Below are 55,977 nucleotides of genomic sequence, written 5' to 3' on the forward strand. Positions count from 1 at the left end.
GACGAGGGCGTCTTCGTGCCCGACCGGCCCATGGAACTCTCCATGCTCGCCGAGGAGTACGTCGAAGGGCCGGAGTTCAGCGTCGAGATGCTCGTACGCGACGGACACCCGCTGTTCGTCAACGTCACCGGCAAACAGCTCTTCCCCGGTCCCCACCCGGTGGAGATGGCGCACATCGTGCCGGCCGACATACCGCAGGAGCTCACCCGGACGCTCGGCGCGCAGACCGCGCGCGTGGTCGCGGCCGTCGGCTTCCGCGACGGGATCGTGCACTGCGAGTGGATCGTCTCCGGCGGCGTCCCGTACCTCGTGGAATGCGCGGGCCGGCTCGCCGGCGGGGGCATCGTCGACACCATCCAACTGGCCTACCCCGTAGAGCTCATGCGCAGCTACTACGCGGTGCTGAAGGGCGAGGAACCGCCGGCCGGACTGCCCCGGCGGGCCAAGGGCGGAGCCGCCGTACGCTTCCTGGCCACCGGTCCGGGCCGGGTCGCGGCCGTGCACGGCGTCGAGGACGCCCGGCGCGTCGACGGCGTGTTCCTGGTCGCGGTCACCGCCGAGCCGGGGGACCGGTTCACGGGGCTGCGCCACTCCTGGGACCGGGCGGGGATCGTCATGGCCACCGCCGACAGCTCTGCCGAGGCACTGCGGCGGGCCGAGGCCGCCGCGGCCGCGGTCCGGATCGACATCGAGGAGGAAGCGTGACGGTGCGGGAGGCCGGGGTACTGGCGATCGGCGCGGGCCCGGCGAATCTGGCGCTCGCGGTGGCCATCGAGGAGTCGGGCTCGCCCGAACTGGCCGACGGAACACTGCTGTTGGAGCAGAGTCCGGACATCAAATGGCAGCGCGACCTGCTGATGCCCTGGGCACGCAGCCAGGTGTCCTTCCTGAAGGACCTGGTGACGCTGCGCAATCCGTCGAGCAGGTTCACCTTTCTGAACTTCCTCCACGAGCAGGGGAGGTTGGACGAGTTCATCAACCTGGGCACCTTCCACCCGTACCGGTGGGAGTTCTCCGACTACCTCCAGTGGGTCGCCGCCTCGCTGAAGCGGGTGCGGATCCAGTACGGGGCGCGGGCCGCGCGCGTCGACCCGGTACTGGCCGAGGACGGCTCCGTCTCCGGGTGGAGCGTGCTGCTCACCGACGGGGACGAGATCCGCTGCCGGGACCTCGTCGTCGGGGGTGGCCGCGACCCGCGCGTACCGGAGGTCTTCGCCGGCCTGCCGGCCGACCGGCTGATCCACAGCGCCCAGTACCGGACCCGCATGGGCGAGATCCCGAAGGACGAGCCGGTCCGCGCCGTGGTGGTCGGCGGGGCGCAGAGCGCCGCGGAGATGTTCTACGCGCTGCACGAGAACCTCCCGCAGAGCCGGGTGACCATGCTGGTCCGCTCGATCGGACTGCAGAACTACCAGACCAGCAAGTTCGTCAACGAGCTGTTCTTCCCGTCCTTCGTGGACGAGTTCTACGACAGTCCCGCGGAGGTCCGGGCGCAGGTCCTCGACGAGATGCGGCTGACGAACTACGCGGGTCTGGCGCCGCCGTTCCTCGACGAGCTGTACACGATGCTCTACCGGCAGAAGGCCCTGGGCCCGCAGCGCTCCGAGGTCCGCGCGATGACCGAGGTCGTCGGAGCCCGCGTCGAGGACGGGGACGTCGTACTCGACCTGCGGGACCGCCTCAGCGGCAAGACCGAGCCCCTGCGCTGCGACCTGGTACTCCTCGGCACCGGCTACGACCCCCGAAAACCAGCTCTCGTACGGGAGTTGGCGGCGCGCGTCGGGATCGAGGAGGTCGAGGTCAGCCGCGCCCACCGGGTGCGACTGGGCGACACGGCACGGGGCGCCGTCTACCTCCAGGGGGTCAACGAGGAGACCCACGGCATCGCCGACTCCCTCATCAGCGTCCTCGCGAACCGCTCGCACGACATCCTCGCCGACCTGCTCGCCCGCCGCGCCGACACCGAAGGCGGGAGCGCGCGATGACCACCGAGAAGGGAACCCTGCTCGTCATCGGCAGCGGGCTGAAGGTGTACCGCGAGTACCTCGTCGCACCGATCCGCCGCCGCGCCCGCGCGGCGGGCCTGGACATGGTGCTGCTGAACAACCTCAACCCGACCTGGCAGCGCGAGTACTTCGACGAGATCGTCGTCGCCAACGTCTTCGACACCGAGGCGATGGGCGCCGCGGCCCGCAAGGTCGCCGCCCGCCGTCGCATCGTCGGCCTGATGTGCTGGGACGAGCCACTGGTCCTGGACGCCGGGCTCCTCGCCGCCGAGTTCGGGGTGCCGGGGCTGTCCGTGCCCGGCGTACGCGGCTGCCGCGACAAGCGGCTCACCCGGGCGGAGCTGTCCGCCGCCGGCCTCCTCCAGCCGGGGTTCGAGCTGACCACCACCGCCGCGCAGGCCCGGGCGGCGGCCGAACGGATCGGCTACCCCGTCGTCATCAAACCGCGTGCGATGGGCGCCAGCATCGGCGTCGTGTTCGCCGCCGACGAGGGCGAGCTGGACGCGGCGTTCCGGATCGCGCTGGCCGCGAGCGAGGTCGACCCGGGGCCCTACCGGGCCAGCGCCATCGTCGAGGGCTACGCGCCCGGACCGGAGATCAGCATCGACGGCGCCGTCCACAAGGGCGAGTACCTCCCGCTGTTCGTGGCCCGCAAACACAGCAGCGACCAGCCGTACTTCGAGGAGGTCGGGCACCTCGTCGACGCGGCCGACCCGCTGATGGCCGACGCCGAGCTGATGCGCACCCTGGCCCGTGCGCACCAGGTGCTCGGCATCGAGGACGGCATCACCCACAGCGAGGTCCGGCTGACCGACCGCGGCCCGCTGATCATCGAGATCAACGGCCGGCTCGGCGGGGACCTGATCCCCTTCCTGGGCCGGACCGCCACCGGCATCGAACCGGGCGAGGTGCTGTTCGACGTGGCCACCGGGCAGCGTCCGGACACCCGGCCCACCCGGCGGGCCGTCGCCGGCATCCGGTTCGGCTACCCCGAGCGGGACTGCCTGCTGCGCTCGGTCACCGTGCCGGCCGAGGCGCCCGGCCTGGTCGCCGCCGCGCCGATGTCCGAGCCCGGCACCACCCTCCGGCTGCCCCCGGGCGGCTACCTGGCACGCCACTCCTTCGTGGTGTGCGAGGCCGACGACACGCAGACCTGCCTGGACCGGCTCGATGCGGCGGCCGATCTCGTCGAGCTGGACGCGGAGCCGATCGGCCCACCGGACCCGGACGCGCCGTTCGAGATGCCGGCCGGCCTGCTCGACGTGGACGAATGACCGGCACACACCACCACCTGAGGGGGAACGCATGAGTACGACCCGGAACCCGGGCACCGAAGCACCCACCACCGCGGCGGAGATCCTGGAGCGGGCCAAGGCACTGGCTCCGCGGTTGCGGGAGCGGTCGGCGGAGATCGAACGGGCTCGGCAACTCCCGCCGGACATCGTGGACATGCTGCGCGCCACCGGAGTGTTCCGGATGTGCTTCGGGCCCGAGTGGGGCGGCCCCGAGCTGACGTCGATGCAGCAGGCCGAGGTGGTGGAGACGCTGGCCTACGGGGACGCCTCGGCCGGCTGGTGTGCGGCGATCGGCGCGATGACCGGGGCGATCAGCAACTTCCTGGACCCCGCCGTGGTCAAGGAGGTGTTCCCGGGCCTGGACATGATCACCGCCGGGCTGATCGCGCCCGCCGGGCACGCCGAGCGGGTACCCGGCGGCTTCCGGCTGTCCGGCCGCTGGTCGTTCGGCAGCGGGATCACCCATGCCGACTGGGTGACCTCCGGGGCGTTCATCTACCAGGACGGCAAGCCGTGGGCGAGTCCGGACGGCAGCAACGCGCACGCGTCGCGCCAGTTCCTGGTGCCGGCCCACGAGGTCGGGGTCGTCGGGAACTGGGACACCACCGGCCTGTGCGGCAGCGGGAGCAGCGACTACACGATCACCGACGTGTTCGTGCCCGAGGAGCACACGTACACCTTCTACAAGGTGCGGGGCCGCACCGACACCCCGATCGCCCAGCCCGACTCCTTCATGCGCAGCCTGTGCGCGGTGCCGCTCGGGGTGGCCAGGGCCGCGCTGGACCACGCCCGGGAGACCGCGCTGACCCGGGTGGACAAGATGACCGGCACGGTGTGGGCGGACACCTTCCGGGTGCAGGTCACCCTCGCCGAGTGCGAGGCGGAGTTCAACGCCGCCCGCAGCGGCGTCCACAGCAGCTCGCAGCGGCACTGGGACGTGCTGGCCGGCGGCGGCACGCTGGACGATCTCACCGCCACCGAACGGGCCGCGTCCTCACTGGCCTGGGTGCACGCCTTCCGCACCTCGCGGGCGATCGTGAACCGGCTGTACGACCTGCTGCAGGCCTGGTCGATCAACCGGTCCTCGCCGATGGACCGCTGGATGCGCGACACCGCGACCATGTGCCAGCACGTCGCCGCCTCGGACCTGATCCTCGAGTCCGGCGGCGCCTACCTGCTGGGCCGGCCGCCCAAATTCCGGATGAGCCTCGGCATCGTCAAGTAGGGCCAAGTGAAAGGCGATCACATGACCATGACCCGGACCCCGGGGGCCGGGGTGCCCGCCACCGCGGCGGAGCTCCTCGCCCGCGCGAAGGAGCTGGCGCCGCTGCTGCGGCAGCGGTCGGCGGAGATCGAAGAGGCGCGGCGGCTCCCGGCGGACGTGGTGGACATGCTGCGCGACGCCGGGGTGTTCCGGATGGCCTTCGGCCGCGAGCTGGGCGGCCTGGCCCTGACCACGATGGAGCAGACCGAGCTCGTCGAGACGCTGGCGCACGGGGACGCCTCCGCGGCCTGGTGCACGGTGATGGGCGCGAGCGGCGGCATCTTCAGCGCCTTCCTCGACGAGACGGTGGCCAAGGAGATCTTCCCGACCCCGGACACGATCATGGCCGGACTGCTGCAGCCGACGGGGCACGCCGAGCGGGTTCCCGGCGGTTTCCGGCTCTCCGGCCGCTGGTCGTTCGGCAGCGGGATCACCCACTGCGACTGGGTGACCTCGGGCGCGTTCGTCTACGAGGACGGCAAGCCCTACGCGAGCCCGGACGGCAGCAATCCGCACGAGTCGAAGCAGTTCCTGGTGTCCCGGGCCCAGGTGGAGGTCATCGACAACTGGCACACCATGGGGATGCGCGGCACCGGCAGCTGCGACTACACGATGGCCGACGTCTTCGTCCCCGAGGAGCACACCTACAGCTTCGGGAAGGTACGGGGCCGGCCCGGCCCGCTCGCCCAGCCTGACGCCTTCACGCGCAGCATGTGCGGGGTGGCGCTCGGGGTGGCCCGGGCCGCCCTGGACCATGCGCGGGAGATCGCCCTGACCCGGGTCGACCGGATGACCGGGGTCGCGTGGAAGGACCACTTCCGGACCCAGGTCACGCTGGCCGAGTGCGAGGCGGACCTCCTCGCCACCCGGGGCGGGGTGTACGGGAGCCAGCGGCGCCAGTGGGAGGTGCTGGCCGCCGGGGGCACTCTGGACGACCTCACCCCCGAGGAGCGCGCCGCGTCGCCGATCGCCTGGGTGCACGCCTTCCGTACCTCGCGGTCGATCGTCAGCCGGCTCTTCGACCTGCTCCAGACCTGGTCGATCCACCAGTCGTCGCCCATGGAGCGCTGGATGCGCGACACCACCACCATGTGCCAGCACGCCACCGCGCAGGACCGCATTCTCCAGTCGGCCGGCGCATATCTGCTCGGCGCGAAGCCCGAATTCGGCATCTGCCTCGGCATCGTCAAGTAAGGGGAGAAGAAACCGATGGGCAGAGGGCTCGTGTTATTGGTCAATCCCAACAAGGTGCACCCGCCGATCGCGCCCTACGCGCTCGACGTGCTCACCACCTCGTTGGAGGCCGCCGACTTCGACGTCGAGGTGGTCGACCTGACGTTTCACCGGGAGGACTGGAAGTCGTACCTCTGCGAGTACTTCGGGGCGCGCAGCCCCTTGCTGGTGGGCGTCACGATACGCAACACCGACACGGTCTACGCATTCGAGCAGCGCCCCTTCATCGGGGAGCACAAGGAGATCATCACCGAGATCAGGCGGCTGACCGACGCGCCGATCGTCGGCGGCGGCATCGGCTTCTCCTCCATGCCCTTCGCGCTGGTCGACTACTTCGGCATCGATTTCGGCGTCAAGGGCCCCGGCGAGCAGATCATCTGCGACCTCGCCGACGCGCTGGTCACCGGCCGCGACACGGGCACGGTGTCCGGGCTGCTGCGCAACACGGGGGAGGGGGTCACCCGCGTACCGCCGCCGGCGCTGAACCCGGCGCCCCGGCGCAGCGCGCCCCCGCTGCCCGGCGGGCAGTTCGAGGACCGGGTGTGGCAGGTGGACCGGGCCGGGACGTACCGGCGCCGCTCCGGCTCGCCGCACAAGGTGGACAACCTGCTGTACTACCAGCGCGGCGGGCTGGCCGGAATCCTCACCAAGAACGGCTGCACCTACCGCTGTTCGCACTGCGTCGAGCCGGACGCGAAGGGCACCCGGTTCGGCCGGCGCGACATCGCCGCCGTGGTCGACGAGATGCAGTCGCTCGCCGCACAGGGAATCCTCGACCAGCACACCACCGACAGCGAGTTCAACCTGTCCATCTCCCACGCGAAATCGCTGCTGCGCGAGATCGTCCGGCGCAAGCACGCCGACCCCGGCAATCCGCTGAACGAGCTGCGCCTGTGGGTCTACTGCCAGCCCTCGCCGTTCGACGAGGAGTTCGCGCGGCTGCTCGCGGCCGCGGGGTGCCGCGGGGTGAACGTCGGCTCCGACCACGTGCGCCAGGAGATGCTGCGCGGCTGGAAGGTCACGGAGAAGGGCACCACGTACTACTCCTTCGCCGATACCGAGAACCTCGTCCGGCTGTGTCACGCCAACGGCATGATGACGATGGTCGAGGCGCTGTTCGGCATGCCGGGCGAGACCTCGCAGACCATGCGCGAATGCGTCGAGGCGTTCATGGCACTGGACGCCACCGTCACCGGTTTCTCGCTGGGGCTGCGGCTCTTCCCGTACACGCCGCTCGGCATCGCGATCGCCGAGCAGTGCGACGGGGTGCGGACGGTGCCCGGACTCCAGTCGAATACGGCCACCGAGCCGATCGTGCTGAAGCCGCTCGCCCGGTGTTCGGGCCCGGTGGAGTACGAGCGGCAGTTCATGTTCGACGCGTCGGGCAACTTCCGCCTCGTCTGCTACTTCTCGCCGGACCTCCTGGAGGACGCCGAAACGGTCGACGACCCGTCCGGGCTGCGGCGCCGGTCCGTGGAACTGCTCTGGGAGCTCGTGGACCCGCGCGACCACCACAGGGTCATGCTGCCGACGCTGGCGGGCATGAGCGAGCACGACAACAACTACGCGGACAATCCGTTCCTTACCAGTCTCAGCGGACTCGGATACACAGGAGCGTTCTGGGCGCATTGGAGGGACCGGGAAGCAATTCTCCGCCGGGCACAAGAGGTAGGAATGGCAGAGTCCGCAGAAATCTGACGTGGCCGGATGTGAATGTCGTTGGCGACATAGTTATCGCGCCATACGGATATCCCCCCGACCGTTGCGGTAAGACTGGCCCGTGCACCATTCTGGTAACGGCCGGTCGGCCCTGAGCCGCCGTAAAAGATCGAGTCGGGGGGAAGGCAGAAATGCATCAGACAACAGACATCAAGGGGCTGCTCTGGCCACTCTCGTCACAGGGTGAGGCGCGAAGGGACTTCGCCGGCCGGCGGCCCGACGGGGACCTCGCGGTCGTCGCCAGACCCCTCGCCACCGTCACCGTCGTACTCGCCGACGCGCAGCCGGCGATCCGCCACGGGGTGCGCTCCGTGCTGGAGCGGTCCGGCGGGATATCCGTGGTCGGGGAGGCCGCCACGGCCGACGAGGTGATGGCGGAGACCTCCCGCTGCCGGCCCGACGTGCTCGTCCTGGACCCGCTCATGGACGTGCGCGCCGGGATGCGGGTGATATCCGAAGTGCTGAGGTTATGGCCCGCGACGGGCATCCTCGTCTTCAGCTCGGTCGACGACGACCGGGTGATCACCGCGGCGCTCCAGGCCGGTGCGCGCGGCTACCTGTTCAAATTCGCGGACGCGGACCAGATCCTGCGCGGTATCCAGGCCGTGGCGGCCGGTGAGGGAATCGTCGACAAGTCGATCGCCAACCGGCTCGGAGCGCTCATGGGTCCGGCGCCCGCCGGACAGTACGGCTACCCCTTCCCCCAGCTGACCAACCGGGAACGGGACGTCCTGGAACGCATCGCCGCCGGCAAATCGAATGCCGCCATCGCCCGGGAGCTCGTGCTCGCGTCCAAGACCATCAGCAACCGTGTTTCCGCAATATTCGGAAAACTCGGCGTGGCCGATCGGTCCCAGGCCATCGTGCTCGCCCGGGACGCGGGTCTGGGGCACGGCTGATCCGGCAGATTCCCTTTCGACTGGGGAATAGTTCCCCTGTCGAGAGGGAGCCGCCTGCTTCTAACCTGATCGACGTCGCCCGTCGCCGGATATCGGAATGGATGAATTACGGTATTCCGGCCGTCAAAGACGTAGATCGGAGCGGAAAGTTGACCGACCAGGAACAGCCCGACGTGGACATCCGCACAGCGGAGCCGGACCATCTGCTCCGGGAGCACGGCCTGGACCTCAGACTCCTGCATCCGTGGCCCGGTCTGGAAACACCCTTCCGCGGAGCCTGGTGCGTCCTGCGCCCCGGTGACGTGACCGAGGCGCACGCCCACCACGAACGCGAGATGTTCATCGCCATGGCGGGCCGCGCCGAGGTGGTCTGCAACGGCCGCCGCCGGCAGCTCGCCGCGGGGGACATCGCGCTGATGAAGGGCGGGATCGAGCACCACATCGTCAACGGACACGACGAGGACTTCTCCTACTACGCGATCTGGTGGGGCCGGAGCATGTCGGCCGAGTTCCTCGCGGCCACGGACGATGCCCCGTGATCGACTACGACGGCCGCCGGTTCCGCAAACCGCAGGGCGACGTACGGACCGTCGCCGTCTACCACCAGCAGGGCGACCTCGTCTGGGGAGAGGTCCTCGGCGGCGAGGTGCGGCGCGGCTGGACCATCGGCACCTGCACCCCCGACGGCGTCCTCTCCATGGGCTACACCCTCGTGTTCGCGACCGGCGAGGTGGTCTGCGGACGCACCGTCAACACCCCCGAGGTGGCCGAGGACGGCCGCCTGCGGCTGCGCGAGGTCTGGGAGCGCTACGGCCCGCACGCCGCGACCGGGATCTCCTACATCGAGGAGGTGCGGTGAACGGCGCGTCCGAGGCGGACTGGCAGCGGCTGGAGAAGACGGTGGCGGGCCGCGTCCTGCGCCCCGGCGACGCCGGGTTCCGCGCGGCCGGAACCCCGTTCAACACCCGCTTCGCCTCGATCACGCCGCACGCGGTGGTGTCCGTCGCGAACGAGGCCGACGTACGGCACGCCATCGAGTGGGCCCGCGACACCGGCGTCGGCCTCGTCGCCCGCGGCGGCGGCCACAGCTACGCGGGCCACTCCGTCACCACCGGGCTCGTCGTCGACCTCAGCGCGCTGAACACCGTCTCCGCCGACGGCTCCACCGGTCTCGTCACCGCCGCCGGCGGAGCCCGCATGGCCGAGGTCTACGCCGCGGTCCAGCCCCACGAGATGGCGTTCGCCCTGGGCAACGGCGCCTCCGTCGGCATCGCCGGCCTCACCCTCGGCGGCGGCTCCTCCTCCACCTCGCGCACGCTCGGACTCACCGCGGACGCCCTCGTACGGACCACCCTCATGACGGCCGACGGACAGGTGCTGACCTGCGACGCCCAGGAGAACCCGGACCTGTACTGGGCCTGCCGCGGCGGCGGGGGCGGAAACTTCGGCATCAACCTCTCCCTCACCTTCCAGGCCACCGCCGTGCCGGACGTCTCCACCTGCCTGCTGCTGTGGGACGGGGCCGACGCCGTCGAGGCCTTCGCCGCGGTACAGGAGGCCGCGCGGCACGCACCGGACGAGCTCTCGATACGCCTCGGCGTCTGCGCCGCCGACAGCTGCGATCCCGTGGTGTCGGCCGTCGGCCTGCACCTCGGCCCCGCGAGCGAACTGCGGGAACTGCTCGCCCCCGTCCTCGCGGCGACCCGGCCCGTACGCGAGGACATCGCCGACCGCACGTTCTGGGAGGCCAAGGACTACCTGCTGCACGAGACCTCCGCCGGGGCCTTCGCCACACGCACCAACTTCGCCGACGGGCCGCTGCCCGCCGAGGCCGTGGCCGCCGTCCTGGCCCTGCTCGCCCGCCGGCCCGGCAGCGGCAACCCGGACGGCTGCGGGCTGGCCCTGTACACCTGGGGCGGCGCGATCAACCGGGTGGCCCCGGCCGACACCGCCTTCGTCCACCGGGAGGCGCAGTTCCTGGTCAGCATGGACACCTCCTGGGCCGAGCACGACGGCCCGGCCGCCGTGGCGGCGAACCTGCGCTGGCTGGCGGAGCTGGGGGAGACGGTCTCGCCCCACGTGGGCCGGGGCGCGTACCAGAACTTCACCGACCCCGACCTCTCCGACTGGCGCACCGCGTACTACGGCGCCAACTATCCGCGGCTCGTGGAGATCAAGAAGCGGGTGGACCCGGACGGATTCTTCACCTTCGGCCAGGCCATCGGATCCTGAACGCACGGATGGCGCCCCCGCGAACCGAGGCTGCGCCGCAGCCACGCCCGCAGCCCCGCCCGGCTGCGGATCGAGGTCGGCGACGGGAGCCCCGAGCACCCCCGTCGCCTGCGAACGGCCGGATCCGGGCGGAAGCGCGGCCGCCGCTCACGCTCGCGCGGACTCCTCCGGCGGATCCTCCAGGAGGCTCGTCCGCAGGGCGGTCAGCGTCCGGTTGAGCAGCCGCGAGACGTGCATCTGCGACAGCCCCAGCCGTTCGCCGATCTCGGACTGCGTCAGCCCGTCGCCGAAGCGCAGCGAGAGCAGCGTGCGCTCCCGCTCGGGCAACTCGGCCAGGAGCGGTTTCAGCGACTCCAGGCACTCGATCGTGTCGTACGCCGTCTCCTCCGCGCCGAGCGAGGGCCGGTCGGCGTACGCGTTGTGGTCGCCGTCATCCTGCGCCGGTGCGTCCAGGGAGCGCGCGGAGTACGCGTGCGCCGCCTTCTGGCCCTCCACGAGCTCCTCGGGAGTGACGTGCAGCCGCCCCGCCAGCTCGGCGTCCGTGGGCTCGCGGCCCAGGTCCTGCTCCAGCGTGTCGTGCGCCTTCGCGGCGTCGATCCGCAGCTCCTGGAGCCGCCGGGGCACCTTGACAGCCCAGCTGGTGTCGCGGAAGAACCGCTTGATCTCGCCGACGATGGTCGGCATCGCGAAGGTCGTGAACTCCACCCCCCGGTCCGGGTCGAACCGGTTGATCGCCTTGATCAGGCCGATCGTCCCGACCTGGACGATGTCCTCCATCGGCTCGCTGCGGCCGCGGAACCGGCGGGCGGCGTACTTCACCAGGCTGAGATTGAGCTCGACCAGGGTGTTGCGCACGTACGAGTACGCCGCGCTCCCCTCGTCGAGGCTCCGCAGCCGGTGGAACAGTGCCCCCGACAGCGTTCGGGCCTCGCCGGTGCTCACACTCAGCGTGTCCTGCGGAATGCTTTCGGTGACATCTGCGTACGCCATCTCGGCTCCTCCGACGGGTGGTCGCGCCGACTCGGATGCGGCACGGCCGTCTCGTGAGCTGTCCTCGGTGGATATACCCCCTTCTGGCGGGACTGAAGCCGCTCATGTGGGGAAGCGCAGCTCAGAGCCCTGCTTCCGGGGACCGCAGCGACTGGCGGACCGCCCAGACCACCGAGACCAGCGGTACCGCGACCACCGCGCCCAGCACGCCCGCGGCGATAGCACCCGCGACCACCGACAGGGCTACGACCACCGGGTGCAGCCGCACCGCCCAGCTCATCAGCATCGGGTGCAGCACATGCCCCTCGATCTGCCCGATGATCACGATCAGGGCGACCACGAGCGCGGCGACCAGCGGCCCCTTGGCCGCCAGCGCCACCACCACGGCCACCGCGAGGGCGACCGGGGAACCGATCAGCGGGACGAAGGCGGCGAAGAACTCCAGCAGCGCGAGCGGCACCGCCAGTGGAACGCCCAGGAGGTGGAGCGCCACCCCCACGAGGACGGCGTTGGTCGCCGCCACCAGCACGATCCCGTGGGTGTACCCGGTGAACGTCCGCCACGCGGCCCGCCCCGCGACCGAGATGCGCTGCTGCGCCCCCTTCGGGAACTGGGAGCACACCCAGCGCCACTGCCGGTCGCCGGAGTAGATGAAGAAGACCGAGCAGAACACCGACAGCGCCACCACGGTCAGGGCCTGCACCAGCCGCCCGGCGCCGCTCACGGCCGTGCTGAGCAGGCTCGTGCGATGGCTGGAGAGGTAGTCGCCGATCCGGTCCCGCAGATCGCTCAGCGCATGAGGGCTCAGCCGCAGCGGCGGGCGCTCCAGCAAGGGCTCCAACCGGTCCAGGCCCGCCCGGAACTCCGCCACCAGCGAATCCCACCCCGCGGCGACCGTCTCCCCGACGAAGGCGAGCGCCCCCAGCGCGAGCACGACGCTGCCGAGGAGCGAGCAGGCCACGGCGAGGGAGCGGGGGATCCAGCGGGCCAGGAGATCGGCCACCGGGCGCAGCAGCGCGGTACCGACCAGACCGAGGAAGACGGCCACGGCGAGCTCGTGGAACCGTCCCAGCACCATGAACACCGTGTACACGACCGCGCCGACCACCAGCAGCCGCCAGCAGTACGCCGCGGCCGTCCGAAGCGGGGGCGACACGGACGCGTACGGCCGGTCGACCGGCCGTACGCCCGGCCGGCCGCCGCGGGCCCGGGCGCGCCGGACGGTCACCCGGGAGCGCGGGGCACCCGTACGCGCCCCGTCCGGGCGGGACGCCGGCCCTCCTGCGGATCTCCTGGTCATGTACCGCCTCTGCCGGTGGCCAGATGGTGCGTTTCCCTGTGAACTGCCACGCTGGACTCGGCAGCCCACGGACCCGGAGCCGGATTCGCCCGAAGGAAGCGCCGAATGCCGGGCCCGGAGCGGGACCACCGACCCTGCACGAGGCGGCCCCCGCCGGGCAGGCGCAGGACAAGGGAGACCGAGGGCGGACCGCCGCCGTGGGTGCCGGGGCTTCAGAACTCGAGGCAGGAGTCCGACGCGACATGATCACGGTCGGGGTCGAGGAGGAGTACGTACTGCTGGATCCGGTCACCCATCTGCCCGTGTCCCGGGCGGAGGAGGTGCGGGTCGCGGCCGGGCTCGGGCCGTACGCGGACGCCGGCGAGGTGCAGAACGAGCTGCTCCAGGCCCAGATCGAGGTCGCCACGCCCGTCTGCACCGACCTGGAAGAGGTAGCCGGCCACCTGCTGCGGCTGCGGCACGCGGTCGGTTCCGCCGCCGAGGAGCTCGGCTGCCTCCTCGCCGCCTCCGCCACGGCCCCGCTGCGGGACGCGGTGCCGGTGCCGGTCACCCGCAAGCCCCGCTACCTCCGGATGCAGGAGGAAGCCCGCCGCCTCGTCGACGAGCAGCTGATCAACGGCATGCACGTGCACGTCGGGGTGCCCGACCGGGAGATGGGCGTGGCGGTCCTCAACCGGTTGCGGGTCTGGCTGCCGACGCTGCTGGCCATGTCGGCGAACTCGCCGCTGTGGGACGGGCGCGACACGGGATTCGCCAGCTGGCGCACGATCGTCTTCGGCCGCTGGCCGGTCAGCGGCCCGCCACCGTCCTTCCGGACGCTCGCGGACTACGAGGAGCGCGCCGACGCGCTGGTGGAGACGGGCCTGATCGCAGACCGGGGCCAGCTCTACTGGCAGGCCAGACTGTCCGAGCGCTACCCCACGCTGGAGGTGCGCTGCCTCGACGTGCAGCTGGACGCCACCGACGCGGTGCTGCTCACCGGGATCGTCCGCGCGCTGGTCAGCACCGCGATCGCCGAGGAGAAGGCGGGAGTCCCGTGCGTCAGCTGCCCGCCCGAGCTGCTCCAGGCGGCCGTGTGGCACGCGGCCAGGCACGGCCTGGACGGCGTGCTGATGGACCCGCTGGGCTCCCGGCGCAGCGCCGGCGACGTGCTGTGGCTGCTGATGCGGCACATCACGCCCGCCCTGGAGGAGGCCGGGGACCAGCGCGAGGTCGGCGCTCTGCTGCACCGGCTGCTCCAGGAGGGCACGCCCGCGGACCGGCAGCGCCGGGCCCTCGCGGACGGCGGGATGGCCGCCCTCACCGATCTGATCGCCGGGCAGGGCGCCGGGAGCGGCCGCTGAGCAGGCTGAGCGGCCGTCGAGCAGGCCGGGACGGAGATTCCGATACGCCGGGCCGACGTACGGGCCGACGTACGGGCCGACGTGCGGGGCGACGGCCCCGACGGGACGATGGGCTGGACGAGGGACGGAGCGTGCGGTGGAGATTTCTACGAGGGAGGTCTTCGGCGCGCCGTGCTGGGTCAGCCTGATGGCCCGCGATCTCCAGGGAACCCAGCAGTTCTACGGCGCGGTCCTCGGCTGGAAGTTCCGGCCCGCCCGGCTGGGCGCGGGCTGGACCGTCGCCCACCTGGACGGGGTGCCGGTGGCCGGGATCGGCACGCTGACGGCAGACCTGCCGGTCGCCGCGGCGTGGACCCCGTACTTCGCCGTCGACGACGCCGACGAGGCCGCGGACCGGATCCGCGAGCGCAGCGGCACCGTCGCGGTCGGCCCGGTCTCCTTCCCCTCCGGCGGCCGCGGTGCGCTGGTCGCCGACCGGGACGGCGCGGTCTTCGGGATCTGGGCGGGCGGCGTGTCCGCCGACTGGCGCGTGGGCCGCGGTCCGGCACCCGCCTGGCTGGAGCTGCGCACCAGGGACGCCTTCGAAGCGGCGATCTTCTACGGCGGGGTGCTGGAGTGGGCCACCGGCCGCCCCGGGTGCTGCGAGGTCTCGTACGAGGACGACCAGGTCGTCCTGCGACAGGCGGGCGAACCCGTCGCCCGCCTGAACGGCGGGATCACCGAGGCCTCGGCGCACGCGCCGGAGTCCAGACCCCGCTGGCACGTCTACTTCCGTGTCCCGGACCTCGACGAGGCCATCGAGGCGGCTGCGGCCTCCGGCGGTGCGACGCTGTCGACGATCATGTCGAGCGCCACCGACCGCTGGGTCAACCTCCGCGATCCCGAGGGCGCCATGTTCACGCTCACCACGGCCCGCCCGGACCCCGGGACTGCCTGATCACGTCCCGTCGTCGAGCCGGAACGCCTCCGCCGCGGTCACGGGATCGCCCACCGCGACCCCGTGCAGGACGTGCGCCAGGACCTCCGCCCCGCGCACGACCCGCGGCCCCGGCCGGTTGAAGTACGCCGGCCCGTCCAGCACCCACACCTCCCCGGCCCGTACCGCGGGCAGCTCCGCCCAGCCCGGAAGCGAGGTCAGCAGCTCCCGCTCCCGTACGGTGCGCTCCGGGCCGAACCCGCAGGGCAGCAGGAGCAGCACGTCCGGGCGGGCCGCCCGGACCGCCTCCCACTCCATGGGCCGGGTGTGCTCGCCCGGCGCGGCGATCAGCGCCTCGCCGCCCGCGGCCGCGATCTGCTCCGGCACCCAGTGCCCGGCCGGCCAGAGCGGATCCAGCCACTCGACGGCGACCACCCGCGGCCGCGTCCGGCCCGCCGTCCGGGCCCGTACGGCCTCCAGCCGGGCGGCGAGCGCGGCCTGGCGCTCCGTCGCGGCCTCCCGTACGCCGACCAGGTCGCCCACGGTGACCAGGCAGTCCAGTACGTCGCCCAGGGTGCGCGGTTCGAGGCTGAGCACGCGGGGCCCGCCGTCCAGTACGCGCACCGCCCGGCTCACCCCCGCGTACGAGACCGCGCAGACGTCGCAGAGGTCCTGGGTCAGGACCACATCGGGTGCGAGGGCGCCGAGCGCCCCGATGTCGAGCGTGTAGAGGGAGGACCCGCTGTGCGCGGCTCCGCCGACCGCCTCCGAGATCTCCCGGCTGCTCAGCGCGTCGGAGGAGAACTCGGCGGCGGTCACCACCGGCACCCCGGCCACGGCGCCCGGCGGCCAGTCGCACTCGTGCGTACGGCCCACCAGATCGGCGGCCAGACCGAGCTCGGCCACGATGTCGGTGGCGGCGGGAAGCAGGGAGACGATGCGCATGCCCCGAGCCTAGGGCGCCGGTGCGGGCCGGTCAGACCTGGGCGGCTCCGCCGTCCACGAACAGCTCGATGCCCGTGACGTAGCTGCTCTCCTCCGAGGCGAGGAACAGCGCCGCCGCGGCCACTTCCTCCGGGCGCCCGGTCCGGCCCAGCGGGACCCCGGAGGTGACCTCCTCCAGGATCGCGGCGGGCGCCCGTGACAGCGCCGGGGTGTCGATCGGGCCCGGGCTGAGCGCGTTCACCCGGATCCCGCGCCCCGCCAGCTCCAGCGCCATGCTGCGCGCCATCGACCGGACGGCCGCCTTCGTGGCGCCGTAGACGCCGAAACGGGTGGAGCCCGACGAGCCCGCGGTCGAACCGACCAGGATGACCGAACCGCGCTCCCCGAACAGCGGCAGCGCCCGCTGCACGGTGAAGAAGGTCGCGCGGAAGTTCAGGTCCGAGACGAGGTCGAACTGCTCCTCGGTGAACTCGGCGACGCCGCCGGCCTTCCCACCGCCCGCGTTGGTCACCAGGACGTCGATCGGCCTGCCTTCGGCCGCGACCGCGTCGTACAGCCGCTCCAGGTCCGCCGACCGGGTGACATCGCCCGGCACCCCGACCGCTCCGCTCCCCAACTCTGCTACCGCGGAGGCGAGTTCGGTCTCGCGGCGCCCCGTGACGAACACCCGGGCGCCCTCCCGTACGAACCGGTGCGCCGTCGCCAGTCCGATGCCGGCGGACCCGCCCGTGATCACCGCGACCTTGCCGTCGAGCTGTCCCATGAGCGCAGAGGGTTGGGCAGCGCCCTCGGGAAGTCAAGGCACGGGCGCCGTGCACCTGCCTTGGACCGGGTGGCCCACCGCGTTCGCGGGCCGCGGCCGCACGGTGTCCGCTGGCAGGGTGAAGCAGGTGTTCCCCCTGCCCGGCCGCCGGTGGTGGACGGGGCTCCCCCCGGCCGCGGGCGCCGCCGTCATGGCCGCCGGCATCCTCTCCGTCGGCCTGCACCTGACCGGGTTCGACGGGCTGTCCCTGGCCGCACTGGTCCTCTCCGCCGCGCTGTGGCTCGTACTCGCCGCCGACTTCACCACCCGGCTCGTGGCCGACCGGGGCCGCTTCGAGGCCGAGGCCGACACCCCGGCCGCCCTGACGGCCGTGGCCGCCACGACCGTGCTCGGCACCCGGATCTCCCTGCTGGGGTGGCAGGGCGTCGCCGCCGCCCTGCTGGTGCTGGCGGCCGTGCTCTGGCCCGGACTGCTGATCACCGTCGTACGGCACTGGAAACGGCGGATGCCCGGCGCCGCGTTCCTCGTCTGCGTCGCCACCCAGGGGCTCGCCGTCCTGGCGGCGACCCTGGCCGCCGCCGTCCACCGCGACTGGCTCGCCCGGGCGGCGCTCGGCGCCTTCTGCCTCGGACTGCTGCTGTACGCGGTGGCCCTCCTGCGCTTCGACTTCCGCGAGGTGCTGCGGGGCGCGGGCGACCACTGGGTGGCGGGCGGCGCGCTCGCCATCTCGGCACTGGCCGGATCGAAGCTCACGGCGTCACCCGTATGGACCGGTCCGGCGCACACGGCGCTGCGCATCGCCACGCTGGTGACGCTCGCCCTGTCCCTCGGCTGGTACGTGCTCCTGCTCGCCGCCGAGCTGCGCCAATGGCGGCCGCACTACGACATCCGGCGCTGGGCGACCGTCTTCCCCCTCGGGATGACGGCCACCGCCTGCCTCTCGGCGGCCGCCCCCACCGGGGTGGGCCGGCTGCGCCCGCTGGGCGAGGTGCTCCTGTGGATCGCGGTGGGCGCCTGGCTGCTGACCTTCGTCGCACTCGTCGCCACCCACCCCGGCAGGCGCACCCACAGCCCCTGACGCGCCGCGCACCTGACGGCTTCGTGACGCCGTCCGCGGCACCTGACGAAGTGCTCCCGGCGCCCTGCGCGCGCCCGCGCAGGTCATTGGAGGGTGGCCGCGAGCTTCCCCCGTTCCGCACTCCAGCCGAGGAGCCCTGACCAGAACCGTGAGGACCCCACCGAGGGCCATGAGCCCGACGCCGGCCGCGTGCCTGCTCTTCCGGGTCAGTGGCCGGGCATGACGACGTCGGCTGTCGCGCCGACCACTCGCGTGCGGCGCGGCGACGCGGGGAGCGCCGCGCGCTTCCCGCGGCCCTGCGCGGGCCGGGTGCCGGACGCACCGTCAGGGCTGCGCCCGCCGGGTACCCGGCGGCGGATCTGACGAACGCACCGGACGCCTCCACCACGTCGTACGTCCTCGCGGCAGCCGCGGTGACACGGCGCGATGCCACCGTGCCGGGCTCGGGGGCGGGCAGGGCGGACAGGGCGGGCAGGGCGGTCACCACCGTCCCCGGCCGCGGGGCCGGTGGCAGACCCCGGCACGCCGCTCGCCGACGCCCCCCAACGATCCACGGCGGCCCGACGGCGCCGGAATCTCCCGCCCCCGCGACGACCGGATCGCCACGGCCCTCACCGGCGCCCGGCACACTCCGCCGGCTCTTCCTCGAACACACGACAACACAAAGGATGTGAACCACAGATGGCGAACATACTCATCGCCGGCGGAGGCATCGGCGGACTCGCCGCGGCGCTCGGGCTCGCGGGCCGCGGCCACCGGGTGACCGTTCTGGAGCGCAGGGAGGCGTTCACCGAACTCGGCGCGGGCATCCAGCTCGGCCCCAACGCCTTCCACGCGCTCGACCTGCTCGGCGTGGGCGCACAGGTCCGCGACCGGGCGGTCTACATCGACGAACTGCGACTCATGGACGGCACCACGGACGAGCCGATCGCCTCGATGCCGCTGACCTGCGACTACCGCACCCGCTTCGGCAATCCCTACGCGGTCGTGCAGCGCTGCGACGTGTACGAGCCGCTGCTCGAAGCCTGCCGCAGACACCCGCGGATCGAACTGCGCGGCGGCAGATCGGTGGTGGGGTACGAGCAGCGCGGCCAGGGCTCGGGCGAGGTGACCGCCGTACTGGCCGACGGAGAGCGGCTCACCGGAGCGGCGCTGATCGGGGCCGACGGCATCCGCTCGGCGGTACGGCGCCAGCTGGTCGGCGACGGGGACCCGAGGGTCTCCGGGCACACGATCTACCGCACGGTGGTCCCGGTGGAGCAGGTGCCCGAAGAGCTGCGGTGGAACACCGTGACCCTGTGGGCGGGCCCCAAGTGGCACTTCGTCCACTATCCGATCGGCGGCGGCGCGTTCCTGAACCTGGCCGCGACCCGGGACGACGGCACGCAGGTGGCCGTCGTCGGTCAGCCGGCCGAACGCGAGGACGTGCTCGCCATGTTCCCGGAGCTGGGCGAGACGGCGCGGCGGCTGCTGGAGCTCGGCCGGGACTGGAAGTCATGGGTGCTGTGCGACCGCGATCCGGTCGACGTGTGGACCGACGGGCGCGTGGCACTGCTCGGCGACGCGGCGCACCCGATGCTGCAGTACGCGGCCCAGGGTGCCTGCCAGGCACTGGAGGACGCGGTGGTCCTCGCCGAGTCGCTGGACTGCTGTGAGGACACCGTCGTCCAGCGGCTGGAGAAGTACAGCGCGGCGCGCCGCGAGCGTACGGCCCGGACCCAGCTGGTCGCCCGTGAGATCGGCCGCCGGCTGTACCACCCGGCGGGCGAGCTGGCGCGCGAGCGCAACGCGTTGCTGACCTCCCTGTCGGCCGAGGAGATGTACGACGAGGTCGCCTGGCTCCACGGGGCGGACTTCGGCTGAGGAGGCCGCGCCCGCCCCGGCGCCGTACGGCCGGCGGGCAAGGCAGAGGGGCGGTCACCGGTTCCGGACCGGTGACCGCCCCTACGGGTTCCGGCGGTGCGCCCCTACGGGTTCAGCGGCGCCGGCGCACCAGCGCCGACACCGCGCCCGCGAGGAGCGATCCGGCGACGGGAGCGAGCAGGTAGACCCACAGCAGGCCGGTCGTACCGGAGACCAGGGCCGGCCCGAACTGCCGCGCGGGGTTCCCGCCACCGCCGGAGTACGGCCCGAGGAAAATGATGACGGCCGCGACACAGGCGCCCATGACCGGCGGCAGCAGGCGCAGCAGCGCAGGGCGGGTGCCGGACCAGGCCACGATCAGCATCATCGCGGCCATGGACCCCGCCTCGGCCAGGAACACGGGTCCGGCGCCCCAGCCGGGCCCGGGGGCCAGCGCGGCGTCGCCGATCGCGGCGGCCGCGTCGCCCCACACCAGCCGTGCCAGCGCGACCCCGCACAGGGAGCCGGCCAGCTGCGCCACGACGAAGGGCAGCACCGCCTTCCCGGGGAAGACGCGCAGCAGCCACAGGCCGATGCTGACCGCGGGATTGAGATGGCCGGCGGTCTCCCGGCGCATGGAGGGCCCGAGCACGGCGGTGACGACCGTGCCGACCAGCAGCCCCATCACCACCAGTTGGCCGCGCGCGGTGGGCACCAGGCCGGAGAGCGGGGAGCCGGGTCCCGCCAACCAGCGGGCGGCCGTGACCACGGTGAACAGCATGCCGGTGGTGAGCGCGAACTCGTAGACCGCGGTCACCAGGAGGGAAGGCGGGCGCCCGGGCGCGCGTACGGGAAGCCTTGCGGCCGGGGAATCGATGTCGAGAGGCGTGGGTGTCACTCCATGGAATGTGCGTCCGCGCACGGGCCGCGGCAACCGACGGGGGAGCCCTGTGTCAGGTCGGCGGTTCGGTGGTTCGGCGGGCCGCCGGGCCCGTGCCCTCCCCTCGCGGCCCGGGAGGCCGGAGCCACCTGACGAACTGAACCGGGCCCGCTGGACCCGGGGTCCGGGCCGCACGACACTCTGCGGAGTCGGCCAAGGTCACCTGGTCACCTGGTCCTTCCCCCTTCACCGAGAGGAACCGATCACCTATGTGCGGCCTTGCCGGATGGGTCAGCTTTCAGCGCGATCTGACGGCGCACTCGGACATCGCGTCGGCCATGACGTGCACCATGGAGTGCCGCGGCCCGGACGCGGGCGGTCTGTGGACCTCGCCCCGCGCGATACTCGGCCACCGCCGCCTGGCGATCATCGACCTGGAGGGCGGCCGGCAGCCCATGGCCGCCGCCGAGGACGACGACACGCAGCCGGTCATCACCTACACCGGCGAGGTCTACAACTTCCAGGAGCTGCGCGAGGAACTGCGCGCGCTCGGACACGAGTTCCGCTCCTCCAGCGACACCGAGGTCGTCCTGCGCTCCTACCTGGAGTGGGGCGCCGATTTCGCGGAGCGCCTCAACGGCATCTACGCGTTCGTGATCTGGGACCCGCGCACCGAGGAACTGCTCCTCGTCCGCGACCGGATGGGCGTCAAGCCGCTCTACTACTACCCGACCGCCGACGGCGTGCTCTTCGGCTCCGAGGCGAAGGCGATCCTGGCCCACCCGGAAGTCGAGGCCGTGGTGGACCCCGAGGGGCTGAAGGAGATCTTCAGCATCGTCAAGACCCCCGGACACGCGGTCTTCCGAGGCATGTACGAGGTCGTCCCCGCCACGACCGTGCGCTTCACCCGCGAGGGCCGCAGCACCACGAAGTACTGGGAGCTCAAGGCCACACCGCACACCGACGACCTCGACACGACGATCGCCACCGTCCGCGATCTGCTCGAGGACATCGTCGAGCGCCAGCTCGTCGCGGACGTCACCGTCGGCACGCTGCTCTCCGGAGGCCTCGACTCCAGCGCGGTGACCGCGCTCGCCGCCAGGGCCCTCGCCAAGCAGGGCGTCGAACAGCCCCTCCGCGTCTTCTCCGTGGACTTCACCGGCCACGACAACCGCTTCGAAACCAACATGCAGTGGGCCGACCCGGACACCCCGTTCGCGGTCGAGGTCGCGAAGCGCGTCGGCGCCGAGCACATCATCGTCGAGCTCGAGAACGAGGACATCCTCGACCCCGAGGTGCGCGCCACCGTGCTGCGCGCCCAGGACCTGCCGGTCTCCACCGGCGACATGGAGTACTCGCTGCTCATCCTGTGCCGTGCGCTGAAGGAGCGGATGACCGTAGCGCTCTCCGGCGAGGCGGCGGACGAACTCTTCGGCGGCTACACCTGGTTCCACGACAAGGAAGCCGTCGAGCTGGACAGCTTCCCCTGGCACCACCCCTTCGAGAAGCTCGGCGGCATGGGCGCGCTGCGCGACGTCGGCCTGTGGGACAGGCTCGGGCTCACCGAGTACGTGAAGGACCGCTACACCCAGGCCCTGGCGGAGGTGCCCCGGCTGGAGGGCGAGAGCGGCCTCGAGGAGCGGATGCGCGAGCGGACGTACCTCAACCTCACCCGCTGGGAGAACTTCCTGCTGGACCGCAAGGACCGCATGAGCATGGCGGCCAGCCTGGAGGTGCGCGTCCCCTTCACCGACCACCGCCTCGTCGAGTACGTCTACAACACCCCGTGGGCGATGAAGAGCTTCGACGGCCGGGAGAAGAGCCTGCTGCGCGCGGCGATGCGCGAAGTCCTGCCCGACACGGTGCTCGACCGCAAGAAGAACCCGTACCCCTCCACCCAGGACCGCCGGTACGAGATCGCCCTGCGCGAGCAGGTCGAAGGCATCCTCGTCGAGGGTGCCCCGGTGTTCCGGCTCGTCTCGGAGGCGGACATCCGCAAGCTGCTCGACCGGCCGGTCGGCTCCTACGCCGTCGGCGGCCCCTGGAGCGCCCGCGCCGTGCTGGAGCGGCTCATCGAGTTCAACACCTGGGTGACCGAATACGACGTCCGCGTCGAGCTCTGAGAAGGATTTGACATGGTGACAACAACAGATACCCCGACGGTGACCGTCTGGTCGGACGTCGGCTGCCCCTGGGCGACCCTCTCCCTGCAGACGCTGCGCGCCGCGGCCCGGCGCCGGTCCCTGCCGCTGCTCATCGACCACCGGGCCTTCCCGCTGGAGCTGTTCAACCGCGAGCCCACCCCCAAGTTCATCGTGGACCCGGAGATCATGGCGATCGCCGCCCGTCTGCCCGAGCTCGGCTGGCGCATGTGGGACGGCCCGGCGCACACCTACCCGGTGACGACCCTGCCGGCCCTCGAAGCCATCCAGGCCGCGAAGGACCCCGCGATAGGCGGGCTGCGGGGCAGCGACGAGCTGGACGAGGCACTGCGGCGGGCGTTCTACTCCGACAGCAAGTGCATCAGCGTCCACGCGGTGATCCTCGACCTCGCCGAGCAGTGCGAGCACGTCGACGCCAAGGCGCTGGCGGAGGCACTGGCCCGGGGCAGCGGACGTGCCGAGGTGTACGCGCAGTGGCGGACCGCCGAAGGGCCGCAGATCCAGGGCAGCCCGCACCTCTTCGCCGAGGGCGGCTACGCCTCGCACAACCCCGGCGCCACGTTCCAGTGGACGGGCTCCCCCTACGAGGGCGGCCTCCCGCGGCTGGACGACTACAGCACCGCCTGGGCCGACGAACTGCTCGACGCGCTGTACCGGGAAGGCTGAGCGGCCGGCCCGGTCACCGACCGGGCCGCCCCCGCCCGCATCACGGCGGCCCCGCTCCCGTCGGAGGACGGCGGCGGGGCTCGGCCGCCCTCGGGCCGCCCGCCAGGGCGATCCCGAGGAGCAGGGCCACCGCCAGAGCCAGGGCCCAGCGCGATCCGTGGTGGATCGTCAGCAGCCCGCCCGCCAGGGCGCCGCAGAACAGGACCGCCACCGAGACAACCCTCCGTACGCCGGCCCGGTCCCACGGGTCGGCGGCCAGGCCCGTCAGCGTCCGGGTGACCACGGTGGTGGTCAGATCGGGCACGCCCAGCCCGTGCACGACGGCGTTCTGCAGGCCCATGCCGAGCGCGAGCAGTCCCACGACCGGCAGCGCCCCGGCCCCGCCCGCCGACAGGGCGAGCGCCCCTGCCACCAGTACCGCCTGTGCCGAGACCAGCGGCGCGAACGTCCGCGCCGGCTCCCGGCCGCGGCGCAGCCGTCCGGCGGCGGTCGCCCCGGCGAGGAAGGCGCCGAGCGCCAGCAGGGAGGCGGTGGCCGACAGCTGGCGGTCCCCGGCGAGCGCGAACCCCAGGAAGGCCACATTGCCGGTCATGTTCGCGACGAAGGTGTGATCGAGCCCGAGGTAGCTCACCGCGTCGACCACCCCGCTCACGAAGGTCAGCGCGACCAGCAGCGCCGGCAGCACCCCGTGCGGCCCGCTCCCGCCCTGCGGCCCCGGCGGGAAGAGCAGCCCGGCCAGCCGGTGCAGGATCCCGCGCCCGGCGGCGCCGGCCGTCACCGGGCCGGGCCCGGCGCCCCGGGCCCGGCGGCGCGGGCCAGCAGCGCGAGCTGTACCCGGTTCGCGGCGCCCAGTTCGGCCAGCATCCGGCCGACCAGGCGCTGCACCGCGTCCGGCGCCGTACCCAGCCGCTCCCCGATCTCCCCGTTCGACAGCCCCTCGGCGACCAGTCCCAGCACCTCGGCCTCCCGCGGCGGCAGGGCGCCCAGCCGCGCCCGCGCCTCCTCGCGCCGCGTCGCTGGCGGGGGCCGCGAGGCGTCCAGGACCTGCCGGAGCACCTGCGGGGACAGCACGGCGTCACCGTCCCGTACGGCGCGCAGGGCGGCGAGGAGTTCCTCGCGCGGGGTGTCCTTGGGGAGGAAGGCGTCCGCGCCGAGGGCCAGGGCCCGCTCCACGTCCGCGTCGAGCCCGAAGCCCGTCAGGAGGACGATGTGCGCGGCCGCCTCCGCGGCATCCGGTTCCCGTTCCGGCTCAGGTTCCGGTCCCGGTGCGCGCAGCGCCGCCGTGACCTCGGCGCCGTTCATCCGCGGCATGCGGAGGTCCAGCAGCAGGATGTCCGGCAGGTGCGCCCGTACGGCCTCCACGGCCCCGCGCCCGTCCCCGGCCTCGGCCACCACGTGGAATTCCCCCGTCGACTCGACGGTCGTCCGCAGTCCCCTGCGGACGACCGGTTCGTCGTCGGCGATGACCACCCGCCCCACATGGCCGAATTCCATGCGCCAACCTCGTTCCGAAAGGGACTTACGGCGCAAACCGTACCCGCCGAACGGGCGGCACCGACGGAACGACCCGTCATCCCGGGACGCCTTCCCCGGCGACTGTCAGTGGCCCTCAGTAGGGTCCCCTCCATGGCATATACGTTCCAGGTGACCATCGATTCCGCCTCCCCGCACCCCCTCGCCGACTGGTGGGCCGAGGCCCTCGGCTGGGAAGTGGAGCCCACCGACGAGGAGTTCATCCGCAAGATGGTCGCCGAGGGCCAGGCCCGCGAAGAGGACACCACCACCCACCGCGGAGCCCTCGTCTGGAAGGCCGGCGCCGCCATCCGCCACCCCGAGGGGATCGAGCGCGCACCCCGCGTCCTCTTCCAGTTCGTCCCCGAGCCCAAGACGGTCAAGAACCGCGTCCACCTGGACGTCCGCACCGGCTCCGACAACCCGCACGAAGTCGTCGAGCGGCTGATCGCCAAGGGCGCCCGGCACCTCCACGACAGCAGCCAGGGCCCGTACACCTGGACCACGCTCGCCGATCCGGAGGGCAATGAACTCTGCGTCTCGCACTGAGGCCTAGGCTGCCCATGTGAACGTCATCCTCTTCGGCGGCACCGGAATGATCGGGCGGGGTGTTCTGCGCGAATGCCTGCGCGACGACTCCGTCACGGCCGTGCTCTCCGTCGGCCGCACCCCGCTCGGCGTCTCCCACCCCAAACTGCGCGAACGCATCCAGGACGACCCGGCCGACCTCTCCGCCCCGGATCTGGACCTGGCCTCCTTCGACGCCTGCTTCTTCTGCCTCGGCGTCTCCGCCGTCGGCATGAGGGAGCAGGAGTACCGCCGCGTCACCCACGACCTCACCCTCGCCGCGGCCCGCCCGCTCGCCGCCGCCAACCCGCGCCTGACCTTCACGTACGTCTCCGGCGAGGGCACCGACAGCACCGAGCAGAGCCGCACCATGTGGGCCCGCGTCAAGGGGCGGACCGAGAACGACCTGCTCCAGCTGCCGTTCCAGGCCTACATGTTCCGCCCCGGCCTGGTGCAGCCCGTTCGCGGCATGCCCTCCAAGACCCTCCTCTACCGGGCCGGCTACGTGGTCCCCGCACCGCTCTTCCCGCTGCTGCGCCGCATCGCGCCGAACCTCGTCACCACCACCGAGGCCCTGGGCCGCGCGATGATCGCCGTCGCCACGCCCGACGCCGGTGTCCGCACCCGGATCCTGCGGCCCCAGGACATCAACCGGCTGGGCCAGAGCCCTCCGGACCAGCGATAATTCGGTACCGGGCCACCCCTCCCGCACGTGAGAATGAGCCATCTCGAACCGGGAGGAACCCATGGGCCAGAACCAGGCCTACCCGACCCTGCACGACCTGCTGCCGCAGCAGGAGCTGGCGGCCGTCATCGACGCCGGGCACGTGACCCGCAAGTCGCACCCCGAACTGCCGCTGTCCATCTACACGTACACGCGGACGGCACAGTACGAGCAGGTGTGGAACCGGGTGACGATGCGCTGCCGCGGACTCGTCGCCGACGACGCCACCGGCGCGATCGTCGCGCTGCCGCTGCCGAAGTTCTTCAACGTCGGCGAGCACGAGGCCGGCCGGCCGTACGCACCGGCCCTGCCCGACGAGCCGTTCGAGGTGTACGACAAGGTCGACGGCAGCCTCGCGGTGGTCTTCCACTACGCGGGACGCTGGCGCGTCGCGTCCAAGGGATCCTTCATCAGCACCCAGGCCACCTGGGGCCAGCGCCACCTCGACGGCCGCGACACCTCGGCCCTCGTCCCCGGCGTGACCTACCTCGCGGAGATCCTGTACCCGCAGAACCGCATCGTCGTCGACTACGGCGACCGCCGGGACCTGGTGCTCCTCGCCGCGTTCGGCCCGGACACCACCGAGGTCCCGCTCGACGAGGCCGCCGGCCACTGGCGGGGCATCGGGTCCGTCGTCACGGTGTGGCCCGCCATGCCGCTCGCCGAACTGCTGGCGCTGGCCGAGTCGAACACGCTGCCCGGCGGCGAGAACGCCGCGGGCACCGACGCCGAGGGCTTCGTGCTGCGGTTCGCCTCCGGCGTGCGCGCGAAGGCCAAGCTGTCCGAGTACGTACGCCTCCACAAGCTGGTCACCGGAGTCACCGAGCGGGACATCTGGCGCGCCCACGGCGTCGAGCGGTTCGCCGGCCTGCCCGCCAAGGAACTGGCGCAGGGCCTGAACTGCACCGCCGCCGACATCGAGGCCTCGGGCGGCAAGCCGCTCGAGACGCTGCTGCAGCAGGTGCCCGACGAGTTCGACACCTGGGTGCGCGAGGTGGTCGCCCGCCTCGAGGACGCGGCGGCGCGGCGCGAGCGCGCCATCGACGCGGCGTACGCGGAGCTCGCCCACCTGGCGGGCGACCGGGGCGCGTTCGCGCGCGCCGTGAAGTCCCTGCCCGACCGCTGGATCCGCCCCGCGATGTTCCTGCGCCTGGACGGCCGGCCCACCGAGCTCGCCGTATGGCGGCACGTGCGGCCGGAGGCGTCCGACCCCTTCACCACCGATGAGGAGAACTGACCAGTGTCCGAAGACCCCGCCCGCCCCGTCGTCCACGTCATGACGGGGTTGCCGGCCTCGGGGAAGACGACGGCCGCGCGCGCCCTGCAGGCCGAGGCCGCGGGCCGGATGCGCCGCGTCAACCTGGACGACCTGCGGGCCATGCTCGACCTGCCCGACCCGGAGCGCGGCCGCTCGTACCGGCACGAGCAGACCGTCCTGGCCGTGCAGGACGCGGCCGTGCGCGCGGCCGTCGAGGACGGTTTCGACGTGGTCGTCGACAACACCCACCTGACCTCGCACATCCCCAAACGGCTCAAGGCGGCGGTGGCCGGGCGCGCGACCTTCGTGGTGCACGACTTCACCGACGTGCCGGTCGAGGAGTGCCTGCGCCGGGACGCCGCGCGGGAGCGGCCGGTCGGCGAGGAGATCATCCGGATATTGAACGACAAGCGCATGAGCACCAAGAAGGGCGGCTGGCGGCTCACCGCGGAGTGGCTGAACGACCAGCCCGTGGTCGAGCCGTACGTGGCCGACCCGGCGCTGCCCTCCGCGGTGATGTGCGACATCGACGGCACGCTCGCGCTCACCGGCGACCGCAGCCCGTACGACTTCTCGCGCTGCGAGATCGACGCGCTGAACGAGCCGGTGCGGTACGCGCTGGACGCCTTCCGGCGCGCCGACGGCGACACCATCGTGCTGCTGTCCGGGCGCGGCGAGGAGCACCGGCCGCAGACGGAGGCGTGGCTGCACCGGCACGCGGTGCCCTACGACGAGCTGTGGATGCGGCCGCTCGGCGACACGCGCCGCGACGACGTGGTGAAGGCGGAGCTGTTCGACGCCCACGTACGCCACCGGTACGCGGTGCGGGTCTCCCTGGACGACCGGGACCGGGTGGTGGCGGTCTGGCGCCGGATGGGCCTGCCCACCTGGCAGGTCAACTACGGCGACTTCTAGGAGCGCACGGCTGCCGCTTCCCCATACTGGGGGCATGAGCGTGTTGATCGTGGACGCCGCGAACGTCGTCGGTTCCGTACCGGACGGCTGGTGGCGGGACCGGCGGGGCGCGGCCGAGCGGCTGCGCGACCGCCTCGCGGAGCGGGACCCGGCCGGCGGCGGGGAGATCGGGCCGATCGAGGAGATCATCCTCGTCGTCGAGGGCGCCGCCCGGGGTGTCGAGTCCGTGCCCGGAGTACGGGTGGACTCGGCGCCGGGGAGCGGTGACGACCGGATCGTGGAACTGGCCGCCTCCTTCGCGGAGCGCGGCTGCGTCGTGGTCACGGCGGACCGGGAACTGCGCGAGCGGGTCCGGGCGTACGGGGCGGAGTGTGTGGGGCCGCGTACCCTACGCCCGGCGGGCTGACCGGAAGGGTCAGTCGCACCACTTCACGTGGTCCAGGTTCTTCACGTAACGGGCGGAGATCCAGGCCTTCTTGCCGTCCTTGCCGTCCTTGCTGTCCGGGCCGTCCTTGCCGTTCCTCCCGTCCTTGTTGTCCTTGCCGTCCTTGCCGCCCTTGCCGTGCTTGCTGTCCTTGCCGTCCCGGCCGTCTTTCCCGTCCTTCCCGTCCCGACCGTCCCTCCCGTCGCGGCCGTCCTTCCCGTCCTTGCCGTCCTTGCTGTTCCTGTTCCCCGACTCGTCCGAGACCTCCTGCCCGTTCATGGGCTGCTTCTCGTGCTCCTCCTTCTCCTCCTTGACGTGGAGGCGGTACCAGAGGTCGTTGCCGTCGATCGACTCGCCGTGCGACTTGCACAAGATCGCGACCTTGTGGCCGGGCTTCAGGTGGCCCACGGACTTCGAGCGGGTGCTGGGCCTGCTGCGGATCGTCAGCGAGCCGCGCGAGACGACCTTGCCGACGATGTACTTCTGGTCCTGGTAGGTGCCGGACTGGTCGTTTTCCGGCTCGAGAACGACGATCGCCTGCGACGGCGTGTCGGCCGTCGGACCCTCGTCCGCGACGGCGATGCCCGCGCCGACCAAGCCGAGCACCAGGCTTCCGGTGGTGAGAGCGAGGACGGTCCTGGTGGGCTTCTGCATGTGCAGGCTCCTCTGCGAAGACATCCCGCCCGGCCGAGATGTGTCGCGGCCGGGTTGGCAACCAGGCGGTCACCAGGGACGACTATGGCGAGGGCGGGGCGTTTGGCCCCGGTGACTCACCGCCGTTTAGCCCGAAATGCCCAATAGGTTCCCCTCGGGCCGGGGGTCGGATCATAGCTACATCGCGCAGCCGGGGCACTCGTTCGAGGGACTCCGGTGTCCCCTACATCTGGCTAGCATTTCTGTCAGTGCTCGTCGTGCGATCCCACACGGGTTCGCGCGGTCGTGCGCGTCCGACGAGGAGGGGTCCGATCATGCAGACGAACAACGGCGTGGTGGCGAGCGAGATTCCCGGCGTGGTGTGGGTCAAGAGCAGTGCCAGCGTGGGCAACGGCAACTGCGTGGAAGTCGCCGCCCTGGCGGGCGGCGGCGTGGCGATGCGGAACTCGCGCTTTCCCGACGGGCCGGCGCTGGTGTTCACGGCCGCGGAGATCGAGGCGTTCCTCCGCGGCGCCAAAGACGCGGAATTCGATCACCTGACCGGATGACGGCCCGGTACGGGCCAGAGCGTGAGGGGTGGAGCGATGGGCAGCGATCGGGTCCGGGCGGCGGCCTACCGCCTGCTGGGACGGGAACTGCGCAGATGCCGTGAGGCCCGGGGCCTCACCCTGCGGCAGGTGGCACCGGTCATCCGCGGTTCGGTGTCGAAGATCAGCCGGCTGGAGCGCGGCGAGAGCCCGCCGAGACCGCGGGACGTACGGGACCTCGCCCGGTACTACGGCGTCGACACCGACGAGATGCGCGCGATGGAACGGCTCCTGGAGCACGCGCGGGACTGCGAATGGTACGAGCAGTTCAGCGATGTCATCCCCGATTTCCTCAAGCGCCTCATCGAGCGCGAGGGCGACGCCGAGGAGATCTGCGTCTACGAGAACCTCGTCGTCCCCGGCATCCTCCAGACCCGCGCCTACGCCCGGCACATGGTGCGGGCGGTCCTGCCCGGCGCCGACCACGAGGAGGTCGAGCGGGTCGTCGAACTGCGCGCCGAACGGCAGCTGCGGCTGATGAACCGTCCGCTGCCCCGGGTGACCGCCCTGCTGGAGGAAGGCGTACTGCACCGCCGCTGCGGGAACGCGGCCGTGATGGACGAGCAGCTGACCCACCTGCTGCGGGCCGGGGAAACCGGCAAGGTCGGCATCCGCATCCTCCCGATGGCCCGTGCCTACGGGGCCACCCCGCCCTACCCGGTCACCCACCTGAGGTTCCGCGAAGGGGAGCACGCCGAGCTGGCGTACGTGGAGCACATCAACGGCGCGAACTACGTGACCAGACCGCGGGCCCTGGACGACTACCGCAACGTCCTCACGAACCTGCGCGGCGCGGCGGCCTCCCATGACGAGAGCGTCGCCCTGATCCGCGCGGCGCGGCGCCGGTTCGGCTCCGGAGGGCTCCCGGTCGGCTGAGCGGCCGGGGGTCTCGCGCCCGGGGCGGCCGCCGGTCGTGGGTCGGAGCGAGCGGGTTCCTTCTGAAGGACGGACGCCGTTCCCCGGGGCGGCCGGAACGGGCCCCTCCGGATGCGCGGGCCCGCGCCCGCGGCCAGAGTGGTTCCCATGGGAATCGAAGATTACAGCGGCGGCCCGGGGGTCCAGCAGACCGGCGTCCTGGTCGTGACGACGAACGACGTTCCCGGGTACCGGGTCGAGCAGGTCATCGGCGAGGTCTTCGGCCTCACCGTCCGCTCCCGCCACCTCGGCAGCCAGATCGGCGCGGGCCTGAAGTCGATGATCGGCGGCGAGCTGAAGGGCCTGACCAAGACCCTGGTGGAGACCCGCAACCAGGCCATGCAACGGCTCATCGAAGCGACCAAGGCCCGCGGCGGGAACGCGGTCCTGATGATGCGCTTCGACGTGACCGAGGCCGCCGACGTCGGGACCGAGGTGTGCGCGTACGGGACGGCCGTAGTGATCACCCCTGCCGCCTCCTGATCCCACCATCCCCCCCCCCATCCCCTTCATTCACTTCCGTAAGTCCAGGACGGCGCTCTGCTTTGTCCATGGGCCTGCGGCGGCGCGGTCCGCAAGCTGACAGGTCAGTGAGCGGACCGCGGGCCTCCGTGCCGCGCGGTCTTCCGCCCAGGAAGCACCGACCCCCGGAGGCCCGATGCGCACCCCCCTCCGGCCGACCGCAGCGGCGGTCGCCGGTCTCCTCGCCGCCCTGGTCGTCTCCGCCCCCGCGGCATCCGCCGGGGATACCGGCAGAGCCGCCGCGGATGCCGCCGCGCCCCCCGTGACGATCAGCTCGCCCGAGCTGTCCGTGAGCGTCGACGGCGGCTTCCCCCGGGTCGTCGGCTACACCCGGCGGGCCACCGGGGACGTCCTGAACGGCAACGAGGACGTCCTCTCCACGATCGTCGTCAACGGCACCACCCACACCCCCGCCGTGACCTCCACGCCCTCGGCCTCCGCCGTGGACTACGCGCTGTCCTTCTCCGGGGTGACCATCAGATCCCGTCTCTCGGTGACCGGTCCGGTCGTGGAGTTCAAGGTCACCGCGATCGAGGACACCGCCGCACTGCGCGTACGCACCCTCGCGATCCCCGACCACACCCTCGTCAGCGTCCGCAGCGACCAGCCCGGGGCCGCGCTGGCCACCGCGAACATGTACACCGCCACCACCGGCACCGGGGACACCTTCACCCCCGTCACCGCGGGCACCCCCGTGGACCCCGCCGCGACGACGGTGATGTACGGGCTCGCCAACACCGCCAAGCTGGCGGCCGCCATCGACTCCAACTCCCTCTACGACACGCCCTCCGGCGGCACCGCCCGGGACAACGGCCGGATCAGCAAGCGGGTCACCGACAAGGGGGCCTACCGCCGCGCAGGACTGTGGAGCGGAGCCTGGCTCTACCGGGCCGCGGGCGCCGCCGACACCGACACCGAGCCGCTCCCGTACGCACGGATCGCGATCACCGGGGACCGCAACGGCGACGCAGCCGTCGACTGGCAGGACGCCGCCGTCGCCTACCGCGACATCTGGACCCCGCCCACCGGCTGGCAGCGGACCGCCGACCGGGTCGTACAGCGCATCCCCTTCAACTTCGCCTCCCAGGCCACCCACCCCTTCGCCGAGACCCTCGACGAGACCAAGCGCGTCAGCCTCGCCACGGACGGCCTCGGCCAGTTCGTCCTCCTCAAGGGGTACGCCTCCGAGGGTCACGACTCCGCGCACATGGACTACAAGAACGTCGGGTCCAAGCTGGGCGGCGCGGCCGGCCTGAACGCCCTCACCACGGCCGGACACGCCTACGACGCCGACTTCGGCGTCCACATCAACGCCACCGAGGAGTACCCGGTCTCCGCCACCTTCGACCCGGCACACCAGAGCGGGGGAGCGGGCTGGGACTGGCTCGACCAGTCGTACTACGTGGACACGCGCAAGGACGGCCGGTCCGGCGAGCGGCTGAAGCGGCTCCAGGACCTCAAGGCGGCCGCGCCCGGGCTCGACTTCCTGTACGTGGACGTCTGGTACGGGGACGGGTACGTGTCGCGCAAGCTCCAGCGCGAGATCGGCGGACTCGGCTTCCAGCTCGCCACCGAGTTCCCCAACACCCTGACCGAGCAGTCCCTCTGGCACCACTGGGCCGCCGACCTCGACTACGGCGGCAGCGACCTCAAGGGCATCAACTCCACCATCGCCCGCTTCATCGCCAATCACGCGAAGGACGACTGGATCGCCGCGAACCCGCTCCTCGGCGGCGCCGAACTCACCGCGTACGAGGGCTGGCAGGGCAAGAAGGACTACGCGGCCTTCCTGAACACCACCTTCGCCGTGAATCTGCCGACCAAGTACCTCCAGGAGTCCCCGATCGTGAAGTGGACCTCCGACACGGTCACCCTCGCGAACGGGACCACGGCCACCACCGCGGGCGGCGCCCGGAAGATCACCACCGACGGTCGTACCGTCCTCGACGGCGGCAGCCACCTGCTCCCGCGCGACGGGAAGCTCTACCACTGGAACGACAAGGGCGGCTCCACCACCTGGACCCTGCCCACCGGCTGGACCGCGCCCAGGCTGTACCGACTGACCGACACCGGACGGCAGCCGGTCGGCGACCTCGCCGTCACCGGAGGCCAGGTCACGATCAACGCCACCGCGAGGACCGCCTACGTCGTCACCAACGGCGCCGCACCCGCGCAGACCGACCCGCAGTGGGGCGAGGGCACCCCGGTCAAGGACCCCTCCTTCTACGCGGGCGACCTGAACGCCTGGACCGTGACCGGGACCGGCGCCGCCGTCACCCGCAACGCCCTGGGCCAGAACGAGCTCACCCTGGCCGCCGGGACCGCCCCCGCCGTCGCCCAGCAGCTCACCGGCCTCACCCCCGGCACCTACGCCGCCTCCGTCTGGGTCTCCACCCCGACCGGCCGCGCGAACACCCTCACCGTCGATCCGGCCGGCGGCGCCGCCGCGTCCGTGTACGCCGACTCCTCGACGCTGACCGACAGCCTGGGCGGCAGCGAGAAGAACGGCACCGGGATGCAGCGCATGAAGGTGCTCTTCGACGTACCGGCCGGGCAGTCCACGGCCACCCTCGAACTGGCCGCGGCCGCCGGCTCCGGCACGGTCCACCTGGACGACGTACGGGTCGTCCACTCGGCCCGCACCCCGCTCGCCGGCCACTGGTTCACCGAGGACTTCGAGAACGGGGACGCCGGCTGGGGTCCCTTCGCCTTCGGCGGCGCCGGCGGCTCGGCCACCGACCCGCGCACGCACATCGCCCAGCGCAACGCCCCGTACACCCAAGCGGGTTGGAACGGCAAACCGGTCGACGACGTGATCTCCGGGCAGAACTCGCTCAAGTCGCACGAGGAACGGCAGGGCCTGGTCTACCGCACCCTCCCGCAGACACTCAGGCTCACGCCCGGCCACTCCTACAAGGTCGCCTTCGCCTACGAGAACGGCTTCTCCGGCGACTACCGTTTCGTCACCGGCTCCGGCGGCACCGAGACGGCCACCGCGCTGAACCAGGCGCGGACGGCCACCACCTTCACCCGGACCTTCACCGCCGGGGCCGACGCATGGATCGGCATCCGGAAGGTCACCGCCGAAGGCTCCCACAACGAGGCCGACTTCATCCTGGACGACCTCGCCGTCGACGACCTCGGTCCGGTCGGCGGCGGTGAACTCCTCGTGCCACAGGCGCAGATGAGGGTGCAGGCCGTAGACAGCCAGGAGACCGCCGGTGAGAACGGCGGCGCCGCCAACATCCTGGACGGCGACGCCGCCACCATCTGGCACACCGAGTGGTACGCCGCCACCGCGCCGATGCCGCACGAGATCACCCTCGACCTGGGCGCCCCGTACGACGTCTCGGCGCTGCACTGCCTGCCCCGGCAGCCGCAGAGCAACGGCCACATCGCCGACTACCAGGTGTTCACGTCCACGGACGGGGTGAACTGGGGGACCGCCGCCGCGACGGGCACCTTCGCGAACACCGCTGCCCAGCAGGACGTGTCGTTCACGGCCAGGAGCGTGCGCTACGTCAAGCTCAAGGCCACCCGGGAGGTGACCGGCCATCCCTGGACCTCGGTCGCGGAGCTCAACATCGGCTATCGGCCCTGAGGCCGGGGCATCGACTGCTGCCGGCGGAAGCGGACGGGCGCCATGCCCACCCGGCGGCTGAAGAGCCTGCTGAAATACGCCGGATCCTCGTAACCGACCCGCCGGGCGATCCCCGCGACCGGCAGGTCGGTCCGGGCCGGCAGCTCCTTCGCCCGGCTGAGCCTGATCCCGAGCAGGTACTCCTTGACCCCCTCCCCGGTGCTGCGCCGGACGGCCCCGCGCAACTCGGGGAGGGGCATCCCGAGCCGGGCCGCGTGCTCGGCCACCGAGATCGGCAGCAGAGCGTCCCGGGCCAGCGCGTCCATCACCGCGTCCCCGTGCCGGGAGACCCCGGCACGGGCGTAGCGCAGCGCCACGAGCTGTCCGTGCACGGCCGCGGCCGCCTCCACCTCCAGGAGCGGGCCGCCGCGCCGGGCGGCCCGTACGATCCCGTCGACCACGTGCCGTACGCCCTCCGTCCCGCTCAGCGGCACCAGCGGGCGCTCGGGGGTCACGTAGCCGAGATCGGTGTACGCCTCCACGCTGCGGCCCGCGAAGTCCACGAAGCACTCGTCCCAGCCGGTCTCCGGGTCCGGGCCGTAGTGGTGCTCCACGCCGGGCACCAGCCACAGCAGGGCGGGCGCGGTCACCGGCTGCGGCGGGCGCCCGGCGTGGCTGAACCAGCCGCGCCCCCGGGTGACGACCACCGCGACGTGGTGGTCAAGGGCCCGGGGTCCGACCACCGGCAGCAGGCCCTGCTGGACCCCGACGCCGAGGCAGACCAGACCGAGCCTGCGGTGGTTGGCGGTGGGGGAGAAGTAGCGCATCCAACTGCTGTACGGAGGGCTGCTGTACGGGGGCGTCGGCATCTGCGGATTGTGATCCACCGGGCCGGGCGCCCTCAAGGGCGCGCGGGGGCCCGGTCCTTGCGGTCCCTCCTCGCGGGGCGCGGAGCCCGACGGCCAGCCCGGCGACCACCACGACCAGGCCGAGCCAGACCGGCGGCCCCGGCATCCCGCCGCCGGAGAGGGCCCCGATGGCGGCCGCGGCGAGGGGCGCGACCCCGGTCAGCAGCCCGGCCCGGCCGGCGCCCACGGCGGCCACCGTGCGGTACCAGAGGAGGAATGCCACGGCGGTGACCATCACGGCGAGGTACCCGGCGGCAGCCCACCGGGCCGGTCCGAGGGCGAGCAGATCGGCCGGACGCTCGGCGGTCAGCATGAGCACCGCCAGCATCACGGCCCCCAGCCATACGGCGTGGACGGAGACCCCCCACGGACCGTGCCGCCGCAGTACGGGTACGGCGAGCAGCGTGAACGCGGCTTCGCAGGCCAGCGCGAGCGCGGCCCAGGCCACCCCGGCGGCGTCGGTCCGGCCCGCCCCCTCGACGAGGACGGCCCCGGCGACGACCACGACGGCCGCGACCAGGATCCGGCGGCTGGGCCGGCGGCCCTCCAGCAGCGGGCCGAGCACGCCGAGCAGGACCGGCGCGGACGCCACCGCGACGGCGATGACGGCCGGTTCGGCATGCGCGACCCCGCGGACGACGGCCACGTTGAACAGCACGAGCCCGGTGGCCGCGATCCCGGCCAGCCACAGCCACTCCCGGCCCCGCGGACGCAGGATCGGCACCCGGGCGGCCCGGGCGAAGGCGAGCAGGAGCAGGGCGGCGGCCGCGTAGCGGACGGCCTGGGTGGCGAACAGCGGGGCGTGGACCAGGGAGCGCGAGACGGTGACGCTGCTTCCGACCAACACCATGCCGAGGGCGCCGGGCGCCAGGGGAGCGAAGGTGTTCATACGGTCCAGCCTCTGCAAGCATTGGTCCCGTGAACAGGGCCAATGACCATCACTCCGAGGGGTCCGAAAGCACCCGCCCGGCAGGCGGCTCGGACTTCCTCCAGCTGGACCTGCGGGAGGTGGCGCCGGGCGGCCGCACGGAACGCCTGACGGCCCGCATCCGCTCGGCGATCGCCGACGGCACGCTCCCGCTGGGCAGCCGGCTCCCCCCGAGCCGGGTGCTGGCGGCGGAGCTGGGCGTCTCCCGAGGGCTGGTCACCGAGGCCTACCAACGCCTGGCGGACGCCGGCCAGGTCCGGGGCAGCGGCCGCGCGGGCACGACGGTGGTGGCCGCCCCCCTGGTGCCGGACCTCCCCGCCGCGGCCGTTCCGCCCGATCGGCTCGCACCGGCCCGCCCCGACGGCCCGGGCGCCCCGGGCGGCCCGTTCGGGGCGGCGGACGGCGGGGCGCTCGTCGACGCCCTGCGGGCCGTGCCGTGCCGGATCGACCTCTCGCCGGGGGTGCCCGATCTCACCGCCTTTCCGCGTACGGCCTGGCTGCAGGCCGAGCGGCGCGTGCTCGCCGCGCTCACCCCAGGCGACTTCGGCTACGGGAACCCGCAGGGCGCGCCCGCGCTGCGGACGGCGGTCACCGGCTGGCTCGCCCGCAACCGCGGGATCCGCGCCGATCCCGACGAGGTCGTCGTCGTCGCGGGCGTCGCCCAGGCGCTGGCCCTGGTGGCGTACGTCCTGCGCGAGGGCGGCGTACGGAAGGTCGCGGTGGAGGACCCCGGCTCGCTCGGGGCCCGACAGCAGCTGGAGTACGGCCGGCTGGAGACCGTGGCGGTACCGGTGGACGAGGGTGGGCTGGACACCGCCGCACTCCGGGGGAGCGGAGCCCCGGCGGTGCTGCTCACCCCGGCGCACCAGTTCCCGACCGGGGTCGTGCTCGACGGCGAACGCCGCCGGGAACTGCTCGGCTGGGCCGCGGCCGGGGGACTGGTCGTCGAGGACGACTACGACGCCGAGCACCGCTACGACCGCGCACCCGTCCCCGCGCTGCGCGCTCTGCTGCCCGAGGGCGTCTGCTACGCCGGGAGCGTGTCCAAACTGCTGGCCCCCGCGCTGCGGCTCGGCTGGCTGCTGGTCCCGCCGCGCCTGCGCGAGGCGGTGATCGCCGCGAAGCGCTACGCCGACCTCGGCAATCCGGTCCTCGCCCAGCTGGTGCTGGCCCGGCTGATGGACTCGGGCGAGCTGGAGCGCCACCTGCGCTTCGTCCGGCGCCGTCACCGCCGCAGGCGGGACGCCATGCTCCGGGCGGTCGCCGCGCACCTGCCGGGCGCCCGGGTCCACGGCGCGGCGGCGGGCCTGCACCTGATGGTCACCTTCGACGGCGCGGCCTTCGAGGACACCGCCCTCGCGGCCGGGGCCCTGGCCCTCGGGGTCAAGGCGCACCCGCTGTCCTGGCACCGCATCCGACCCGGCGCCCCCGGCCTGGTCCTCGGTTACGCGGCGAGCCCCCCGGGCGAACTGGAAGAAGGCGTCGCCCTCCTCGGCCAGGCCCTGTCCCGCCTGCGCTGACCCCGGCGGAACGGGCACCGCCGCCCGCCCCCGGGGGTGCGGGCGCCGGGCACCCGTGAGCCGGTTCGGACCGGCCCCCTCCGGAGGCGGTGAAGCGGAACTTTATGCTCAGGTGCATGCACCACGCGTCCGTCCCCGACATCACCGTGATCATCGCCGTCTACAACGCGATGCCCTACCTGAACGAGTGCCTCGACTCCGCGCTCGGCCAGAGCCTGGGGGCCGAGCGGCTGGAGGTCATCGCGGTCGACGACGGCTCCACGGACGGCAGCGGCGCCGAGCTGGACCGCTACGCCGCCCGGTACCCGCAGGTCCGGGTCCTGCACCAGCCGAACTCCGGCGGCCCGGGCGGGCCCCGCAACCGGGCCCTCGACCTGGCCCGCGGCCGGTACGTCTTCGTCCTCGACGCCGACGACTTCCTCGGCCCCGAGGCCCTGGAACGGCTCCTGGCCATGGCCGAGACCCAGGGCAGCGACGTCGTGCTCGCCAAGCAGGTCGGCCTCGGCCGGACGGTGTCGGAGAAGGCCCACCGGCACGCCGAGGAGGCCGGGCTCCACACCTCCGAGGTCTACCGCTCGCTGCACTCGGCCAAGCTGATGCGCCGCCAGGTCATCGAGGACGCCGGCCTGCGCTACCCGGAGGACCTCTGGTACGGCGAGGACCAGGTCTTCGTGACCGAGGTGTTCCTGGCCGCCGGCAAGATCTCGGTCGTCGGCGACTACGACTGCTACTTCCTGCGCCGCCGCGACGACGGGCAGAACATCACCGCTCGCCCCCGCACCGCGAGCGAGACGGTGGCGCACATCGAGCGCGTCATGGCCCTGGTGGCCGAGCGGGTCCAGGACCCGCTCGGGCGGCGCCGGATGCTCGGCCGGCACTTCCGCAGCCTGCTGCGCACGGCACTGCGCCCGGCCGTCGAGGCCCGCCACGAGAACCCCGGCTTCACCGCCGAGGTGTACGAGCGGGCGCGGGCGCTCGTGCAGACGTACTGGCGCCCGGAGATGGGCGGCGAGCTGCCGCCGATCGACTGGATCCGGCTGTACGCCTTCGCCTGCGGCCCGCTGCCCGCCTTCGAGCAGCTGATGGAGTACGACCCGGCCGAGGAGCCGGCGCGGGAGATCGTGGACGACGGCCGCGTGTACCGCTGCTACCCGCTGTTCCGGGACCCCGCGGCGGGTCTGCCGGACGTGCTCTTCGACGTGACCGACAAGCTCAGGACACAGCACCGGCTCTCGTCGCTGACCTGGCCGGGCGGCGGCCGCGTACGGCTGACCGGCCACGCGTACATCCAGTCCCTCGGGACCGGCCGCATGCAGAGCGAGCTCCTGCTGCGGGCGCGGGAGTCGGGCGACGAGCACCTCGTCCCGCTCCTCGCCCGACCGGCCCCGGAGCTCACCGAGCAGAACCCGGAGCTGATGATGGCCGGCTTCCTGGCGGAGCTCGACCTGGCCACGCTGGCCGACGGCGGGCCGATACCGCCGGGCACCTGGGACTGCTTCCTGAACGTACGGGCGGACGGGGTCACGCGTACCGTCCGGCTCGGCCGCCGGCACGCCCCGGAGCTCGACCGCACGGCCCGCCGCGCCAAGGTCCTGGCCCGCGACCCGGGCGGCGCCACGGAACTCACGGCCGCCGCCTTCTTCACCACGTACGGAAACCTCAGCTTCGAGGTGGTCCGCAGGATCCCGCTGCCCTCAGTCTGAAAAAATTCTTCGGAACCGGCGGCAACCTCTTGGGGGGTCGCGCGTCGTGCGGGGGTGAAGGGCGGCATTCCGAGCCCTGCACCGACCCTGACCCGACCGTGGAGAACCACTGTGATGAACCTGAAGCGCGTCCCCTCGACCGTCCGCCGCGCGGCCGTCACCGCTGCCGCCGCCGGGGCGGTCCTCGCGCTCGCCGGTCCCGCCTTCGCCGCCCAGGGGGCCTCGGCCGCCCCGTCGCCCGCCCCCAGCGTGTCGTCGAGCGCCACGCCCACCCCCTCGCGCAGCGTTCCGCCGACCGCGGCCCCGAGCGCCAAGCCCACGCCCTCGCGCAGCGTTCCGCCGACCGCCGCGCCGAGCGTCCAGCCCACGGGACGGCCCAGCGCGTCCCCCAGCGGGGCGCCCGCCGCGGCCCCTTCGCAGGCCGGTGACGAGCTCGCGCATACTGGCTCCTCCTCCACCAACACCGCCATCGGGGCCGGGGCCGCCGTGCTCATCGCCGCCGGCGCCGGCACCCTGTACGCCGTCCGGCGCCGCGCCAACGGCTGAGAACCCGGGAATCCAGTGCTCCACCTCGCAACACCCGCACCCTCCGCACGCCCCGTCACGCTCGGCTTCGGCCGGGCGTGGCGGGGCTCGTGGTCGTGGCGGGCCCTGTGGTCGTCCGTGCTGCGCCGCGAGCGCGCCACCCCGCGGACCGCCCGGCCGTACGGGCACGGGCACGGGCACACGTACGGTCAGGAGGCCGCGTACGACGGCGACCTGCGCGGCGAGGCGCCGCAGCCCACCGTCACCGAGCTCTACCACGCACACCGGCTGCGCATGGTGCGGCTGGCGGTGCTGCTCGTCGACGACCTGGCCACCGCCGAGGACGTGGTCCAGGACGCCTTCACGGCCCTGTACCGGCGCCACGGGGAGCGGATCAGCGAGGTCGACAACGCGCTGGGCTACCTGCGCACCGCCGTCGTCAACACCTCCCGGTCCGTGCTGCGCCGCCGTCGCACGGCCCGTGCGTGGATCCCGCCCGCGGCGGCGGACATCCCGTCCGCGGAGGACCACGTCGTCCTCGACGAGGCACACCGCGAGGTCCTGGCCGCACTCGGCCGGCTGACCCCGCGCCGCAGGCAGGTCCTCGTACTGCGCTACTGGGCCGATCTGAGCGAAGCGGAGATAGCGACCACCCTCGGGATCAGCCGGGGCTCGGTGAAGTCCAACGCGAGCCGCGCCCTGGACGCGCTGGAAAAGATTCTGGAGGGACGGATATGACGCTCGGCGAACGCCCCGTCGAAGGCAGGCTGCGCCAGGCCCTCGACGCCCGTGCGGCCGGGATCACCGTCCGCGAACTGCGCCCCGCGGAGCCGCCGGGTCTGCATGCCGGGCTGCCCGCCGCACGGCTGCGGCTGAACCTGCGCCGGTTCGCGCTGCCGCTCGCGGGACTCGCCGCGGCCGCCGCCGCGGTGGCCGGGTACCTCGTACTGGGCCCGGATCCGTCCCCGGCCCGGCCGGTGCCGCCTGCCTCGCCGCCCGAGTTCACCGGACCCGGGCCGTCTCCGGAATCCGGTACGGGGACCGGCAGCCCGCATCCGTCGGTGAGCCCGTCCCCGACCCCCTCCCGGCCCCCCGCGACCCGCTCGGCCCGCGAGCCGTCGCCGACCCCGTCGGGTGGGCGTTCCGCGGCCCCGCCGTCGAGGTCGCGGCCCCCGTCCGCCCTCCCGTCGTCCTCGCCGCTGCCGTCCTCACCATCCCCGAGCGCGTCACCGTCCAAGAGCTAGGCCGGGGCCCAGGCCCGGCCTGGGGAGTGCCGTCAAAGTGGCGTCGGCCGGCCGAGCCGCCGGCCAGACGGGACCTTGACGACACGACCTAGGCGGGGGTGTTCTCCACCGCCGCGACCAGCGGGGCGAGTTCGGGGTTGCGGCCGGCCTCGGCCAGCGCCTCGCGCAGTGCGGTGTCGTTCGTCGGCCGGGCAGCGGCCAGCAGGGTCAGGCCCGCCTCGCTCACGTCGGTGTAGATGCCCCGGCGGTCCGTATCGCAGATGTAGCGGTTCAGCAGCCCGCGGTCCTCGAGCCGGCTGACCAGCCGGGTGGTCGCGCTCTGGCTCAGCACCACCGAGTCGGCCACCTGGTGCATCCGCAGGTGGCCGCCCGGGCCGCTGTGCTGCCGGCTCAGGACGTCCAGCAGCGAGTACTCGCGCACGCTCAGCCCGTGGCCGGCCTGCAGGGCCCGCTCGATGTGCGCCTCGATCCGCCCGTGCAGCAGGGAGAGGGCGCACCAGCCCTGGGCGAGGCCGGTGAGTGCGCTGTCGGTGGCCGTCATGGCTGCTCCCTGCTCCTTCACACCGCTTCCGGTGTTCCCGTCCCCGCGTTCCCACGGGTGCCCTCCCAGGGTAGGACACTGCCGCAATAGCCCGCGCTTGCAATTATCCCGCGTCTGCAATTAATGTGGACGCATGTAAGCGGCGACGGCAAGTGCCGCGGACTGCACCACCACCTCCCCCTTGAAGGGCACCCCCCTCATGCCTCTCGCACTCCTCGCCCTGGCCATCGGGGCCTTCGGGATCGGCACCACCGAATTCGTGATCATGGGCCTGCTCCCCGAGGTCGCCGCCGACTACGGCACCTCGATCCCCACCGCCGGCTTCCTGGTCACCGGATACGCCCTCGGCGTCGTCCTCGGCGCCCCGCTCATGACCGTCCTCGGCACCCGCGTCCCCCGCAAGCGCATGCTGATGCTGCTCATAGGCCTGTTCATCGCGGGCAACGTGCTCTCCGCGCTCGCCCCCGCCTTCGGCGTCATGCTCGCCGGGCGCGTCGTCGCCTCCCTCGCCCACGGAGCCTTCTTCGGCATCGGCTCGGTGGTCGCCGCCGGGCTCGTCGCCCCCGAGAAGAAGGCCGGCGCGATCGCCATGATGTTCACCGGCCTGACCGTGGCCAACGTCGTCGGCGTCCCGCTCGGCACCCTCGTCGGCCAGACCCTCGGCTGGCGCGTCACCTTCCTGATCGTCGCCGCCCTCGGCATCCTCGGCCTGCTCGGCATCGCCAGACTGGTCCCCGAGCTGCCCCGGCCCGAGGGCGTCCGGATCCGCCACGAGCTGGCCGCCTTCCGCAACGTCCAGGTGCTGCTCGCGATGGCGATGACCGTCCTCGGCTTCGGCGGCGTCTTCGCCGCGATCACCTACATCACGCCGATGATGACCAACGTGGCCGGATTCGCCGACACCTCCGTCACCTGGCTCCTCGTCCTCTTCGGCCTAGGCATGGTCGCGGGCAACCTCATCGGCGGCCGCTTCGCCGACCGCGCCCTGATGCCGATGCTGTACGTGTCCCTGGGCGCCCTGGCCGTCGTCCTGGCCGTGTTCACCCTCACCGCCCACAGCAAGACCGGCGCCGCCGCCACGATCGTCCTGATCGGCGCGCTGGGCTTCGCGACCGTGCCGCCGCTGCAGAAGCGGGTCCTCGACCAGGCCGCCGGCGCCCCGACGCTGGCCTCCGCCGTCAACATCGGCGCCTTCAACCTCGGCAACGCGCTCGCCGCCTGGCTGGGCGGGATCGTCATCGCCGCCGGCCTCGGCTGGACCGCCCCGAACTGGGTCGGCGCCGCGCTCGCCGCCTCCGCCCTGGTCCTCGCCCTCGTCTCCGGCGCGCTGGAGCGCCGTACGGCCGCCCGCCCGGGCACCGACGGCCGGGCCGTCAAGGCCGGAGCCCCGGCGTCCGCCCCCGTGGCCGCCCACCACTGATCCACGACCCCTCGTACGGCAGCCCCCGTACGACACACCCCGCACCAGGATTCAGGAGAACCCGCATGTCCGGCACCACCACCCCTGCCCGTACCGCCGTCGCCCCGCTGACCACCGAGGACGCCGAGCTCCTCGTCTCGGCGGCCCGCGCCGCAGCAGAGCGGGCCGGGGTCACGGTCAGCGTCACCGTCCTCGACGCCGGCGGCCACCCGCTCGCCTTCCGCCGCGACGACCGCGCCGTGCTGATATCCGGCGAGACCAGCACCCGCAAGGCCTTCACCGCCCTCCAGCTCGACGCCCCGACCGCCGACCTCGTCGACGCCGTCCGGCCCGGGGGGCTCTTCCACACCCTGCCCACCGCCCTCGACCGGCCGCTGCTGTTCATCGCGGGCGGGCTGCCGGTCCACCGCAACGGCCGCCTCATCGGTGCCATCGGCGTCGGCGGCGGCGCTCCCGACCAGGACCACGGCTTCGCCGCGGCCGCCGTCGAAGCGCTGGTCTGAGGCTCCGACCCGGCCTCCGGGTCGCGCGCCCCTGTCCCCCATGCCACTTTGGTACGGGGGACAGGGGTGCATGATGCGAGAGTCCAGTCAGGTCCGGTCCAGGCAGGTCAGGCGGAGCCACGTCGTCGCCACGGCGGTCGTGGCCGCGCTGGTCTCCCTCGCCGTGCCGGGGTGCACGGCCGCCTCCGACGAGGCCCGCAGCCCCGGGGACGCCGGTACCGCCGGCTCCACCGCCCCCGCCGGCACGGCCTCCGCGCGCAGCGCCCCGGTACCCTCGCCGACCCCGTCGTACGCCCTGTCCACGGCCCCCCGCACCATTCCGGCCGTACGGGAGCACACCCCGGCCCGCGGCCCCGGCTGGAAGCCGGCCGCGGGCGCGCGGGTCGGCGTACCGCCCGCGAACGCGGCGGCCCTCGCCGACGAGGGCAAGCTGCTCGCCGGCGAACTGGGCATGGGCTTCGCCGAGACCGCCGACCCGCGCCCCGGAGACGTGGAGTTGGCCCTCGGCGCCAAGAACTCCGGACCGCCCGAGTCGTACACGCTGACCGTCCGGGGCGGCCGGGTCCGGGTCACCGGCCCCGACGAGGCCGGGGTCTTCTACGGCACGCGCACGCTCAAACAGGCGGTGAAGTCCGCGGGTTCGGCCCCCGAGGGCACCGTGCGCGACGCTCCGGCCAAGCCGCAGCGCGGCCTGAACCTGGACATAGCGCGCAAGAACTTCACCGTCGGCTGGATCGAGGACGAGATGCGCCGCATGGCCGACCTCAAGCTCAACCAGCTCGGCCTGCACTTCTCCGACGACCAGGCCTTCCGGATCCAGTCCGACACCCACCCCGAGATCGTCTCCACGCCCCACCTCAGCAAGGCCGACGTCCGGCAGATCACCGCCCTCGCCGCCCGCCTGCACATCACGGTCGTCCCCGAGCTCGACTCGCCCGGCCACCTCGGCGCCGTGCTGCGCGCCTACCCCGCCCTCCAGCTGCGCGACGTACAGGGCAGGGCGGTGAAGGGCGCCGTGGATATATCGAACCCGGCCTCGGCCAAGCTCATCGACGAACTGCTCCGCGAGTACCTGCCGCTGTTCCCCGGCCGGTATTGGCACCTGGGGGCCGACGAGTACCAGGCTCTGGTCTACCGCGACCCGCAGGCCTCCTTCCCGCAGCTCGCCCGGGCGGCCCGGCAGAAGTACGGACCTTCGGCGCGCATCCAGGACCTGGCCGAAGGGTGGCTCAACGACCGTGCGGACGTGGTGCGTCCGGCGGGCAAGGCGCCCAAGGCGTGGAACGACGGCTTCTTCGCCGGAGGAGTGGTCCAGGCGGCCAAGGACATCCAGGTCGAGTACTGGACGGGCAAGGAGACCGGGGCCCGGCCGCCGCTGGAGTACCTGCGGGAGGGCCGCAAACTGGTCAACCTGAACGACGAGTACCTCTACTACGTGCTCGGCCAGCCGAACCAGTTCACCTACCCCACCGGGAAGCGGATCTACGAGCAGTGGACCCCGCTCGTGCTGCGCGGCACGACCCCGGTGCCCGACCGGTACGCGGCGCAGATCCTCGGCGCCCGGCTCGCCGTGTGGTGCGACCTGGCAGGAGCCCAGACCCAGGCGCAGGTCGCCGAGGGGATACGGCTGCCGCTCGCGGCGCTCTCCCAGAAGGTCTGGGACGCCCGCCCGCCGCAGCCCGCCTGGACCGGGTTCAAGGCGCTCGCCGACCGGCTCCAGCCGCCGGGCTGACCCGTCCGGACGTTCCGTAAAATCGCTGGCCCGAGCCCTGCCCGCGTTGCTTGGATGCCGGGATGAACTCGGAACTGCCGGACGGCTGTGAGCTGTCCACCGACCCCGCCCGACTCGATGCCGAGCTGATCCACCGCTGGCTGTCGCAAGACTCGTACTGGGCCCTGGGCCGCAGCAGGGAGAAGCAGGACGAGGCCATCGCGCACTCCCTGAACTTCGGCGTCTACGACACCGCCTCGGGCGCCCAGCTCGGCTACGCCCGCGTCGTGACCGACCGGGCCACCTTCGCCTGGCTGTGCGACGTCTACGTGGACCGCGCCGCACGCGGCAGGAACCTGGGGACGGGCCTCGTCGCCGCGATCCGCGACCACCTGGCCCCGTACGGGCTGCGCCGGGTGATGCTCGCGACGGCCGACGCGCACGCCGTCTACGCCAAGGTGGGCTTCGAGCCCCTGGCGGACACGGAGAAGTGGATGCTGTTCGGCGAGCAGTAGCCCAGCGGTCGCGCCGGGACACCCCCTACGACCGCTCTGCGTGCTCCCGGAGCTGCCAGCGGCGGCGGATCCACCGGCCGGCCAGCGGCAGGGCCAGGACCACGGTCAGGGTCCAGGTCGCGGCGAACCCCCAGATCAGCGGGGGCGACACGGTGACCGCGGCCGCCACCAGCAGGGCCAGGGTCAGCGCGGCGAGGAGGCAGGCGGCCAGGACGCGGTACCGCGGGCGGGTGTGCGCGGCGCGCAGGATCCGCTGCAGGGAGCGGTCCGCTTCGAGGTCGGCCTCGATCGCCGACAGGGCGCGCCGCTCGTGGTCGGACAGTCCGGCTCCGTCCATGGCGACCTCCATCGGCCGGCGTCGCCGGGCGGCGCGCACCACAGCCTCTGGCCTGCGAATACCCGGCAGGGGGCGGCCCAACCCTCGCGGGCCGTCCCCCGGCTGCCGGGGGCGGGGTCACCAGATGGAGTTGACCCACTCCGGGTGGTCGATGAACGGGTTCCGGTTGTGCTGGAACTGGTCGAATATGACCTGGTTGCGGCGCTGCTCGAAGGCGTCCGGCGGGTCCTGCTGGTTCCACTGCTTGAGCACGCTGATCCGGCCGATCGCCGGGGCGGTGCCGTTGTTGACCTTGTCGTTGACTTCCAGGTTCGCGAAGCCGTCGCCGCCGTCGTAGCGCACGGCCATGTAGAGCAGCATGCGCGCGACATCGCCCTTGACCGCGTCGCGCGGCTCGAAGGAGTCGGAGTCGGTGAAGCTGCCCGGGGCCTCGGCGACGGGGCTGCCGCCCATGTCGAAGTCCTTGTTGCCGCGGGTGCTGTTGACCGTGACGTCCTCGGGGCGCAGGTGGTGAAGGTCCGTGCCCGGGCCGGTGGCCGTGCCGAAGTCGCCGTGGCTCTTGGCCCAGACGTGCTCGCGGTTCCAGTCGTTGACGCCGCCGCCGTTGGTGGACTTGGACTGGGAGCGGCCGGAGTAGACGAGGATGACGTTGTTCGGGTTCGCCGGGTCCTGGTCGGTCACCTTCAGCGCGTTCCACACGCCTTCGTAGGTCACCTTGGACTGGGTCTTGATGATGTTGTGGAGCGCGGTCTTCAGCGCGGCTCCGCTCTTGCCCTCGGCGGCCGCGTAGTACGCGTCGGCGGAAGCGCCGGTGGTGGTGGCGGCAGTGTCGGCGTGGGGAGCCGCCGTGCGCTGGGAGTCGGCCGACGCGGTGGCCGGAATGAGGGCCAGGGTCGCGACGGCGAGGCCGGCGACCCAGGAGGCGCGTGGGGAGATTTTCATGATGTGGGGGATACCTCTTCGCAGGCACCGCCCCCGCCATGGCAGTTGGCGGGGCGTCAGGTGGCAGAGCCGAGGCTCACATTGTCATGTTCCCAACAGATGAAATCCATGTGTCGGAAGGCCGGATTCTGCCCCCGGCGGCCACTGGGCCGAACGGGTGAGGGCCCCTTGGCAGAACGCTCCGCCGCGGGCACGGTGGCGGGGGCCCCGGCCGGGGCCGTGGACCGTGCACACCGTGAACACCCCTATCGGGAGCAGCCCATGGCAGTGAAGATCCTCATCGTGACCGGCGACGCGGCGGAGTCGCTGGAGGTCCTCTACCCGTACCAGCGCCTGCTCGAGGAGGGGTACGAGGTCCACATCGCGGCGCCGGCGGTCAAGAAGCTGCGGTTCGTGGTGCACGACTTCGAGGAGGGCTTCGACACCTACACCGAGAAGCCCGGCTACACCTGGCCCGCCGACGTGGCGTTCGCCGACGTGGTGCCCGAGGAGTACGCGGCCGTGGTCGTCCCGGGCGGCCGGGCGCCGGAGTACCTGCGCAACAATCCCGAGGTGCGGCGGATCCTGGCGGCCTTCACCGGCGCCGACAAGCCGGTCGCCCAGATCTGCCACGGCCCGCTGATCACGGCCGCGAGCGGCGCTCTGGAGGGCCGCCGGGTGACCGCGTACCCGGCGCTGGAACTCGACATGAAGGCCGCCGGGGCCGCGTACGAGGACTCCGAGGCGGTGGTCGACGGGACGCTGGTCTCGGCCCGCGCCTGGCCCGACCACTCCGCCTGGATGCGGGAGTTCCTGAAGGTGCTGCGCGCCAAGGCCCCGCTGGCCTGACGTACCCGAGAGCCGACGAGGCCCCCGGCTCCGACCGATCGGAGCCGGGGGCCTCGTCGGCGAACGTCAGCTGCCCGTCGTGATCTGCGGGGCCGGCTCGTTCTTGTAGTTGGCCGGGCCGAAGTTCTTCTTCACCGCGGCCTCCCAGGAGCCGTCCTGGACCATCTTCCGCAGGGCGGCGTTGATCTTGGTCTGGAGGTCCTTGTTGCCCTTCTTGACGCCGATGCCGTAGTTCTCGTTGCTCAGGCTCAGCCCGACCAGCTTGAACTTGCCGGTGTTGGCCTTCTGGGCGGCGTATCCGGCCAGGATGGAGTTGTCCGTGGTGAGGGCGTCGACCAGGCCGTCCTGGAGCGCGACGACGCACTCCGAGTACCCGTCGAGCTCCAGGACGCTCGCCTTGGGGGCGAGCTTCTCCTTGACGTTCTGCGCGGAGGTGGAGCCGGTGACCGAGCAGAGCTTCTTGTTGTTGAGGTCCTCGGCCTTGGTGATCGTGTTGTCGTCGGCGCGGACCAGCAGGTCCTGGTGCGCGAGGAAGTACGGGCCGGCGAAGTCGACCTTCTCCTTGCGCTTGTCGTTGATCGAGTAGCTGGCCGCGACGAACTTGACCTCGTTGTACTGCAACAGCAGCTCGCGGTCGGAGCTGTCGACCTTCTTGAACTCGATCTGCTCCGGCTTGTAGCCCAGCTCCTTGGCGATGTACGTCGAGACGTCCACGTCGAAACCGGAGAAGGTGCCGCCCTGCTCGCGCAGCCCGACGCCCGGCTGGTCGAACTTGATGCCGATCTCCAGGTTCCCCTTGGGGCCGCTGTCACCGCCGCACCCGGAGGCGGTCAGGGCGAGGCCGACCACTGCGACCAAAGCACCGGCCTTGGGAACCTTCATGCTGCACTCTTTCCTCAGGGGCCGCGGGATGCGCTGCGGGGATCGCCGGCAGCGGGGGGAACCGCGGATTCGTACGAAGGCGTCAAGAAGAGTCGTGACGCGTGTACGAGGAAGCTAGGAAGGCGCCCGGCGCGGTGTCACTGCAATTGAGCAAAACTTGAGGTAACGATCCGGCGCGAGCGGCGTTTCTCCGGCGAATTGTGCATCGATCGGGATAAAGGGGGCCGGGCATGGAATGAATTCGGTACGGATGGCCGGAAACATGCTGCACTGGCCGAAGATTCGCAAGTCCGTTTTATCTGGACATTTCGGCTGCCTGTGTCCGGCATCCCGGCCGAGGTGAAACCGCTGGGCGACCGGCCCGCGATCGTTCAAACTGGTGATCGAGTTCAGGCCTGCGGATGGGTATGATCTGCCGCAGCAAGGCCGTAGCGCAGAGGTCGTCGCGCCCACGCATCGAGCTGGAGGACGTCGGTTCGAATCCGACCGGTCTTGCGTCTTCTTGATGCTTTTTCCCATGTCGTTGTGGACGCCGGGCACCGGCGAAGGACCGGTGGAGTGGTGATGACACAGCCGACACCCGTACGGTGCCCCGCGATCGAGCACCCCGACCTGCCGATCGCCGATCCGGCCGGGCTGGACCCGCTGCTCGCACGGCTCGCCGCGGAGCGTGCCGTCGAGGCCGACGAGGCGTTCCCGGTCGGAACCCTGCGCGCGGACGGCCGAGTCGACCTGTGCAAGCAGGGCCTCGGACCGGCCGGCGCCGCCCGGGTGGCCGCCGTCGCCGCCGCATCCGCCCACGCCCGGCACCTGCTCCTCGGCACCAACTCCATCGGCGACGAGGGCGCCCGTACGCTCGCCGGCGCCCTCACCGACGGACACGGACTGCACACCCTCTACCTGGGCTGCAACCGCATCGGGCCCGACGGCGTGACCGCCCTCGCCGAAGCCCTCGCGGACGACACCGGTGTCAAAGCGCTGTGGCTCAAGCGCAATCCGGTCCTCGAAGACGGCGCCCGGACCCTCGCCGCCCTGTTGCGCCGCAACCGCACCCTGCGCACCCTCGACCTGGTCAACACCGGCATCGGAACCGACGGCGTACGCCTCCTCCTCGACGCCCTGCGCACCCGCGAGACCCCGCTCGAACGCCTCTTCCTCGGCGGCAACGGCCTCACCGCCGAGGCCGCACCGCTGCTCGCGGCGCTCATCCGGGAGGCCGGGGTGCGCGAGCTGTACCTCCCGGCCAACCACCTCGGCGACGAAGGCACCGCGATCCTGGCCGCCGCCGCGGCCGCCGACCCCGCGCGCCCCGTCCGCCTCGGCCTCGGCGGCAACGGCATCGGCCCGGCCGGCGCCCGGTCCCTCGCCGGCGCCCTCGGCGGGATCGAAGCCCTCGACCTCGGCCGGGCCATGTCCGAGCGCAGCCTCGGCTCCGCCGGCAACGACACCGGTGACGAGGGCGTGTACGCCCTGGCCGCCGCCCTCCCCGGCAGCCCGCTGCGCCGCCTCGAACTGCGCCACACCGGGCTCACCGGGCGCGGTGCGAAGTGCCTGCTGGCCGCGGTGCCCGAGGACTCCCCGCTGGAGTACGTGGGCCTCGGCCCCGGACTGCCCCGCAAGGTGAAGCGGTCCTTCAGCGCCCGCCTGCGGCCCGCCCGGCCCGCCCACCCCGACCTCGGCGCGATCACGAGCGTGTACCGGTGAGCGCCCGCACCGAACTGCCCGGCGGGTTCCTGACGGAGGACGGCCCGGCGTGGCAGCGGATCCGCCGCCACGCCGTACCCGGCTGGATGATCGAGCGCGCCACCGCGCACCGGCTGGCCGGCGACTGGCGGGCGGCCTGCACGGCCGCCGCCGTGGACGTCCGCCTCGACCTGTCCGGGCTCGCCGCCCGCCACGGGGCCCCGGTGGCGGAAGCGCTGGAGGAGGACCTGCGCCACCTCGCCCCGGACCTGGTGCGCTGGCACCTGCCCCGGGTCCTGGGCGGCCGCACGACCATCGAGCCCGACGTGCGCGTCCTGCTCGCCCGCTACGGAGCCGGCGCCGACGCGCCCGTGCTGTCCGTGACCACCGGCGCGATGATCGACGGTCCGCAGCGGCTGCGGCTGCACTGCGCCCCGGTCAGCCCGGCCGAGCTCGGCCGCCTCCACTCCGGAGCCGTCGGCGAACCGCGTGTCGAGGACTGGACCGCGGTCCGCCCGCTCTGGGACGCCCGGCACACCGCCGCACTGCGCGAACGCCACACCGGCGGCGCGGACCGGCTCCCCTTCTTCCGCCCGGACGGCACCCCCGTGCCTCCCGGCGGGCTGCCCACCGCCGATCCCGGCGCGGCCGACCCGGCCGGGCACGCCGAGTGGACGGCCCTGCTGCACGCCCGCGGACACCACGCCGAGGCGTACGAGGCCGCCGGCGTCGAGCGGGACCTGACCGAGCCCGAGGAGGTCCCGCGGTACGGCCGCGTGGGGGGCCCCGAAACCGTCATGGGCTCTTCCGCGATCGACCTGACACGGCTGGCGGCGGAAGTGCGCCGTCTCGCCGCGGCCGGCTCCGGCGACCGGTTCCGGCTGCCCGTGCACTGGCGCGGCAACCTGCTGGTGGAGCCCGCCGGCTCCGGTCCGGGCGACCGGCTCCGGGCCAGGGTGGCCGGCTGGGACGAGCTCAAGGACGTGCCGCGGCTGCCGCTGTTCGCCTGGAAGCGGCTCCCCGACCTCGAACTGGTCCGCACCGGCCGGATCGCCCCGGGCGAACTCCACCCGCTCGTCGCCGCGGCCCTGTTCCCCGCGGCCGGCCCCGCCGCCGGTCCGCCCGGCCCCGCCGAGGCCGAGCCCGTACGGGTGCGCTGCCGCGGCGAGTGGCACCAGGTCCGCTCCCAGGGAGGGGTGCTCGACCTGCTCCCGCACAGCCCCGAGGAGCAGCGACGCGAGCGCGCCATGCGGGCGTTCGGCGGAGCGATCCAGGGCTGCTTCGCCGTGCAGCAGATCTGGACCACGGGTGAGGGACGGCTGCCGCGCGCCCTCCGGGAGGAGCGGCGGGAGCTGTTCCTGCGCGCCCAGCACGGGGACACCCCCGGCGTCGTCGCGCTGCTCGACGCCGGCATGGACCCCCGGGTCCGCGACGCCCGCGGGCGCACGCTGCTGCACGAGATGCACCTCCTCGACCACGAGGTGCTCCTGCCGCGGCTGCTGGCGGCGGGCCTGGACCTGGAGGCCCGGACCAAGACGGGACTCACCCCGCTCCAGCTCGCGGTCCAGTTCGGGGGCTCCGCGGAGCTGGTGCGGGCGTACCTCGCGGCCGGCAGCCGGATCGACGTCCTCGACGAGGCGGACCTGTCGCTGGGCCAGGTGGTCCGGCGCTACAAGCGCACCGATCTCCGCTTCCTGCGCAGCCGGGTGGAGGAGGAGTTCCCGGACATCGGCTCCGAGTGGTTCGACGAGTACATGGAAGAGCGCGAGGCCGACGAGGAGCCCGAAGAGGTATGAGCACCGAGCCGCAGCAGCTGCGGGCCCTGGCGGCCGCAGACGCCCTGGGCGCCCGACTCCGCGCCACCCGCACCGAACCCGCGACCAACCCGCAACTCGAAGCGCTGGCCCTGGCCGTGACGGCCAATCAGCCCGTCCTGCTGTGGGGCGAGCCGGGCATCGGCAAGTCCGCCGGCATGCAGCAGCTCGCCACCGCCCTCGGTGTCGGGCTGGAGACCGTCATCGCCAGCGTCCACGAGCCCTCCGACTTCGCCGGGCTGCCCATCGTCGGGGACGACCCGGCGACCACCGGCGTGCCCATGGCCCCGCCGGACTGGGCGGTCCGCCTCGCCCGCACCGGCCACGGACTGCTGTTCTTCGACGAGCTGTCCTCCGCCCCGCCCGCCGTGCAGGCGGCCCTGCTGCGCGTGGTCCTGGAGCGCCGGATCGGCAGCCTCGTCCTGCCCGAGTCCGTACGGATCGTCGCCGCGGCCAATCCGCCCTCCAGCGCGGCGGACGGCTGGCACCTCAGCCCGCCGCTGGCCAACCGCTTCGTCCACCTCGACTGGACCCACAGCCCGCGCACCGTGGCCCGCGGCCTCGCCGGCACCTGGCCCGAGGTGGCCATCCCGGCCGTCGACCCCGCCCGCGCCTCCGGTGCCGTCGCCCGCGCCCGCGGCGTGATCTCCGGCTTCCTGACCGCCCGGCCCGGCCTGGTCCACCACATGCCGAACGAGGCCGAGGGCCGCGGCCGTGCCTGGCCCTCCCCGCGCACCTGGGAGATGGCGCTGCGGCTGCTGGCCACCGGGTACGCGGCCGGCGCCGGCCGCGAGGCCCTGGCCGCCGCGCTCACCGGGGCCGTCGGGGACGCGGCCGGGATCGAGCTGCTCTCGTACGTGGAACACCTCGACCTGCCCGACCCGGACCGGGTCCTCGCCGACCCGGACGCCTTCGCCCTGCCCGAACGCGGCGACCGGCAGCTGGCCTTCCTCATCGCCGTGGTCGCCGCCGTCCAGGGCGAGCTCACCCGGCCTCGCTGGGAGGCCGGCTGGGCGGTCCTCGCCAAGGCGGTCGACGCGGGCGTGCCCGACGTGGCGGCGCGGGCCGCCACCGACCTGGCCGCCATGCGCGACCTGGACTGGCCGGTGCCCGCAGGGATCGACGCGTTCGTCGAACTGCTCCAGCTCTCCGGCGCCCTGCCGGGCGGCCGCTGACGGGCGGGGGAGCGTGCCCATCGACAGCCCGACGCGCGGCGCGCCCGAGGACGGAGCCCCCGCGCAGGCCCGCTGGACCGGGCGAAGCTGCTGGCCGCCCGGTACAAGGCGGCCGAGGCCCGGCCGTACCTCGCCTCCGCCCTGTACGCGCTCACGGTGGTCCCCTCGGCCGGGGTTCCGACGATGGGTGTGGACCGGTACTGGCGCTGCTACGTCTCGCCGGCCTTCGTCGACGCGACGCCGGTCGCGGAACTGGCCGGGGTGTGGATCCACGAGGTGGCCCACCTGCTGCGCGACCACCACGCCCGCGCCGACCGGCTGCCGGCCGCCGACCAGCGCGACCGCCGCCGCGTCAACATCGCCCAGGACTGCGAGATCAACGACGACCTGATCGCCGACGGGCTGGCGCTGCCCGAGGGGCGGATGGAGCCCCGGCTGTTCGGCCTCGCCGCCGGCGGGATGTTCGAGACGTACCTGTCCGCGATTCCCGCCACCCCGCCGCACGCACCGGACTGCGGCTCGGGTGCCCACGGCACGCCGATGCCCTGGGAGCTGGGCGAGGCCGCGGGTCCCGCCCGGATCGGCCCGGTCGAGGCGGAGGCACTGCGCCGGCAGACCGCCCAGGCCATGCGCGCCCACCAGAAGGTCCGGGGCAGGCTCCCGGCCGGCTGGCAGCGCTGGGCGCAGGAGCTGCTGGAGCCCACCGTCGACTGGCGCCGCGCGCTGTCCGGGGCGGTACGGGAGGCCGCCGCCTGGGCGGGCGGGGCCGTGGACTACACGTACCGCCGCCCCTCGCGCCGCACTCCGGCGCTCGGCGGCCGCGTGGTGCTGCCCAGCCTGCGCCGGCCGCTGCCGAGGGTCGCGATCGTCGTCGACACCTCGGGGTCGATGGGCGAGGACGAGATCGCCGCCGCGCTCGGCGAGGTCACCGGCGTGCTGCGGGAAGTGGGGGTGCGCGGCAACCGGGTCGCCGTCCTGGCCTGCGACGCGGACGTGCATGCCGTGTCCCGGGTGACGAGCACCGAGCAGGTGACCCTGGCCGGGGGCGGCGGCACCGACATGCGCGTCGGCATCCGCGCAGCGCTGGCGGCGGCGGAGCGGCCGAACATCGTCGTCGTCCTGACCGACGGGTACACGCCGTGGCCGGACGAGACCCCGTCCTGCCGGCTGATCGCCGCGCTGATCGGGGCCGAGGCGCCGCAGCCGCCGGGCTGGGTGGAGACCGTACGCGTCCTGCCCGCGCCCTGAGGGACGGACGGCATCCGGCTCAAGTGGCCGGGAACGTACGCCCGTCCGGGACGACCGGGCCGCCGCATGACAGCATGGCCGGGCAACACCCGGCAAGCGGAGGGGGAGTTCGGTGAGCACATCGACGAGCGGCGTACGCAAGGGCCTGGCCAAGGTGGAGATCGCACTGCGGTGGGATCCGAGCCCCGCGGGCACGCCCGCCCACGACCTGGACATCATCGCGGCGGTGTTCGGCGCCGCGGACCCCCACGGGGAGCCCGTCCACCTGGTGCACTTCGGCAGCCGTTCTCCCGACGGCACCATCACCTTGAACCGTGACAGCCACACCGGCCAGGGTTTCGGCTTCGACGAGGTGATGA

At 72.9% G+C, this 55,977-nt stretch carries 54 protein-coding genes and 1 pseudogene (2 of these 55 cut by a window edge); 41 read left to right on the forward strand and 14 right to left on the reverse strand.

Going from position 1 to position 55,977, the window contains the following annotated elements; all coding sequences use genetic code 11:
- The 10 genes from ACFXGI_RS15180 to ACFXGI_RS15225 form a co-directional block, all read left to right on the forward strand.
- Positions 1-705, forward strand: the 3' portion of a protein-coding gene (locus tag ACFXGI_RS15180) for an ATP-grasp domain-containing protein (RefSeq protein WP_384706074.1). 576 nt of this gene lie to the left of the window's left edge; the window shows 705 of its 1,281 coding nt (coding positions 577-1,281); the start codon falls outside the window, past its left edge; the stop codon is at positions 703-705.
- Positions 702-1,985 (forward strand): lysine N(6)-hydroxylase/L-ornithine N(5)-oxygenase family protein, encoded by a 1,284-nt coding sequence (locus tag ACFXGI_RS15185; protein ID WP_384706076.1) that lies wholly within the window; start codon positions 702-704, stop codon positions 1,983-1,985. Before ACFXGI_RS15180 ends, ACFXGI_RS15185 begins: the two co-directional genes overlap by 4 nt.
- Entirely contained in the window at positions 1,982-3,280 is a 1,299-nt protein-coding gene (locus tag ACFXGI_RS15190; RefSeq protein WP_384706078.1) for an ATP-grasp domain-containing protein, read from the forward strand. Before ACFXGI_RS15185 ends, ACFXGI_RS15190 begins: the two co-directional genes overlap by 4 nt.
- A gap of 31 nt (positions 3,281-3,311) precedes the next feature.
- Positions 3,312-4,526, forward strand: a complete 1,215-nt coding sequence (locus ACFXGI_RS15195; RefSeq protein ID WP_384706080.1) for an acyl-CoA dehydrogenase family protein — start codon at positions 3,312-3,314, stop codon at positions 4,524-4,526.
- A gap of 21 nt (positions 4,527-4,547) precedes the next feature.
- A complete protein-coding gene (locus tag ACFXGI_RS15200) occupies positions 4,548-5,759 on the forward strand; it encodes an acyl-CoA dehydrogenase family protein (RefSeq protein ID WP_384706082.1) in 1,212 nt (403 codons plus the stop codon).
- Positions 5,760-5,774: 15 nt separating this feature from the next.
- Positions 5,775-7,496 (forward strand): tryptophan 2-C-methyltransferase, encoded by a 1,722-nt coding sequence (gene tsrT, locus ACFXGI_RS15205; protein ID WP_384706084.1) that lies wholly within the window; start codon positions 5,775-5,777, stop codon positions 7,494-7,496.
- A gap of 152 nt (positions 7,497-7,648) precedes the next feature.
- A complete protein-coding gene (locus ACFXGI_RS15210) occupies positions 7,649-8,416 on the forward strand; it encodes a response regulator (RefSeq protein ID WP_384706086.1) in 768 nt (255 codons plus the stop codon).
- A 149-nt stretch (positions 8,417-8,565) separates the two neighbouring features.
- Complete coding sequence (locus ACFXGI_RS15215) at positions 8,566-8,955, forward strand: cupin domain-containing protein (protein WP_384706088.1); 390 nt, start codon at positions 8,566-8,568, stop codon at positions 8,953-8,955.
- Entirely contained in the window at positions 8,952-9,275 is a 324-nt protein-coding gene (locus tag ACFXGI_RS15220) for a hypothetical protein (protein WP_384706090.1), read from the forward strand. The genes ACFXGI_RS15215 and ACFXGI_RS15220 overlap by 4 nt, the downstream gene beginning before the upstream one ends.
- The gene (locus ACFXGI_RS15225; RefSeq protein ID WP_384706092.1) at positions 9,272-10,648 is read left to right on the forward strand and encodes an FAD-binding oxidoreductase; all 1,377 of its coding nucleotides are present in this window, start codon (positions 9,272-9,274) and stop codon (positions 10,646-10,648) included. The genes ACFXGI_RS15220 and ACFXGI_RS15225 overlap by 4 nt, the downstream gene beginning before the upstream one ends.
- Before the next feature lie 147 nt (positions 10,649-10,795).
- Here ACFXGI_RS15225 and ACFXGI_RS15230 read toward each other — a convergent pair whose 3' ends face one another.
- Positions 10,796-11,638, reverse strand: coding sequence for an RNA polymerase sigma factor SigF (locus tag ACFXGI_RS15230; RefSeq protein WP_384706094.1), 843 nt, complete (start codon positions 11,636-11,638; stop codon positions 10,796-10,798).
- 121 nt (positions 11,639-11,759) lie between these two features.
- Positions 11,760-12,938 (reverse strand): AI-2E family transporter, encoded by a 1,179-nt coding sequence (locus ACFXGI_RS15235; protein WP_384706096.1) that lies wholly within the window; start codon positions 12,936-12,938, stop codon positions 11,760-11,762.
- 242 nt (positions 12,939-13,180) lie between these two features.
- On the opposite strand from ACFXGI_RS15235, the gene ACFXGI_RS15240 reads away from it, so the two are divergent.
- Together ACFXGI_RS15240 and ACFXGI_RS15245 are read left to right on the forward strand one after the other, a co-directional pair.
- Positions 13,181-14,281 carry a glutamate--cysteine ligase gene (locus tag ACFXGI_RS15240; protein WP_384706098.1) on the forward strand — a complete coding sequence of 367 codons (1,101 nt, stop codon included), beginning with the start codon at positions 13,181-13,183 and terminating at the stop codon, positions 14,279-14,281.
- 187 nt (positions 14,282-14,468) lie between these two features.
- A complete protein-coding gene (locus tag ACFXGI_RS15245; RefSeq protein ID WP_384706280.1) occupies positions 14,469-15,218 on the forward strand; it encodes a VOC family protein in 750 nt (249 codons plus the stop codon).
- On the opposite strand, the gene ACFXGI_RS15250 is transcribed toward ACFXGI_RS15245, so the two are convergent.
- Positions 15,219-16,142 carry a cobalamin-binding protein gene (locus tag ACFXGI_RS15250; RefSeq protein ID WP_384706100.1) on the reverse strand — a complete coding sequence of 308 codons (924 nt, stop codon included), beginning with the start codon at positions 16,140-16,142 and terminating at the stop codon, positions 15,219-15,221. It lies immediately after the preceding gene.
- Between the two features lie 31 nt (positions 16,143-16,173).
- Positions 16,174-16,905 (reverse strand): SDR family NAD(P)-dependent oxidoreductase, encoded by a 732-nt coding sequence (locus tag ACFXGI_RS15255; RefSeq protein ID WP_384706102.1) that lies wholly within the window; start codon positions 16,903-16,905, stop codon positions 16,174-16,176.
- Positions 16,906-17,023: 118 nt separating this feature from the next.
- Here ACFXGI_RS15255 and ACFXGI_RS15260 point away from each other — a divergent pair, with 118 nt between their 5' ends.
- Both ACFXGI_RS15260 and ACFXGI_RS15265 read left to right on the forward strand, forming a co-directional pair.
- Positions 17,024-17,983 (forward strand): tellurite resistance/C4-dicarboxylate transporter family protein, encoded by a 960-nt coding sequence (locus tag ACFXGI_RS15260; protein WP_384706104.1) that lies wholly within the window; start codon positions 17,024-17,026, stop codon positions 17,981-17,983.
- 681 nt (positions 17,984-18,664) lie between these two features.
- Complete coding sequence (locus ACFXGI_RS15265) at positions 18,665-19,846, forward strand: 3-hydroxybenzoate 6-monooxygenase (RefSeq protein WP_384706106.1); 1,182 nt, start codon at positions 18,665-18,667, stop codon at positions 19,844-19,846.
- Positions 19,847-19,958: 112 nt separating this feature from the next.
- Here the strand turns inward: ACFXGI_RS15265 and ACFXGI_RS15270 are convergent, their stop codons facing one another.
- Positions 19,959-20,723, reverse strand: a complete 765-nt coding sequence (locus ACFXGI_RS15270) for an MIP/aquaporin family protein (RefSeq protein ID WP_384706108.1) — start codon at positions 20,721-20,723, stop codon at positions 19,959-19,961.
- Positions 20,724-20,974: 251 nt separating this feature from the next.
- Here ACFXGI_RS15270 and asnB point away from each other — a divergent pair, with 251 nt between their 5' ends.
- Complete coding sequence (asnB, locus tag ACFXGI_RS15275; RefSeq protein WP_384706110.1) at positions 20,975-22,828, forward strand: asparagine synthase (glutamine-hydrolyzing); 1,854 nt, start codon at positions 20,975-20,977, stop codon at positions 22,826-22,828.
- A 12-nt stretch (positions 22,829-22,840) separates the two neighbouring features.
- On the forward strand, positions 22,841-23,533 hold the full coding sequence (locus tag ACFXGI_RS15280; protein ID WP_384706112.1) for a DsbA family protein: 693 nt from the start codon (positions 22,841-22,843) through the stop codon (positions 23,531-23,533).
- A gap of 40 nt (positions 23,534-23,573) precedes the next feature.
- Here ACFXGI_RS15280 and ACFXGI_RS15285 read toward each other — a convergent pair whose 3' ends face one another.
- A complete protein-coding gene (locus tag ACFXGI_RS15285) occupies positions 23,574-24,311 on the reverse strand; it encodes a YoaK family protein (protein WP_384706114.1) in 738 nt (245 codons plus the stop codon).
- Entirely contained in the window at positions 24,308-25,027 is a 720-nt protein-coding gene (locus ACFXGI_RS15290; RefSeq protein WP_384706116.1) for a response regulator, read from the reverse strand. Before ACFXGI_RS15290 ends, ACFXGI_RS15285 begins: the two co-directional genes overlap by 4 nt.
- A 132-nt stretch (positions 25,028-25,159) precedes the next feature.
- Between ACFXGI_RS15290 and ACFXGI_RS15295 the strand changes: the two genes are divergently transcribed.
- The 5 genes from ACFXGI_RS15295 to ACFXGI_RS15315 all read left to right on the forward strand — a co-directional run bounded on the left by ACFXGI_RS15295 (position 25,160) and on the right by ACFXGI_RS15315 (position 28,915).
- A complete protein-coding gene (locus tag ACFXGI_RS15295) occupies positions 25,160-25,594 on the forward strand; it encodes a VOC family protein (protein ID WP_384706118.1) in 435 nt (144 codons plus the stop codon).
- Between the two features lie 16 nt (positions 25,595-25,610).
- On the forward strand, positions 25,611-26,297 hold the full coding sequence (locus tag ACFXGI_RS15300) for an epimerase (RefSeq protein WP_384706120.1): 687 nt from the start codon (positions 25,611-25,613) through the stop codon (positions 26,295-26,297).
- Positions 26,298-26,358: 61 nt separating this feature from the next.
- Complete coding sequence (locus ACFXGI_RS15305; protein ID WP_384706122.1) at positions 26,359-27,573, forward strand: RNA ligase; 1,215 nt, start codon at positions 26,359-26,361, stop codon at positions 27,571-27,573.
- Positions 27,574-27,576: 3 nt separating this feature from the next.
- A complete protein-coding gene (locus ACFXGI_RS15310; RefSeq protein WP_384706124.1) occupies positions 27,577-28,509 on the forward strand; it encodes an AAA family ATPase in 933 nt (310 codons plus the stop codon).
- A 34-nt stretch (positions 28,510-28,543) separates the two neighbouring features.
- Positions 28,544-28,915: an NTP pyrophosphohydrolase gene (locus ACFXGI_RS15315; RefSeq protein WP_384706126.1), complete on the forward strand. Its 372-nt coding sequence runs from the start codon at positions 28,544-28,546 to the stop codon at positions 28,913-28,915.
- 9 nt (positions 28,916-28,924) lie between these two features.
- On the opposite strand, the gene ACFXGI_RS15320 is transcribed toward ACFXGI_RS15315, so the two are convergent.
- Positions 28,925-29,587 (reverse strand): SH3 domain-containing protein, encoded by a 663-nt coding sequence (locus ACFXGI_RS15320; protein ID WP_384706128.1) that lies wholly within the window; start codon positions 29,585-29,587, stop codon positions 28,925-28,927.
- A gap of 314 nt (positions 29,588-29,901) precedes the next feature.
- Here ACFXGI_RS15320 and ACFXGI_RS15325 point away from each other — a divergent pair, with 314 nt between their 5' ends.
- From ACFXGI_RS15325 to ACFXGI_RS15340, 4 genes are all read left to right on the forward strand, one after another.
- Positions 29,902-30,135 (forward strand): DUF397 domain-containing protein, encoded by a 234-nt coding sequence (locus ACFXGI_RS15325; RefSeq protein ID WP_384706130.1) that lies wholly within the window; start codon positions 29,902-29,904, stop codon positions 30,133-30,135.
- 36 nt (positions 30,136-30,171) lie between these two features.
- Complete coding sequence (locus tag ACFXGI_RS15330; RefSeq protein WP_384706132.1) at positions 30,172-31,050, forward strand: helix-turn-helix domain-containing protein; 879 nt, start codon at positions 30,172-30,174, stop codon at positions 31,048-31,050.
- A gap of 147 nt (positions 31,051-31,197) precedes the next feature.
- Entirely contained in the window at positions 31,198-31,572 is a 375-nt protein-coding gene (locus tag ACFXGI_RS15335) for a YbjQ family protein (protein WP_384706134.1), read from the forward strand.
- A gap of 175 nt (positions 31,573-31,747) precedes the next feature.
- Positions 31,748-35,212 carry an endo-alpha-N-acetylgalactosaminidase family protein gene (locus ACFXGI_RS15340; protein WP_384706136.1) on the forward strand — a complete coding sequence of 1,155 codons (3,465 nt, stop codon included), beginning with the start codon at positions 31,748-31,750 and terminating at the stop codon, positions 35,210-35,212.
- Here the strand turns inward: ACFXGI_RS15340 and ACFXGI_RS15345 are convergent.
- Positions 35,200-36,018: a helix-turn-helix domain-containing protein gene (locus tag ACFXGI_RS15345; protein WP_384706138.1), complete on the reverse strand. Its 819-nt coding sequence runs from the start codon at positions 36,016-36,018 to the stop codon at positions 35,200-35,202. The two genes, ACFXGI_RS15340 and ACFXGI_RS15345, sit on opposite strands and share 13 nt — an antisense overlap.
- Positions 35,912-36,988, reverse strand: coding sequence for an EamA family transporter (locus tag ACFXGI_RS15350; RefSeq protein ID WP_384706140.1), 1,077 nt, complete (start codon positions 36,986-36,988; stop codon positions 35,912-35,914). Before ACFXGI_RS15350 ends, ACFXGI_RS15345 begins: the two co-directional genes overlap by 107 nt.
- 29 nt (positions 36,989-37,017) lie before the next feature.
- Here ACFXGI_RS15350 and ACFXGI_RS15355 point away from each other — a divergent pair, with 29 nt between their 5' ends.
- The 5 genes from ACFXGI_RS15355 to ACFXGI_RS15375 all read left to right on the forward strand — a co-directional run bounded on the left by ACFXGI_RS15355 (position 37,018) and on the right by ACFXGI_RS15375 (position 42,019).
- Entirely contained in the window at positions 37,018-38,547 is a 1,530-nt protein-coding gene (locus ACFXGI_RS15355; protein WP_384706142.1) for a PLP-dependent aminotransferase family protein, read from the forward strand.
- A 116-nt stretch (positions 38,548-38,663) separates the two neighbouring features.
- Positions 38,664-40,250, forward strand: coding sequence for a glycosyltransferase family 2 protein (locus ACFXGI_RS15360; RefSeq protein WP_384706144.1), 1,587 nt, complete (start codon positions 38,664-38,666; stop codon positions 40,248-40,250).
- A gap of 114 nt (positions 40,251-40,364) precedes the next feature.
- Positions 40,365-40,796 carry an LAETG motif-containing sortase-dependent surface protein gene (locus ACFXGI_RS15365; protein WP_384706146.1) on the forward strand — a complete coding sequence of 144 codons (432 nt, stop codon included), beginning with the start codon at positions 40,365-40,367 and terminating at the stop codon, positions 40,794-40,796.
- 15 nt (positions 40,797-40,811) lie between these two features.
- Positions 40,812-41,513: an RNA polymerase sigma factor gene (locus tag ACFXGI_RS15370; protein ID WP_384706148.1), complete on the forward strand. Its 702-nt coding sequence runs from the start codon at positions 40,812-40,814 to the stop codon at positions 41,511-41,513.
- A complete protein-coding gene (locus tag ACFXGI_RS15375; RefSeq protein ID WP_384706150.1) occupies positions 41,510-42,019 on the forward strand; it encodes a hypothetical protein in 510 nt (169 codons plus the stop codon). Before ACFXGI_RS15370 ends, ACFXGI_RS15375 begins: the two co-directional genes overlap by 4 nt.
- An 88-nt stretch (positions 42,020-42,107) precedes the next feature.
- On the opposite strand, the gene ACFXGI_RS15380 is transcribed toward ACFXGI_RS15375, so the two are convergent.
- Positions 42,108-42,560, reverse strand: coding sequence for a MarR family winged helix-turn-helix transcriptional regulator (locus ACFXGI_RS15380; protein WP_030872271.1), 453 nt, complete (start codon positions 42,558-42,560; stop codon positions 42,108-42,110).
- Between the two features lie 199 nt (positions 42,561-42,759).
- Here ACFXGI_RS15380 and ACFXGI_RS15385 point away from each other — a divergent pair, with 199 nt between their 5' ends.
- The 4 genes from ACFXGI_RS15385 to ACFXGI_RS15400 all read left to right on the forward strand — a co-directional run bounded on the left by ACFXGI_RS15385 (position 42,760) and on the right by ACFXGI_RS15400 (position 46,709).
- Positions 42,760-43,980 carry an MFS transporter gene (locus ACFXGI_RS15385; RefSeq protein ID WP_384706152.1) on the forward strand — a complete coding sequence of 407 codons (1,221 nt, stop codon included), beginning with the start codon at positions 42,760-42,762 and terminating at the stop codon, positions 43,978-43,980.
- 65 nt (positions 43,981-44,045) lie between these two features.
- Positions 44,046-44,483, forward strand: coding sequence for a heme-binding protein (locus tag ACFXGI_RS15390; protein WP_384706154.1), 438 nt, complete (start codon positions 44,046-44,048; stop codon positions 44,481-44,483).
- 70 nt (positions 44,484-44,553) lie between these two features.
- Entirely contained in the window at positions 44,554-46,215 is a 1,662-nt protein-coding gene (locus tag ACFXGI_RS15395) for a glycoside hydrolase family 20 protein (RefSeq protein ID WP_384706156.1), read from the forward strand.
- Between the two features lie 62 nt (positions 46,216-46,277).
- Positions 46,278-46,709, forward strand: coding sequence for a GNAT family N-acetyltransferase (locus ACFXGI_RS15400; protein ID WP_384706158.1), 432 nt, complete (start codon positions 46,278-46,280; stop codon positions 46,707-46,709).
- A 25-nt stretch (positions 46,710-46,734) separates the two neighbouring features.
- Here the strand turns inward: ACFXGI_RS15400 and ACFXGI_RS15405 are convergent, their stop codons facing one another.
- Both ACFXGI_RS15405 and ACFXGI_RS15410 read right to left on the reverse strand, forming a co-directional pair.
- On the reverse strand, positions 46,735-47,046 hold the full coding sequence (locus ACFXGI_RS15405) for a DUF3040 domain-containing protein (RefSeq protein ID WP_384706160.1): 312 nt from the start codon (positions 47,044-47,046) through the stop codon (positions 46,735-46,737).
- Positions 47,047-47,163: 117 nt separating this feature from the next.
- The gene (locus ACFXGI_RS15410; protein ID WP_384706162.1) at positions 47,164-47,988 is read right to left on the reverse strand and encodes an endonuclease I family protein; all 825 of its coding nucleotides are present in this window, start codon (positions 47,986-47,988) and stop codon (positions 47,164-47,166) included.
- Positions 47,989-48,249: 261 nt separating this feature from the next.
- On the opposite strand from ACFXGI_RS15410, the gene ACFXGI_RS15415 reads away from it, so the two are divergent.
- A complete protein-coding gene (locus ACFXGI_RS15415; RefSeq protein WP_384706164.1) occupies positions 48,250-48,816 on the forward strand; it encodes a DJ-1/PfpI family protein in 567 nt (188 codons plus the stop codon).
- A 66-nt stretch (positions 48,817-48,882) separates the two neighbouring features.
- Here the strand turns inward: ACFXGI_RS15415 and ACFXGI_RS15420 are convergent, their stop codons facing one another.
- A complete protein-coding gene (locus tag ACFXGI_RS15420) occupies positions 48,883-49,698 on the reverse strand; it encodes a glutamate ABC transporter substrate-binding protein (protein WP_384706166.1) in 816 nt (271 codons plus the stop codon).
- Between the two features lie 422 nt (positions 49,699-50,120).
- On the opposite strand from ACFXGI_RS15420, the pseudogene ACFXGI_RS15425 reads away from it, so the two are divergent.
- From ACFXGI_RS15425 to ACFXGI_RS15450, 6 genes and pseudogenes are all read left to right on the forward strand, one after another.
- Positions 50,121-50,193: pseudogene (locus ACFXGI_RS15425) on the forward strand.
- A 69-nt stretch (positions 50,194-50,262) separates the two neighbouring features.
- Positions 50,263-51,402 carry a gala protein gene (locus tag ACFXGI_RS15430; RefSeq protein ID WP_384706168.1) on the forward strand — a complete coding sequence of 380 codons (1,140 nt, stop codon included), beginning with the start codon at positions 50,263-50,265 and terminating at the stop codon, positions 51,400-51,402.
- Positions 51,399-53,177, forward strand: a complete 1,779-nt coding sequence (locus tag ACFXGI_RS15435) for an ankyrin repeat domain-containing protein (protein ID WP_384706170.1) — start codon at positions 51,399-51,401, stop codon at positions 53,175-53,177. The genes ACFXGI_RS15430 and ACFXGI_RS15435 overlap by 4 nt, the downstream gene beginning before the upstream one ends.
- Positions 53,174-54,370, forward strand: coding sequence for an AAA family ATPase (locus ACFXGI_RS15440; protein WP_384706172.1), 1,197 nt, complete (start codon positions 53,174-53,176; stop codon positions 54,368-54,370). The genes ACFXGI_RS15435 and ACFXGI_RS15440 overlap by 4 nt, the downstream gene beginning before the upstream one ends.
- A 72-nt stretch (positions 54,371-54,442) precedes the next feature.
- A complete protein-coding gene (locus tag ACFXGI_RS15445; RefSeq protein ID WP_384706282.1) occupies positions 54,443-55,618 on the forward strand; it encodes a VWA-like domain-containing protein in 1,176 nt (391 codons plus the stop codon).
- A 112-nt stretch (positions 55,619-55,730) separates the two neighbouring features.
- Positions 55,731-55,977 carry the 5' end (the start) of a TerD family protein gene (locus ACFXGI_RS15450; protein WP_384706174.1) on the forward strand. 308 nt of this gene lie beyond the right edge of the window, so the window shows 247 of its 555 coding nt (coding positions 1-247); it begins with the start codon at positions 55,731-55,733; its stop codon lies beyond the right edge, outside the window.

Source organism: Streptomyces sp. NPDC059355 (genome assembly GCF_042752335.1).
Lineage (GTDB): Bacteria > Actinomycetota > Actinomycetes > Streptomycetales > Streptomycetaceae > Streptomyces.

Excerpts from the sequence above, each read along its gene's own strand:
- ACFXGI_RS15190 (WP_384706078.1), top strand. The coding sequence starts at position 1,982 with ATGACCACCGAGAAGGGAACCCTGCTCGTCATCGGCAGCGGGCTGAAG.
- ACFXGI_RS15195 (WP_384706080.1), top strand. The coding sequence starts at position 3,312 with ATGAGTACGACCCGGAACCCGGGCACCGAAGCACCCACCACCGCGGCG.
- ACFXGI_RS15200 (WP_384706082.1), top strand. The coding sequence starts at position 4,548 with ATGACCATGACCCGGACCCCGGGGGCCGGGGTGCCCGCCACCGCGGCG.
- tsrT (WP_384706084.1), top strand. The coding sequence starts at position 5,775 with ATGGGCAGAGGGCTCGTGTTATTGGTCAATCCCAACAAGGTGCACCCG.
- ACFXGI_RS15210 (WP_384706086.1), top strand. The coding sequence starts at position 7,649 with ATGCATCAGACAACAGACATCAAGGGGCTGCTCTGGCCACTCTCGTCA.
- ACFXGI_RS15230 (WP_384706094.1), bottom strand. The coding sequence starts at position 11,638 with ATGGCGTACGCAGATGTCACCGAAAGCATTCCGCAGGACACGCTGAGT.
- ACFXGI_RS15235 (WP_384706096.1), bottom strand. The coding sequence starts at position 12,938 with ATGACCAGGAGATCCGCAGGAGGGCCGGCGTCCCGCCCGGACGGGGCG.
- ACFXGI_RS15240 (WP_384706098.1), top strand. The coding sequence starts at position 13,181 with ATGATCACGGTCGGGGTCGAGGAGGAGTACGTACTGCTGGATCCGGTC.
- ACFXGI_RS15245 (WP_384706280.1), top strand. The coding sequence starts at position 14,469 with ATGGCCCGCGATCTCCAGGGAACCCAGCAGTTCTACGGCGCGGTCCTC.
- ACFXGI_RS15250 (WP_384706100.1), bottom strand. The coding sequence starts at position 16,142 with ATGCGCATCGTCTCCCTGCTTCCCGCCGCCACCGACATCGTGGCCGAG.
- ACFXGI_RS15255 (WP_384706102.1), bottom strand. The coding sequence starts at position 16,905 with ATGGGACAGCTCGACGGCAAGGTCGCGGTGATCACGGGCGGGTCCGCC.
- ACFXGI_RS15265 (WP_384706106.1), top strand. The coding sequence starts at position 18,665 with ATGGCGAACATACTCATCGCCGGCGGAGGCATCGGCGGACTCGCCGCG.
- asnB (WP_384706110.1), top strand. The coding sequence starts at position 20,975 with ATGTGCGGCCTTGCCGGATGGGTCAGCTTTCAGCGCGATCTGACGGCG.
- ACFXGI_RS15280 (WP_384706112.1), top strand. The coding sequence starts at position 22,841 with ATGGTGACAACAACAGATACCCCGACGGTGACCGTCTGGTCGGACGTC.
- ACFXGI_RS15290 (WP_384706116.1), bottom strand. The coding sequence starts at position 25,027 with ATGGAATTCGGCCATGTGGGGCGGGTGGTCATCGCCGACGACGAACCG.
- ACFXGI_RS15295 (WP_384706118.1), top strand. The coding sequence starts at position 25,160 with ATGGCATATACGTTCCAGGTGACCATCGATTCCGCCTCCCCGCACCCC.
- ACFXGI_RS15305 (WP_384706122.1), top strand. The coding sequence starts at position 26,359 with ATGGGCCAGAACCAGGCCTACCCGACCCTGCACGACCTGCTGCCGCAG.
- ACFXGI_RS15315 (WP_384706126.1), top strand. The coding sequence starts at position 28,544 with ATGAGCGTGTTGATCGTGGACGCCGCGAACGTCGTCGGTTCCGTACCG.
- ACFXGI_RS15320 (WP_384706128.1), bottom strand. The coding sequence starts at position 29,587 with ATGCAGAAGCCCACCAGGACCGTCCTCGCTCTCACCACCGGAAGCCTG.
- ACFXGI_RS15325 (WP_384706130.1), top strand. The coding sequence starts at position 29,902 with ATGCAGACGAACAACGGCGTGGTGGCGAGCGAGATTCCCGGCGTGGTG.
- ACFXGI_RS15330 (WP_384706132.1), top strand. The coding sequence starts at position 30,172 with ATGGGCAGCGATCGGGTCCGGGCGGCGGCCTACCGCCTGCTGGGACGG.
- ACFXGI_RS15335 (WP_384706134.1), top strand. The coding sequence starts at position 31,198 with ATGGGAATCGAAGATTACAGCGGCGGCCCGGGGGTCCAGCAGACCGGC.
- ACFXGI_RS15340 (WP_384706136.1), top strand. The coding sequence starts at position 31,748 with ATGCGCACCCCCCTCCGGCCGACCGCAGCGGCGGTCGCCGGTCTCCTC.
- ACFXGI_RS15345 (WP_384706138.1), bottom strand. The coding sequence starts at position 36,018 with ATGCGCTACTTCTCCCCCACCGCCAACCACCGCAGGCTCGGTCTGGTC.
- ACFXGI_RS15350 (WP_384706140.1), bottom strand. The coding sequence starts at position 36,988 with ATGAACACCTTCGCTCCCCTGGCGCCCGGCGCCCTCGGCATGGTGTTG.
- ACFXGI_RS15360 (WP_384706144.1), top strand. The coding sequence starts at position 38,664 with ATGCACCACGCGTCCGTCCCCGACATCACCGTGATCATCGCCGTCTAC.
- ACFXGI_RS15365 (WP_384706146.1), top strand. The coding sequence starts at position 40,365 with ATGAACCTGAAGCGCGTCCCCTCGACCGTCCGCCGCGCGGCCGTCACC.
- ACFXGI_RS15375 (WP_384706150.1), top strand. The coding sequence starts at position 41,510 with ATGACGCTCGGCGAACGCCCCGTCGAAGGCAGGCTGCGCCAGGCCCTC.
- ACFXGI_RS15380 (WP_030872271.1), bottom strand. The coding sequence starts at position 42,560 with ATGACGGCCACCGACAGCGCACTCACCGGCCTCGCCCAGGGCTGGTGC.
- ACFXGI_RS15385 (WP_384706152.1), top strand. The coding sequence starts at position 42,760 with ATGCCTCTCGCACTCCTCGCCCTGGCCATCGGGGCCTTCGGGATCGGC.
- ACFXGI_RS15390 (WP_384706154.1), top strand. The coding sequence starts at position 44,046 with ATGTCCGGCACCACCACCCCTGCCCGTACCGCCGTCGCCCCGCTGACC.
- ACFXGI_RS15395 (WP_384706156.1), top strand. The coding sequence starts at position 44,554 with ATGATGCGAGAGTCCAGTCAGGTCCGGTCCAGGCAGGTCAGGCGGAGC.
- ACFXGI_RS15400 (WP_384706158.1), top strand. The coding sequence starts at position 46,278 with ATGAACTCGGAACTGCCGGACGGCTGTGAGCTGTCCACCGACCCCGCC.
- ACFXGI_RS15405 (WP_384706160.1), bottom strand. The coding sequence starts at position 47,046 with ATGGACGGAGCCGGACTGTCCGACCACGAGCGGCGCGCCCTGTCGGCG.
- ACFXGI_RS15410 (WP_384706162.1), bottom strand. The coding sequence starts at position 47,988 with ATGAAAATCTCCCCACGCGCCTCCTGGGTCGCCGGCCTCGCCGTCGCG.
- ACFXGI_RS15415 (WP_384706164.1), top strand. The coding sequence starts at position 48,250 with ATGGCAGTGAAGATCCTCATCGTGACCGGCGACGCGGCGGAGTCGCTG.
- ACFXGI_RS15420 (WP_384706166.1), bottom strand. The coding sequence starts at position 49,698 with ATGAAGGTTCCCAAGGCCGGTGCTTTGGTCGCAGTGGTCGGCCTCGCC.
- ACFXGI_RS15430 (WP_384706168.1), top strand. The coding sequence starts at position 50,263 with ATGACACAGCCGACACCCGTACGGTGCCCCGCGATCGAGCACCCCGAC.
- ACFXGI_RS15440 (WP_384706172.1), top strand. The coding sequence starts at position 53,174 with ATGAGCACCGAGCCGCAGCAGCTGCGGGCCCTGGCGGCCGCAGACGCC.